This is a genomic window from Agromyces soli (genome assembly GCF_022811605.1).
Lineage (GTDB): Bacteria > Actinomycetota > Actinomycetes > Actinomycetales > Microbacteriaceae > Agromyces > Agromyces soli.
This window is the reverse complement of record NZ_CP094533.1, coordinates 3,647,572-3,705,242: the sequence shown is the minus strand read 5'-3', so window position 1 is coordinate 3,705,242 and position 57,671 is coordinate 3,647,572. Positions and strand designations below refer to the sequence as shown.

The following is a 57,671-nucleotide window of genomic DNA, read 5'->3' as shown; positions in this document are numbered from 1 at the left end:
AGCCCGGCATCGACGGCGGCAAGACCGCGACCCTCGAACCGCACGAGCTCGAGGACGAGTACTTCATGCTGCGGGTGCGCATCGACGGCGGGCAGCTGACCACCGAGCAGTTGCGCACCATCGGCGGCATCTCCACCGAGTTCGCGCGTGACACGGCCGACCTCACCGATCGTCAGAACGTGCAGCTGCACTGGGTGCGGGTCGAGGACGTGCCCGAGATCTGGCGCCGCCTCGAAGCCGTCGGCCTCTCGACGACCGAGGCGTGCGGCGACGTGCCCCGCGTGATCCTCGGCTCGCCCGTCGCGGGCATCGCCGCCGACGAGCTCATCGACCCCACGCCGCAGATCGAGGAGATCCAGCGGCGCTACCTCGGCGACCCCGAGTTCGCGAATCTGCCGCGCAAGTTCAAGAGCGCCATCACGGGGCATCCGAGCCAGGACGTCGTGCACGAGATCAACGACGTCGCCTTCGTCGCGGTCGAGCACCCCGAGCTCGGCGTCGGCTACGACCTCTGGGTCGGCGGCGGCCTCTCCACGGCCGCGCACCTCGCCGTGCGCACCGGCACCTTCGTCACCCCGGACCGGGTCGCGGAGGTGTGGGAGGGCGTCGTCTCGATCTTCCGCGACTACGGCTACCGGCGGCTGCGCAACCGTGCCCGCCTCAAGTACCTCGTCGCCGACTGGGGTGCCGAGCGCTTCCGCGAGGTGCTCGAGACCGAGTACCTCGGCACGCCGCTGCCAGACGGCCCGGCCGCGCCGAAGCCGATCGCCCAGGGCGACCACGTCGGCGTGCACCGGCAGCGCGACGGCCGCTTCTACCTCGGCGCGACGCCGCTCGTCGGCCGGCTCTCCGGTTCGACGCTCACCGCGATCGCCGAGCTGCTCGAGAGCGTCGGCTCGGGGCGTCTGCGCACCACCCCGCACCAGAAGCTCGTGCTGCTCGACATCGAGGAGCGCGACGTCGAGCGGGTCGTCGCCGGGCTCGACGGGCTCGGGCTGCAGGTGCGGCCGAGCCTCATCCGGCGGGGCACGATCGCCTGCACCGGCATCGAGTACTGCAAGCTCGCGATCGTCGAGACGAAGGAGACCGCCTCGCGCGCGGTCGTCCGGCTCGAGGAACGGCTCGCGGGACTCGAGCTGCCGCACCCGATCAGCCTGCACGTGAACGGCTGCCCGAACTCCTGCGCGCGCATCCAGACCGCCGACATCGGCCTCAAGGGCCAGCTGCTGCCCGACGGCGACGGCGGGCAGACGCCCGGCTTCCAGGTGCACCTCGGCGGCGGGCTCGCCTCCGCGCATCGCGAGGAGGCCGGCACCGGGCGCACCGTCCGCGGGCTCAAGGTCACCGCCGACGGACTCGCCGACTACGTCGAGCGCATCGTGCGCCGCTACCTCGCCGAGCGCGACGAGGCCGCGTCGGAGACCTTCGCCGAGTGGGCGCACCGGGCCGACGAGGAGGCGCTGCGATGAGCGCGGCAGGCGGGACGGCGCTGGCGCCCAGGCGGGCGCGGACGCGGGACACAGACCCGGTCGGCGGGGAGGCGCGGCGATGAGCGTGGCGCTGGCGCCCAGGCGGGCACGGACGCGGGACACGGATCCGGTCGGCGGGGAGGCGCGGCGATGAGCGTGGCGCTGGCGCCCAGACGGGCGCGGACGCGGGATGCCTCGGAGCTCCGCGCGCTCGCCGAGGCCGGCGCCGCGGAGCTGGCCGGAGGCGAGGGCGGCGAGGCGAGCGCGCACGCCGTCGTCGCGTGGGTCGCGCGCCACTTCGACGCCGAGCTCGCGGCCGTCGCCTGCTCGATGGCCGACGCCGTGCTGCCGCACCTCGTCGCGCAGTCGCTGCCGGGCGTCGACGTGCTCTTCCTCGACACCGGCTACCACTTCGCCGAGACGCACGAGACGCGCGACGCCGTGGCAGCGGGACTCGACGTCCGCGTGGTCGACGTGCGGCCGGCGCAGACGGTCGGCGAGCAGGACGCCGAGTTCGGCGCGGAGCTCTTCGCCCGTGAGCCCGGTCTCTGCTGCCAGCGCCGCAAGGTCGAGCCGCTGCGGGCCGCGCTCGCCGGCTACGAACTGTGGTTCACGGGCGTGCGCCGCGACGAGGCGCCCACTCGGACCGGCACGCCCCTCGTCGCCTGGGACGAGCGCAACGGCCTCGTGAAGGTGAACCCGCTCGCGGCCTGGACCTTCGAGGAGCTGGGCGACTACGCGGGCGCCTTCGGGGTGCCGGTGAACCCGCTCCTCGGCCGCGGCTACCCCTCGATCGGCTGCGAGCCCTGCACGAAGCCGGTCGCCGCCGGAGACGATCCGAGGTCCGGCCGCTGGGCCGGCCTCGCCAAGACGGAATGCGGGTTGCACGGATGACGACACTGTTCACGGCCGAGCCGACGCTCGGGACCCGGATCGCGTGGGACGCCTCGAGCCGGCTCGAGGTGCTCGACCAGCTCGAGGCCGAGGCGATCCACATCATCCGCGAGGTCGTCGCCGAGTTCGAGCGGCCCGTGCTGCTGTTCTCCGGCGGAAAGGACTCGGTCGTCGTGCTGCACCTGGCCCGGAAGGCGTTCTGGCCGGGCCGGGTGCCGTTCCCGGTGCTGCACGTCGACACGGGGCACAACTTCCCCGAGGTGCTGGCGTTCCGCGACGAGACCGTCGCGCGCCTCGGCATCCGCCTCGAGGTCGCCCGCGTGCAGGAGTACCTCGACGACGGCCGGCTGCAGGAGCGCGCCGACCGCACCCGCAACCCGCTGCAGACCCAGCCGCTCCTCGACGCCATCGCCGCCGGCCGGCACGACGCCGTCTTCGGCGGCGCGCGCCGCGACGAGGACAAGGCGCGGGCGAAGGAGCGCATCCTGAGCCTCCGCGACGAGTTCGGCCAGTGGGACCCGCGCAACCAGCGCCCCGAACTGTGGAGCCTCTACAACGGCCGGCACACCCCGGGGCAGCACGTGCGGGCCTTCCCGATCTCGAACTGGACCGAGCTCGACGTGTGGCGCTACCTCGAGCGGGAGCGGATCGAGCTGCCGCCGCTGTACTTCGCCCACGAGCGCGAGGTGTTCCGCCGCGACGGCATGTGGCGCGCGGTCGGCGAGCACTCGCTGCCCCGCCCCGACGAGCCCGTCGAGCGGCGCACCGTGCGCTACCGCACGGTCGGCGACATGAGCTGCACCGGCGCCGTCGAGTCCGACGCGGCCGACCTCGCCGCCGTCACCGCGGAGGTCGCCGCCTCGACGCTCACCGAGCGCGGGGCGACCCGCGCCGACGACCGGATCTCCGAGGCCGCCATGGAGGACCGCAAGAAGGACGGGTACTTCTGATGAGCACGCTGCTGCGCCTCGCCACCGCCGGCTCGGTCGACGACGGCAAGTCGACCCTCGTCGGGCGGCTGCTGCACGACGCGAAGGCGATCCTCGCCGACCAGTTCGCGCAGATCGAGTCCGCCAGCCGGGCCCGCGGCTTCGGCGGCGACGCCGGCGGCTTCGACTTCGCCCTGCTCACCGATGGGCTGCGCGCCGAGCGCGAGCAGGGCATCACGATCGACGTCGCCTACCGGTACTTCGCGACCGACCGGCGCTCGTTCATCCTCGCCGACTGCCCGGGTCACGTGCAGTACACGCGGAACATGGTGACCGGCGCGACGACCGCCGACGCGGTGGTCGTGCTCGTCGATGCGCGCAAGGGCGTGCTCGAGCAGACCCGCCGGCACCTCGCCGTCGTGCGCCTGCTGCGCGTGCCGCACGTCGTGGTCGCCGTGAACAAGATCGACCTGCTCGACTACGAGGCCGAGCCGTTCGAGCGAGTGGCCGAGGAGGTCGCGGCCGTCGCGCGCGAGCTCGGGCTCGACGGGGTGCACGTCATCCCGGTCTCCGCGCTCGCCGGCGACAACGTCGTGGAGCGCTCGGCGAACACCCCCTGGTACCGGGGGCCGGCGCTCCTCGAGCTGCTGGAGGCGCTGCCCTCGGCCGCGGAGCTCGCGGCGGAGTCCGCCGACGACGGCGAGCCGTTCCGGCTCGACGTGCAGCTCGTGCTGCGGCCGCAGGGCGCGCTCGCGCCCGAACTCGCCGCGGTGCCGGGCGCCGAGGCCGAGTACCGCGACTACCGCGCCTTCGCGGGGCGGATCACGGCCGGCGTCGTGCGTCCCGGCGATCGGGTGCACGTGCTGCCGGCCGGCGTCACGACCACGGTCGTCGCCGTCGACACGGCCGACGGGGAGCTCAGCGAGGCGCGGGCGCCGCGCTCGGTCGCACTGCGGCTCGCCGACGAGGTGGATGCCGCGCGCGGCGCCGTCGTCGTCGCCGCGTCGGCGGTGCCGGATACGGTGCGCGAGCTCGAGGCGGAGCTGTTCCAGCTCGACGCCCGTCCGCTGCTCCCGGGCGCGCGCGTCCTCGTGAAGGCGGGCACCGCGACGGTCCCCGCGCTCGTCGCGGAGATCACCGGCCGCCGCGACCTCGACACCCTGCGCACCGAAGCGGCCGACCGCCTCGAGACGAACGACATCGGCCGGGCCGTGCTCCGGCTCGGCGCGGCGCTGCCCGTCGAGGAGTACGCGGCGAGCCGCGCCGCCGGCGGCTTCCTCGTCATCCACCAGCAGGACGGCGCGACGCTCGCCGCGGGCACACGCTCGAGCGCCTGAGCCCGCTCCGCACGACCGATCCCCATCCGATGCATCCCACCGCGATCCCCGAGGAGGCGACCACCATGCACCACCGCACCATCCGAGCCAGCCGCATCACCCGAGCGATCGCGATCATGGCGGCCGGGGCCGCGCTGCTGAGCGGCTGCGCCGCGACCGCGAGCGCCGACGGCGGAGCGGATGCCTCGTCGGCCCCGGCCGCGGAGCTCCGCCTCGGCTACTTCGCGAACGTCACCCACGCGCCCGCCCTCGTCGGCCTCGAGGAGGGCTTCTTCGCCGACGCGCTCGGCGACACGAAGCTGCGCACCGAGGTGTTCAACGCCGGGCCCGCCGCGGTCGAGGCGCTCTCGGCCGGCGCGATCGACGCCGCCTACCTCGGGCCGAACCCGGCGATCAACACCTTCGTGAAATCCGGCGGCCAGTCCGCGGTCATCGTCGCCGGGGCGGCCTCCGGAGGCGCGGCGCTCGTCGTCCGCGACGGCATCGACGAGCCCGCCGACCTCGCCGGCACGACGCTCGCGACGCCGCAGCTCGGCAACACACAGGACGTGGCCCTGCGCACGTGGCTCGCCGAGGAGGGCTTCGCCACCGACACCACGGGCGGCGGCGAGGTGCAGATCACCCCCACCGAGAACGCGCAGACGCTCACCCTGTTCCAGCAGGGGCAGCTCGACGGCGCCTGGCTGCCCGAGCCGTGGGTGTCCCGGCTCGTGCTCGAGGGCGGCGCACACGTGCTCGTCGACGAGGCCGAGCTCTGGCCCGACGGCGACTTCCCGACCACGGTGCTGCTCGTCTCGAAGACCTTCCTCGACGAGCATCCCGAGACCGTGCGGGCGCTCGTCGAGGGGCACGCCGAGGCCGTGCGCTTCCTCGCCGACGAGCCCGAGCAGGCCGCCGCCGACCTGAACGCGAAGCTCGCCGCCGACACCGGCAAGCCGCTCGACGACGCGGTGCTCGCCCGGGCGCTCGATCACGTGCGGTTCACCGTCGACCCCGTCGCGGGGGCGTTCGAGCAGGTGCTCGCGAACGGCGTCGCCGCCGGCACCGCGAAGGACGGCTCCATCGACGGCCTGTTCGCCCTCGGCATCCTGAACGAGGTGCTCGACGCCCGCGGCGAGCCCGCGGTCTCGGCCGCCGGGCTCGGGACGGAGCGACCGTGACGGCGATCCGGCTCACCGGCGTCGGCAAGCGCTTCGGCGGCCCGCGCTCGCCGCAGGTGCTCGACGGCATCGACCTCGAGGTCGCCGAGGGCGAGTTCGTGTGCCTGCTCGGCGCCTCCGGCTGCGGCAAGTCGACGCTGCTGAACCTGGTCGCCGGGCTCGAGACGCCGACCGCCGGCGCCATCGAGGTGCCCGGCGACGGGGCGGCGGTGATGTTCCAGGAGTCGGCCCTGATGCCGTGGCTCACCGCCCGGCGGAACGTGGAGCTCGCCCTGCGGCTGCGCGGGGCGCCCAGGGCCGGGCGGCGCGCCGAGGCCGAACGGTTGCTCGAGCTCGTGAACCTCGCCGACGCCGCCGATCAGCGGCCGCACGAGCTGTCGGGCGGGATGCGCCAGCGCGTCGCGCTCGCCCGTGCGCTCGCGCAGGACCGCACCGTGCTGCTCATGGACGAGCCCTTCGCCGCGCTCGACGCGATCACCCGCGACCTGCTGCACGAGGAGCTCGAGCGGGTCTGGCGGGAGACCGGGCGCACCATCCTCTTCGTCACGCACAACGTGCACGAGGCGGTGCGCCTCGCGCAGCGCATCGTGCTGCTGTCGAGCCGGCCGGGACGTGTCGCCGGCGAGTGGCGCACGGACGCCTCGGACCTCGACGCCCAGTCCGTCGCCCGGGAGATCACCGAACGACTGCGGAAGGAGATCGCGAGCAATGCCGCCTGAACTCGTGCGCGACGCCCTCGCGGAGGAACCCCTGACCGCGGAGGAGCGCCGGACCGCGGCGGGGGCGCCGACCCCGTCGCCCGTCCCGTCCCCGCCGAGCGAGCTGCGGGCCCTGGAGGCCGGGCTCGATCGGCTGCAGACCGCGCCCGCCGAACGGGAGCCGTGGTGGCGGCGGACCGCCCGCGGCATCCTGCCCCCGATCGTGCTGCTCCTCGTGCTGCTCGTCGCGTGGCAGGCGTACACCGTCCTCGCGCAGCCCCGGCCCGACCTGTACCCCGGGCCGCTCGACGTGGTCGCCTCGATCGGCAGCGCCTGGGAGTCCGGGCGGTTGCAACTGGCGGTCGGCACGAGCCTCGAGCGCGGCGCCGTCGGCTTCCTGGTCGCCGTGGCGATCGGCACTCCGATCGGCCTCCTGCTCGCCGAGTCCCGGCCGCTGCAGCGCGCGTTCGGCCCATTCGTCTCCGGCCTGCAGGTGCTGCCCTCGGTCGCCTGGGTGCCCGCCGCGATCATCTGGTTCGGGCTCTCCGACGCGACGGTGTACTTCGTCATCCTGATGGGCGCCGTGCCCTCGATCGTGAACGGTCTCGTCGCGGGCGTCCGCCAGGTGCCGCCGCAGCTGCGCCGCGTCGGTCGGGTGCTGGGCGCCAACCGGGCCGAGCTCGCCGCCCTCGTCGTGCTGCCCGCCGCCCTGCCCGGGTACCTCGCCGGGCTCAAGCAGGGCTGGGCGTTCTCGTGGCGCTCGCTCATGGCCGCGGAGATCATCGCGACGGGCGGCTCGATCGGCTTCGGCCTCGGCGCGCTGCTCGATCAGGGCCGGCAGCTCGCCGACCTCCCGACGGTGTTCGTCGCGATCCTCGCCATCCTCTTCATCGGGATCCTCGTCGAGCTCGCCGTCTTCGCCCCGCTCGAGCGGGCGCTGCTGCGCCGGCGCGGGCTGCTGCCCTCCGGAGGTGCGCGATGAGCGGCGGGCGCGGGCTCGTGCAGCTCGTCGGGGCGGGCCCCGGCGACCTCGGCCTGCTGACCGTGCGCGGCCTGCGCGCCATCGAGGCCGCCGAGGTGATCGTGGCCGACCGGCTGGGCGCCCGCGCGGTGCTCGACCAGCTCGAGGCGGAGCGCGGGTGTCCGCTCGACGCCGAGATCGTCGACGTCGGCAAGCGCCCCGGCCATCACGCCGTGCCGCAGGAGGGCATCATCGCGCTCCTCGTCGAGCTCGGGCTCGCCGGCCGCCGCGTCGTGCGACTGAAGGGCGGCGACCCGTACGTCTTCGGTCGCGGCGGCGAGGAGCTCGCCGCGTGCCGTGCCGCGGGCGTCGACGTCGAAGTCGTGCCCGGCATCACGAGCGCCATCTCGGTGCCGGCCGTCGCCGGCATCCCGCTGACGCATCGCGGTCTCGCCACCGCGTTCACCGTCGCGACCGGGCACGATCAGATCGCCGAGCTCGGCGGTGCGCGCGACCACACCGTCGTGCTGCTGATGGGCGTCGGCACGCTCGCGAACTCGGCGACGACGCTCGCCCGGGGCGAGCGCGGCGCAGGCTGCCCGGTCGCGATCGTCGAGGACGGCTACGGCGACGGTCAGCGGGTGACGATCGGGACCCTCGACACGATCGCGGCGCAGGCGGCGCTGCGCGGCGTCCGCTCACCGGCCGTCGTCGTCGTGGGCGATGTGGTGCGGCTGAGCCCGTACGCCCCCGCCGAGCTCGCCGTGGACGGCCACGCCGTCGCCGTCGCGCACGACCCCTTCGCGCTGCGAAGCGCGCCGTCCGATCCGGTCGCGCCGCGTGGCGCGCCCTCCGAGAAAGGCTCCAGATGACCCTCCCCGCCCTCCGCGTCGCGATCGTCGGCGCCGGCCCCGCCGGCGTGTACGCGGGCAAGCTGCTGCGCACCGCCGTCGCCGAGGCCGGCGGCACGGTCGCGATCGACCTCTTCGAGTCGCTGCCCGCGCCGTACGGGCTCATCCGCTACGGCGTCGCGCCGGACCATCCGCGGATCAAGGGGATCGTCGCCTCGCTGCACGAGATGCTCGACGAGCCGGGCATCCGCTTCCTCGGCAACGTCGAGATCGGTCGCGACCTGGGCCTCGACGAGCTGCAGGCCCGCTACCACGCGGTCATCCTCGCGACGGGCGCGATCCGCGACGCGGCGCTCGAGCTTCCCGGCGTCGGCTTGCCCGGCTCCTACGGCGCGGCCGACTTCGTCGCCTGGTACGACGGGCACCCCGACGTGCCGCGCGAGTGGCCGCTCGACGCGCGCGAGATCGCGGTGATCGGCAACGGCAACGTCGCGCTCGACGTGGCGCGCATCCTCGCGAAGCACCCCGCCGAGCTGCGCGGCACCGAGGTGCCCGAGAACGTGCTCACCGGGCTCGAGGCCTCGCCCGTCACCGACGTGCACGTCTTCGGGCGACGTGGTCCCGCCGACGTGAAGTTCACCCCGATCGAGCTGCGGGAGCTCGGCGAGGTGCCGGGCGTCGACGTGGTGCTCGACGAGGCCGACTTCATCGCCGAGGACGCCCTCGCCGCAGCCGGGGAGGTGCCGGCGGGGCGGACGAACCAGGTGAAGATCATGCTCCGCACGCTGAACTCGTGGCGGGGGCGCAGCACCGGGGCCCCGCGCCGCCTGCACCTGCACTTCCACCATGCCCCGGTCGAAGTGCTCGGCACCGAGCGGGTCGAGGGCGTGCGCTTCGAGCGCACCGAGGTGCGCAGCGACGGGGTGGTGCGGGGCACGGGGGAGTTCCGCGACGTCGCCGTGGGCGCCGTGTACCGTGCGGTCGGCTACTTCGGCTCGCCGATCGCCGGCGCGCCGTTCGACCCGGCTCGCGGCGTGGTGCCGAACGAGGCGGGGCGGGCGCAGGGCGACGGCGGCGCACCGGTGCCCGGGCTCTACGCCACCGGCTGGATCAAGCGCGGCCCGATCGGGCTCATCGGTCACACGAAGAGCGACGCGATGGAGACCGTCGCGAACCTCGTGGCGGACGCGGCGGCGGGCCGCCTCGCGGCGCCCGTCGTGGCGGATGCCGAGACGGAGGTGCTGGAGATGCTCGACGCACGCGGGGTGGAGTTCACGACGTGGACGGGATGGCTCGCGCTCGACGCGCACGAGCGCGGCCTCGGCGAGTCCGACCGGTACCCGCGCGAGCGGGTCAAGCTCGTGCCGCGCGAGGCCCAGGTGCGGGTCTCCAGACAAGGCGCGTTCGCCCCGAGGTGAGGGCGCCCGAGGTGAGGGCGCCCGCGCTGCGGGGCGCTCAGCCGCGGCCGTACTTCTTGTGCACCGCCTGCTTGCTGACCTCGAGCGCGAGGGCGATGAGCTGCCAGCTCGATCCCTGCGCCCGGGCGCGCCGAACCGCGAGCGCTTCGGCGCGGTCGAGCTCGCGGGTGAGTTCGACCCGGGCCCGGTGCAGCTCGCGGAGCGCGCGGTAGGGGTCGTCGCCGTCCGCTGCGGCGATCGCGGTGGAGAGTCCGGTCACGTCCATGCCGTCAATCATCGTTGACGGCATGGACGTTGTCAATCGAAGTTGACCGGGGTCGTTCGCGGTGGGACTCAGAGCACCGCCGAGGACTCGAGGCCCGCCTCGTCGAAGTCGACGTCGCGGGTCTCCTTCGAGACGAGCAGCGCGACGAGCGTCAGCACGCCCATCGCCGACAGGTAGATGCCCACCCAGAACGGGCTGCCGCCGCCGGCCTGCCACAGCGCCACCGCGATGAACGGCGCCACCGCGGCGCCGAGGATCGAGGACACGTTGTACGAGATGCCCGAGCCCGTGTACCGCACGTTCGTCGGGAACAGCTCGGGCAGCAGCGCCCCCATCGGGCCGAACGTCATGCCCATCAGCGCGAAGCCGACCACGAGCCAGGTCATCACGCCCGCGAAGCCGGCCGAGAGCAGCGGCACCCAGACGAGGCCGAAGACGATGATGCCGAGCGTCACCCAGATGAGCGTGCGGCGCCGCCCCCAGCGGTCGGCCCACGGGCCGGAGAGCAGCGTGAAGACACCGAAGAAGAGCACGCCGCCGATGAGCATCAGCACGAAGGTGTTGTACGAGTAGCCGAGGCCGGGCAGGGCGCCGTCGGCGGCCTCGACGGGCGCGCGACCGTAGCTCAGCGAGAACGTCGTCATCAGGTAGAAGAGCACGTACGTCGCGAGCATGAAGAAGGTGCCGAGGATGAGCTGGCGCCAGTACTTGCGGAAGACCGTGGCGAGCGGCAGGCGCTGGATGCGGCCCTGCTTCGACGCCGTCGAGAACGCGGTCGACTCGACGAGGCGCAGACGCACCCAGAGGCCGACGGCGACCATGACGATCGAGAACAGGAACGGGATGCGCCAGCCCCAGTCGAGGAAGGCCTGCGAGGGCATCGAGGGGTCGTCGGAGGGCAGCGCGGCGGCGATGATCAGGAACAGGCCGTTCGCGATGATGAAGCCGATCGGCGCGCCCAGCTGCGGGAAGGTGCCGTACCAGGCGCGCTTGCCCTTCGGCGCGTTCTCGGTGGCGACGAGCGCCGCGCCCGACCACTCGCCGCCGAGGGCGAAGCCCTGCGCGATGCGCAGGATGACGAGCAGCAGCGGGGCGAACCAGCCCACGGCGAGGTAGGTCGGCAGCACGCCGATGAGGAAGGTCGCGATGCCCATCGTGAGCAGCGCGCCGACGAGCGTGGCCTTGCGGCCGACCTTGTCGCCGAGGTGCCCGAAGACGACGGCGCCGAGCGGGCGGGCGACCATCGCCGCACCGAACACGGCGAACGAGGACAGCAGCGCCGTGGTCGCGTCGCCGGTCGGGAAGAACAGGTGCGGGAAGACGAGGACCGCCGCGGTCGCGTAGACGTAGAAGTCGTAGAACTCGATCGTCGTGCCGATGAGGCTGGCGAGGATGACCCGGCTGCGCGGATTGGCCGGCGTGGCGGGGGCGGTCGATGGGGCTGACATGCTGCAGAGACTCCGTGCGGTTCGAGGCCCCGGCGGACTGGCGTCGGTCTGGCGTCGGTTCCGCTGGTGGCGGGATGATCTGCTGCTTGTGGCAACCCGCCAACCTTACGCGCGGCGGCTCCGCGCGGCGGCTCCGCTGCGACGAGCGGTCGCATCCGGGCGACGAACGGCGGGCGGCGGGTCAATCGAAGGTTCGAAGCGGCGGATCGCCCGGCTGGCTAGGCTGGGAGCATGGACACCATCTTCACCGTTCTGCACGTCGTCACCGCGGTCTTCATCGTCGGGCCGATGGCGATCATCCCGATGACGGCGATGCGGGCGGTGCGCGCGGGCAACGCGGCGCAGGTCCGCGTGCTCGCGAAGTCGACCACGATCTTCAGCTGGCTCTCGCTCATCGTCTTCGTGCTCGGCTTCGGCGTCATGGGCATGGCCGACGAGAAGTACGGCCTGAGCTTCACGACGCCGTGGATCCTCTGGTCGATCATCCTCTACGTCATCGCCTTCGGCCTCAGCGTCTTCCTCGTCGTGCCCGCGATGAACAAGGGCGCCGACGCGCTCGAGGCGAGCACGACCGCGAGCGCCGGCGGCGCCGCGGCCGCCGAGAAGTCCGGCTACCCGGCGATCGCCGCGGGCAGCGGCATCGTCTCGCTGCTCCTCGTCGCCGTCGTCGTGCTCATGGTCTGGAAGCCGTAGCGGCACCCCGTTCGCGCCGAAGCGCCTCGGAACCGACCGGTTCCGAGGCGCTTCGTCGTCGCGGGCGGGATGCCGGCTAGGCGCCGACGAGCCCGCGCAGCACGCGCGCGGTCGCGATCGCGGCCTCGGCGGCCTCGCGTCCTTTGTCCTCCTTCGAGCCGGGGAGCCCGGCCCGGTCGAGGCCCTGGCGTTCGTCGTCGAGGGTGAGCACACCGAAGCCCACGGGCTTGCCCGTGTCGAGCGCGACCCGGGTGAGGCCGTCGGTCGCGGCCGCCGAGACGTACTCGAAGTGCGGCGTGCCGCCGCGGATGATGACGCCGAGGGCGACCACGGCGTCGGCACCGGCCTCGAGCGCCGCCTTCGCGACGACCGGCAGCTCGAAGCTGCCGGGCACCCGCACCAGGCGGTGCGCGGCGCCCGCCGCGTCGAGGGTGCGCGTCGCGCCGGCGATCAGCCCGTCGGTGATCTCGTCGTGCCAACTGCCGGCGACGACGACCACGTCGAGGCCGGAGCCGTCGAGGTCGAGGGTCGAGCTGTCGAGGTTGGGGGAGCCGGCTCCGCTCATGATGCGTGTCCTTCCAGGAGTGCTTCAGCCGCGGCATCCGCGAGCTGCTGTTCGTCGATCTGGTGCCCCATCCGGGCGGCCTTGGTCTCGAGGTAGCGCTGGTTGCCGCGGCCGACCCCGACGACGAGCGGCAGCCGCTCGGCGACGTCGACGCCGTGCTCGGCGAGCTGGCGCACCTTCTCGGGGTTGTTCGTCAGCAGGCGCACGCGCGTGACGCCGAGCTCGGCGAGGATGGCGCTCGCCGCGCCGTAGTCGCGGGCATCGGCCGGCAGGCCGAGGGCCACGTTCGCGTCGAGGGTGTCGAGGCCGTCCTCCTGCAGCCGGTACGCCCGCAGCTTGTTGATGAGGCCGATGCCGCGCCCCTCGTGCCCCCGCAGGTAGACGACGACGCCGCCCTCGCGCTGGACGATCTCGAGCGCCGCGTCGAGCTGCGGCCCGCACTCGCACTTCAGCGAACCGAGCGCCTCGCCCGTGAGGCACTCGGAGTGCACCCGGACGATGGCGCCGTCCGCGACCGCCGCGGGGTCGCCGGACAGGATCGCGAGGTGGTCCGCGCCGGTCTTCCGGTCCCGGTACGCGCGCACCCGGAACTCGCCGAAGCTCGTCGGCAGCAGCGTCTCGACCTCGAAGTCGACCCGCGCCGACTCGGCGATCGCGGCGGCGGCGGGGGCATCCGCGCCGACCGCGGCGTCGCCGTGGGCATGCAACCAGTCGACGAGGGCGGCGACGGTCGTGACCGGCAGCCCCTCCTCCTCGCCGAGCTCGATGAGGCCGGGCAGGCGCATCATCTCGCCGTCGTCGGCCACGAGCTCGCCGATCACGCCGACGGGCGACAGCCCCGCGAGCCGCATCAGATCGACCGCGGCCTCGGTGTGGCCCGCACGTTCGCGCACGCCGCCGTCGACGGCGCGGAGCGGCAGGATGTGCCCGGGCCGGATCAGCCGCTCGGGCGTCGCCTCCGGGTCGGCGAGCACGCGCAGGGTGTGCGCGCGGTCGGCCGCCGAGATGCCGGTCGAGGTGCGGTCGGCCGCGTCGACCGAGATCGTGTACGCGGTGCCGCGCACGTCCTCGTTGCGGGCCACCATGGGCGGCAGCTGCAGCCGGTCGGCGAAGGCGTTCGGCATGGGCGCGCAGAGGAAGCCGCTGGTGCGGCGGACCATCCAGGCGATCCACTCCTGCGTCGCGAACTCGGCCGCCATGATGGCGTCGCCCTCGTTCTCGCGCGCCTCGTCGTCGGCGACGATCACGGGCTTGCCCGCGCGTAGCGCGTCGAGGACTTCGGGGATGGTGGCGAGGCTCATGCCCGCACCTCCTGCTCGTCGGCGAGGGAGCTCGGCAGTTCGCGCCCCTCGAAGCGGTGCAGCCTCGCGACGTGGCGCGCGAGGATGTCGGTCTCGATGTTCACGAGCTCGCCCGGCCGCCGCTCGCCGAGGGTCGTCGCCTGCAGCGTCTCGGGGATGAGCGACACCTCGAACCAGTGGCCGGCGTCGGGGCCGGCGGCGGTCGTGCCGACTTCGCTCACCGTGAGCGACACGCCGTCGACGGCGATCGAGCCCTTGTCGACCACGAGCGGGGCGTGCGCGTCGTCGAGGGAGAAGCGCACGACGCGCCAGCCGTCCTCCTGGCGCACCTCCAGCACCTTCGCGGTGCCGTCGATGTGGCCCTGCACGATGTGCCCGCCGAGGCGGTCGCCGACGCGGGCGGCGCGCTCGAGGTTCACCGCGAGGCCCTCGCGGGCGGCGTCCAAGGTCGAGACGGCGAGCGTCTGGCCCATCACGTCGGCGGTGAAGCGCTCCGCGTCGAAGTCGACGACCGTGAGGCAGACCCCCGACACGGCGATCGAGTCGCCGTGCGCGACGCCCTCGACCGCGAGCGGCCCGCGGACCGTGAGCCGGGCGGCGTCGGCGCCCCGCTCGACGCGCTCGATGCGGCCGAGCTCTTCGATGATGCCGGTGAACATGTCAGTTCCCTTCGGTGGGGGTGGTCGGTGCGGCCCGATGGGCGACGAGGAGCACGTCGTCGCCGAGACGCTCGACGGCGGAGAACGTGAAGCGCGGGGCCGCGGAGATCGTGGGCACGCCGAGTTCGCCGAGGGCGAGCCCGGGCCCGCCGAGCAGGGTCGGCGCGAGGTAGACGAGGAGCTCGTCGGCGAGGTCCGCCGCCAGGAACGCCGAGGCGAGCGTCGGCCCGCCCTCGACGAAGAGGGAGCGGATGCCCCGCGTCGCGAGGTCCTCGAGGGTCGCGGCGAGCTCGGGGCCGTCGTACTGCAGCAGCTGGTGCGGGTGCCGGCGCAGGGCAGCGCCTGCGGGCACCGCGCGGCGGCCGAAGACGACGGGCACCGGCTGGTGCGCGAGCAGGGCGCCGTCGGCGTCGCGGGCGGTGAGCGCGGGATCGTCGGCGATGACGGTGCCGGTGCCGACGGCGATGGCGTCGGCGGCGGCGCGCCGGCGGTGCACGTCGGCGCGGGCGGTCGGGCCCGTGATCCACTGGCTCGTGCCGTCCGCGGCGGCGGCGCGGCCGTCGAGGCTCGACGCCCACTTCACGGTCACCCGCGGGCGGCGGGCGCGGGCGGCGAAGAGCCAGTCGCCGATCGCGGCCTCCACCTCGTCGGAGAGGAGGCCATGCTCGACCTCGACACCCGCGGCACGCAGCCGCTCGGCGCCGCCGCTCGAGGCGCGGCCGGGGTCGGCGACGGCGTAGACGACGCGGGCGACCCCCGCCTCGACGAGGGCGACGGCGCAGGGGCCCGTGCGGCCCGTGTGGTTGCAGGGCTCGAGCGTGACGACGGCGGTGGCGCCGTGCGCCGCGCCCGCGGGGAGCTTCGCGAGGGCGTCGACCTCCGCGTGCGCGGTGCCGGCGCCGCGGTGCCAGCCCTCGGCGAGGGGCTCGCCGGCGGGGGAGAGCAGCACGCAGCCGACCTGCGGGTTCGCACCCGTCGCGGGGCCGCGGCGGGCGAGCTCGATCGCCCGTCGCATCGCGCGGAGCTCCGCGTCGTGGCCTGCCGTCATGTCCGTCCTCGTGGTCGAGGCTCCGGGGTGCGCGGCGCGCCGCATCATCGGCCGGATGCGCGAACGCACCTCGGCCGACACGTGCCGCCTCCCATCCGGACTTTCACCGTCGGTACCGGAGTTCCACCGGTTCAACCGCTTGTGCCCCCGAAGGGACGCTCACGGCTCGCGGACTGTTACCGCCGGCTCGGAATTGCACCGACCCCGGAGCACGTTGTCGTGTTCGATTCTAGGTCAACGCGCCGGACGCCGGACTATTCCCGCGGTCACGGGGCGACACGGTGACGCTAGCCGTGCTCCACGAGCGCGCGGGCCGTGCCCTCGTCGGTGATGAGATCGGTGATGAGCCCCGCGGCGATCGCCCCGCGCAGGCTCGGCAGCTTCGCGCGCCCCGACACGACGCAGATGCGGCGCGGCGCGCGGCGCAGCACGCCGAAGTCGGGGCCGGTGGCTCGTTCGTTCAGCGGGATGCCCTCGCTCGAGCCATCCGCCCGGTAGAAGACCGTGGCGACGTCGCCGACGACGCCGTCCGCGCTGAGTGCGGCGTAGTCGTCGCGCTCGAGGTAGCCGCCCTGGTAGACCCGGCTCGCGACCTCGGCGAAGGGCGAGCCGACGCCGAAGAGGGCGACGTCGAGGCGGCCCTGCAGCTCGAGGAGCCGTTTGGTGCTGCGCTCGCGCCAGAACGCCTCCTTCGTGGCGGGGTCGTCGAAGAAGGCGGGCACCGGGAACTGCTGCACCTTCGCGCCGAAGGCGTCGCCGAAGCGACGCAGCAGCTCGCTCGCGTAGAGGATGCCGGTGGTGCGGAGGTTGCCCGCGCCGTTCAGCTGCACGATCTCGCTGTTGTGCGTCGACTTGGGGACGAGGTGCCGGCTGACGGCGCTCATGGTCGAGCCCCAGGCGACCCCGACGAGCTGGTTCGAGTCGATGAAGCGGCCGAGAATCCGTGCAGCCGAGAGCGCCACCCGGTCGAGCCGATCGACGTCGCTCGCCTGATCGGGCACCGGCACGACGTGCGCGGCGATCTCGTGGCGTTCGAGGATCTCCTGCTCGAGCCGGCTCGGCAGATCGAGCGGGGAGTGGATGGAGATCTCGACGAGCCCTGACGCCCTGGCGTGGCTCAACAGGCGCGAGACCGAGGAACGGGAGGTGTGCAGCTCCGCGGCGATGGCGTCCATCGTGAGGTCCTGCATGTAGTACAGGTGCGCCGCGCGCAGCGCGTCGCGGGTCTTGCCCGCCGGCACCTCGGGGCTGCGGTCGGGGTCGTCCTGCGGGGTCCAGGTCATCGCCGGTCTCCTTGCACGTTTGTGCACGCGAGTTGAAAGAAGGTTCGCGCGCGTTCACGATGTATTCATCCACAGACGGGACGCTTCTGGCAAGCCCGTCGGCACCGTCGAAAGGACCGGGATGAGCCACACGTCGACGTCGACGCATCCGACCGCCGCGGAGCGGCCCGAGATCGCCGAGCTGCGCGCCCGGCCGACCGCGCAGGTCGTCGTGATCGGCGGCGGCATCAACGGCATCGCGACCTTCCGCGATCTCGCCCTGCAGGGCGTGGACGTCGTGCTCGTCGAGCGCGACGACTTCGTCTCGGGCGCCTCCTCCGCCTCCTCGCACATGATCCACGGCGGCATCCGCTACCTCGAGAACGGCGAGTTCCGGCTCGTGCAGGAGTCGGTCACCGAGCGCAACGCGCTCATCCGCCTCGCACCGCACTACGTCAAGCCGCTGCAGACGACCGTGCCGATCTTCTCCACCTTCTCGGGCATCCTCTCGGCGCCGCTGCGCTTCCTCACCCACCGCTCGGGCAAGCCGACCGAGCGCGGGGCGCTGCTCATCAAGACCGGCCTCACGATCTACGACGCCTTCTCCCGCGACGGCGGCAGCGTGCCGCGCCACCGCTTCCTGGGACGCACGCGCACCCTCGCCGAGCTGCCGAAGCTGAACCCCGGCGTGAAGTACACCGCCACCTACTACGACGCGAGCATGCACGACCCCGAGCGGCTCGCCCTCGACGTACTGCACGACGGGCTCGCCACGGGCGCCCACGCCCGGGCCGCCAACCACCTGGAGGCCGTCGGCCTGGGCGCCGGCGGCGTGCGCGTGCGCGACCGACTGAGCGGCGCCGAGTTCGAGCTCGCCGCCGACGTCGTCGTCAACACCTCCGGGCCGTGGACCGACCTCACCAACGAGGCGCTCGGCCACCAGACCCGCTTCATGGGCGGCACCAAGGGCTCGCACATCGTGCTCGACCACCCCGAACTCCTCGAGGCCACCGGGGGTCGCGAGATCTTCTTCGAGCACGAGGACGGCCGCATCGTGCTGATCTACCCGCTCAAGGGGCGCGTGATGGTCGGCACCACCGACCTCGAGCACGACATGCGCGAGCCCGCCGTGTGCACCGAGGCCGAGATCGACTACTTCTTCGAACTCGTCGCGCACGTTTTCCCGGACATCGCCGTGGACCGCTCGCAGATCGTCTACCGCTTCTCGGGCGTGCGCCCTCTGCCCCGCCACGACGAGACCCAGCCGGGCTTCGTCTCGCGCGACTACCGCATCGAGCGGGCCGAGGCGCCGGGCCGCCGCGGCACGACCGTGCTGAGCCTCGTCGGCGGCAAGTGGACCACGTTCCGGGCGCTCGCCGAGCACCTCGCGAACGAGGTGCTCGAGCTCCTCGGCACCGAGCGCCGCCGCAGCACAGCCGGCCTCGCGATCGGCGGCGGCGCGGGCTACCCGACGACGCCGGACGCCCGCCGGGTGTGGGTCGTGTCGCACGGCGACGAACTCGGCGCCGCGCGGGCCGAGGAGCTGCTCGAGCGCTACGGCACCCGCGCCGAGGCGCTCATCGACGAGCTCGAGCCCGCCGAGGACCTCGTGCTCGCGAACCACCCCGGCTACAGCCGGCAGGAGATCGCCTGGCTCGTGCGCCACGAGCGCGTCGCCCGGCTCGACGACCTCGTGCTGCGCCGCACCAGTATCGCCTTCACCGGCACCGCCACGCTGCCGCTCCTCGAGGAGCTCGCGGCGATCGCGGGCGAGGTCCTCGGCTGGAGCGCCGAGCAGCGGACGGCGGAGGTCCAGGCGACCCGCACGCTCCTCGCGGAGCGGCACGGCGTGCAGCTCCCGGAGCTCGAGGTCACCGCCGCCCAGTAGCGGGCACCGGGTGCACATCTGCACGGATGTGCACCCGAAAACGCTCCGCACCGGGCACTTCCCCGGATAGCGTGCAGCAGGGCCCCTCGGCCCGATGTCACACCGGGGGCGGCGACCCGTGCCGCCCCGCCCATTGAAAGAAGGTCAACGTGGACAATCTCGGCGTCCTGTTCCTCTCGGAACTCGTCGGAACCGCCCTGCTCGTGCTGCTCGGCACGGGCGTCGTCGCCAATGTCGCGCTCGTGCGCAACAAGGGCTTCAACGGGGGCTTCCTCATGGTCAACATCGGCTGGGGCCTCGCGGTCTTCGCCGGTGTGGTCGTCTCGTACGCCTCCGGCGCGCACCTGAACCCGGCGGTGACGCTCGGCCTCGTGGCGAACGGCGCGGAGGAGTTCGGCAACGCCGCGATGGGTACCACCGTCGCCGTGTCGTTCGTCTCGGTGCTGACCTACCTCGGCGCGCAGATGCTCGGCGCGTTCCTCGGCGCCGTCGTCACCTGGCTCGCGTACAAGCAGCACTTCGACGCGGAGCCCGAGGCGGCGAACAAGCTCGGCGTGTTCTCGACCGGCCCGGCGATCCGCTCCTACGGCTGGAACCTGGTCACCGAGATCGTCGGCACGTTCGTGCTCGTCTTCGTCGTGATCGGCTTCGGCCGCAACGGCGACACCTCGGGGCTCGCCGCCCTCGGCGCCCTGCCCGTCGCGCTGCTCGTGATCGGCATCGGCGCCTCGCTCGGTGGCCCCACCGGCTACGCGATCAACCCGGCCCGTGACCTCGGCCCGCGCATCGCGCACGCCATCCTGCCGATCAAGGGCAAGGGGTCGAGCGACTGGGGCTACTCCTGGGTGCCCGTGCTGGGCCCGATCATCGGCGGCGTCCTCGCCGGCCTCGCGGCGATCCCGCTGCTCCCGGTCCTCGGCTGAGCCGCACCGATCCCCACCCACCACCCGCACTGACAGCAACGGAGTTCTCAGATGGCTGACTACGTCCTCGCGATCGACCAGGGCACGACCTCGTCGCGCGCGATCATCTTCGACAAGTCCGGTTCGATCGTCTCGACCGGACAGCTCGAGCACGAGCAGATCTTCCCGAAGGCCGGCTGGGTCGAACACGACCCGAAGGAGATCTGGAACAACACCCGCGAGGTCATCGGTCAGGCCCTGGCCAAGGCCGACCTGACCCGCCACGACATCGCCGCGGTCGGCATCACCAACCAGCGCGAGACCGCCGTCGTCTGGGACAAGACCACAGGCGAGCCCGTCTACAACGCGATCGTCTGGCAGGACACCCGCACCCAGGACATCGTCGACCGCCTCGCCGCGGACGGCGGCGTCGAGCGCTTCAAGGCCAAGGTCGGCCTGCCACTCGCGACGTACTTCTCGGGCACGAAGATCGTCTGGATCCTCGAGAACGTCGAGGGTGCGCGCGAGAAGGCCGAGGCGGGGGACCTCCTCTTCGGCACCACGGACAGCTGGGTGCTCTGGAACCTCACCGGCGGGGTCGACGGCGGCGTGCACGCCACCGACGTCACCAACGCGAGCCGCACGATGTTCATGGACCTCGAGACCCTCGCCTGGGACGACGAGATCCTCGCGGCCTTCGGCGTGCCCCGCTCGATGCTGCCCGAGATCAAGAGCTCGTCCGAGGTCTACGGCGTCGCCGAGGCATCCAGCCTGCTGCGCGAGACGCCGATCGCCGGCATCCTCGGCGACCAGCAGGCCGCGACCTTCGGCCAGGCCGCGTTCGAGGCCGGCGAGGCGAAGAACACCTACGGCACGGGCAACTTCCTGATCTTCAACACCGGCACGGACATCGTGCACTCGAAGAACGGGCTGCTCACGACGGTCGGCTACAAGCTCGGCGACGCCCCCGTGCACTATGCGCTCGAGGGCTCGATCGCGGTCACCGGCTCGCTCATCCAGTGGCTGCGCGACAACCTCGGGCTCATCTCGAGCGCCGCGGAGGTCGAGGAGCTCGCGAAGGGCGTCGAGGACAACGGCGGCGCGTACTTCGTGCCGGCGTTCTCGGGCCTGTTCGCGCCGTACTGGCGCCCCGATGCCCGCGGCGCGCTCGTCGGCCTCACCCGCTACGTGAACAAGGGGCACATCGCCCGCGCCGCGCTGGAGGCGATCGCCTTCCAGACCCGCGACGTGATCGAGGCCGTGAACGCCGACGCCGGTGTGGACCTCACCGAGCTCCGCGTCGACGGCGGGGCGACGGCGAACGACACCCTGCTGCAGTTCCAGGCCGACATCCTCGGCGTGCCGGTCGTGCGACCGGTCGTCGCGGAGACCACAGCGCTCGGCGCGGCCTACGCCGCCGGCCTCGCGGTCGGGTTCTGGTCGGGCCTCGACGACCTCAGTGCGAACTGGCAGGAGGACACGCGCTGGACCCCGTCGATGGACGAGGCCGAGCGCGCACGGCTCGACCGCAACTGGAAGAAGGCCGTCACGAAGACCCTCGACTGGGTCGACGACGACGTGCGCTGAACGGGGGGCGGGGCCCTCGGCCCCGCCCACCGATGCCGCGCACCCGGGTCCTGGGGAGGACCCGAAGGGGAGGACGGGCCGGATGCCGAGGCATCCGGCCCGTCCGCGTTCCCGGAAGTCTCAGCCCAGTCGCTCGATGAGGAGCACGGATGCCTCGTCGAGCGTCGTCGCCTCGAGCACGCCGAGCTCCCGGGCGAGGGCGGCCTCGGCGGGATCGGGCGTCGTGTCGACGCGGTTCAGCCAGACGCCGAGCAGGCCGGCCTCGGCCGCCCCGATGGCGTCGGTGCGCAGCCGGTCGCCGACGTACGCGACGGGCCCGGGCGGGCCGGTCTCGGCGAAGCGTTCGACCGCGGCACGGAAGATCGCCGGGTCGGGCTTGGCGACGCCGAGCGCGCCCGAGGCGATGACGTGCTCGAACCGCTCGGCGAGGCCGAGCCGGTCGAGCTTGGCGAGCTGGAAGTCGAGCTCGCCGTTCGTGATGACGCCGAAGCGCACGCCCGGCAGGCCCGCCTCGAGCGCCGCGAAGCTGCTCGCGACGTCGGAGTGGAGGCTCCAGGACGAGCGGTAGTGCGCGAAGTACTCGTCGAACCAGGCGCCGGCCGCCGGGCCGCCGAGGGACTCGCCGTGGGCGAGGGCGAAGTCGCGCGCCCTGGCCCGCCGCTGCCCCTCGAACGTCAGCTCGCCCGCGAGATAGGCGTGGTAGTGCCGCTCCTCGAGCTCGTGCCAGAGCGCGGGCACGTCGAGCCCGGCGACCGCGTCGTATGCCCGGATGCGCATGTGCTGCTCGATGCCGAGCCGCACGGCCTCGCGGTGCGCCATCAGCGTGTCGTCGAGATCGAAGAGCACGACGGGTGCCGGGCGGTGCGCCTCGGCCGGGGCCGGCTCAGCGGCGGCGGAGGAAGCCGACACGCTCGTACACCTGGGCGAGCACGCGCTCGGCGCGCTCGGAGGCCTTCTCGGCGCCGATGGCGAGGAGCCGGTCGAGCTCCGCCGGGTCGTCGAGCAGCTCGAAGGTGCGCGTGCGGAACGGCTCGAGCCGCTCGACGACGAGCTCCGCGAGCTCCTTCTTGAGGTCGCCGTAGCCGCGTCCCTCGTAGCGGGCCGCGATCGTCTCGATCGGCTCGCCGCTCGCCGCCGCGTAGATGTCGAGCAGGTTCGAGATCCCGGGCTTCGCCTGCCGGTCGTAACGGACCTCGCGCTCGGCGTCGGTGACCGCGCTCTTGATCTTCTTCGCCGTGATCTTCGGGTCGTCGAGGAGCCTGACGAGGCCGGCCTCGGAAGCGGCGGACTTCGACATCTTCGCCGAGGGGTCCTGCAGGTCGTAGATGCGCGCGGACGTCTCGGGGATGTAGGCCTCGGGGATGACGAAGGTCTCGCCGTAGCGGGAGTTGAAGCGGCCGGCGAGGTCGCGGGTGAGCTCGAGATGCTGGCGCTGGTCGTCGCCGACGGGCACGAGGTTCGTCTCGTAGAGGAGGATGTCGGCGGCCATCAGCACCGGGTAGGTGAAGAGCCCGACCGTCGTCGACTCGGCGCCGTAGCGCTGCGACTTGTCTTTGAACTGGGTCATGCGGCCGGCCTCGCCGAAGCCGGTGATGGTGCCGAGCACCCAGGCGAGCTCCGCGTGCGCAGGAACCTGCGACTGCACGAACAGCGTCGAGCGCTCGGGGTCGATGCCGGCGGCGAGGTACTGCGCGGCGGTGCGCCGAGAGCTCTCGCGGAGCTTGGCCGGGTCCTGGGCCACCGTGATGGCGTGCAGGTCGACGACGCAGTAGATGGGGTCGACGGTGTCCTGCAGGGCGACCCAGTTGACGAGTGCGCCGAGGTAGTTGCCGAGATGGAGGGAGTCGCTCGACGGCTGCATGCCGGAGAAGACGACGGGTCGTTCGGTGCTCATGGTGTCCTCGATGAAGTTCTGGTGACGCTCGGTGGGGCGGCGGGAGGCCGAGGGATCGCGGGTCGCGAGTCGCGGGTCGGGTGCGGGCGTCAGATCGCGTAGTCGACCACGACGGGAGCGTGGTCGGACCATCGCTCGTCGTAGGCCGCGGCGCGGTCGACCACGTAGTTCTGCACGGTCGCGGCGAGCTGCGGCGTGGCCAGGTGGTAGTCGATGCGCCAGCCCGTGTCGGTGTCGAAGGCCTTGCCGCGCTGCGACCACCAGGTGTACGGCCCGGGGACCTCGCCCGCGTGGCGGCGACCGACGTCGATCCAGCCGAGGCCGGCGCCGTCGTTGTAGCCGGGCTCGCCCTCGGCGCCGAGGAAGCGGTCGAAGTAGGCGCGCTCCTCCGGCAGGAAGCCGGCGCGCTTGACGTTGCCCTTCCAGTTCTTGATGTCGAGGGTGCGGTGCCCCACGTTCAGGTCGCCCATGATGACGGCGTACTCGGAGTGGGCGGCGAGCTGGGGGAGCCGCTCGACCATCGCGTCGAGGAACTTGTACTTCTCGACCTGCTTCGGGGTGTCGACCTCGCCGGAGTGCACGTAGGTGCTGACGACGGTGACGACCTTGCCGCCGACCTCGTAGTCGGCCTCGAGCCAGCGGCCCGCGCTGTCGAAGTCGGCCGGGCCGAGCTCGACGCGGTGGATGCTCGCACGGTGCCGGCTGGCGAGCGCGACGCCCGCGCGGCCCTTCGCCGTGGCGGGGTCGTGCAGCACGTCCCACTCGTCGCCGAGGAGGCCGACGAGGTCGTCGGTGGAGGCCCGCACCTCTTGCAGCGCGAGGATGTCGACGTCGCGGGCGGCGAGCCAGTCGCCCATGCCCTTGCGGAACGCGGCGCGCACTCCGTTGACGTTGACGCTGGCGATACGGAGGGGCTGAGCGGGCATGCAACGATCCTACGGGAGCCCGCCGACACGGCCGCGCCCGGGGGAATCACGGGTCACGCGCGCCCAGCCGGCCCCGGCCCGCCCTGCTCGATCTCCTCCAGCTCGAGCCGCGCCCGCTCGAGCCGGCGGCGGGCGGGGAACCGGGCGAACCATCCCGCCTCGCCGAGCTCGTGCTCGGCCTCGCGCACCCGCACCCGCGCCGCCGTGACGAGGGCCCGGTGCTCCTCGGCGAGCCGCTCGGCCTCCAGCTGCTCCGGCGTCACCATCCGCAGCGACTCGTGCGCGTCGCCCGCCTCCACCGCGATCCAGGCCGAGGCCACGAGGATCACGATGCTGGTCAGCCGGAACCAGAGCAGCAGACCGATGAAGACGGTGAACGTCGCGAGCAGCGGGTTCCGCGAGGTGCTCGACAGCAGCAGGCTGCTGAAGAGCTGCAGCACCGAGAGCCCGGCCGAGCCGAGCAGCGAGCCGATCCACATCCGTCGCCACGGCATCGCCGCTCCCGAGAGGAAGCGGAACAGCACGGCGAGCGCGAGCGTGTCGATGAGGAAGACCGCCACGAGCGATCCGAGCTGCACGAAGAAGGTGAACCAGCCGGACTCGCTGCTCCAGCCGAGGAGTGAGAACACCCAGCTGACGAACGAGGTCGCGGCGAGCGAGAGGACGGAGGCCAGCAGCAGGACGAGCCCGAAGCCGAGGCCGGCGAGCAGGTCGCGCGCCTTCAGGAGGAGGTAGGCGCGCGTGTCCTTGGGCAGGCCGAAGATCGAGCGGACCGCGGTGCGGGTGTAGGTGATCCAGCCGATCGCGGTCCAGATGAGGCCGGCGAGGGCGATGGCGCCGGTCCAGCCGAAGAGGCTCGTGCTGGAGCGCGCGATCTCGGTGACGTCCTGCTCGGAGATGACGCCGGCACTGCCGTTCTCGCCCACGAGCCCGGGCGCGAGGGTGTTGACGAGCCCGAGCAGGGCGTTCAGGGCGTCCGGGTTGTTCGTGAGCCAGAGGCCCGCGATCGCGAACACGACGTACAGCGCTGCGAACACCGCGAACAGCGCCTGGTAGCTGAGGCCGGCCGCGAGGATGAAGCCGTTCCGATCGAGGAAGCGACGCCAGACCCGCACGGGGAAGAGGGCGAGGGTGCGCTGGGTGATCGCCGTCACCCGCTTGATCGGCTCGTCGAAGCGCTGCCGGATGGGCTGCTCCGCGGTCTCCAGCCGCTCCTTCGCCTCCTGACCGGCGGCCGAGAGCTCGGCTCGGATCCTGGCGCTGCGGGACGCCGCGGGCACCGCCTCGGATGCCTCGTGGCGGGCAGGCTCCGGCCGGGGCGCGCCGCCGCGCCGCGCCGGCCCCGAGGCATCCCGTCCGCTCACGCTCTCACCATACCGACGGGTTCCGCGCGGCGGAGGGCCGACGCGGGCGCGCTCGCCGAATGCGCCGGGGTGCGCACTGGCACCGGCCCGGTGCGCGCCCTGAACCCCACTCGGGGGACACCCCGCTTTCGGGGGGTCGAAGATGAGGAATCCTTGCGGATGGCGTCGAAGTGTGGCAGAACTGGCGCCAGCTGACCCGAAGTTCGAGCCGGCTCCAACCCGATGAAACACAGGAGCTGTCATGCACGCACTCAGTCGTGGGCGCCTCGGCGCGCCCGCACGATCCGGACCGAGGCGGCGACCCGCCGTCGCCCTCGTGTCCATGCTCGCGATTCCCGCACTCATCCTCCTCGGGGCGCCGACGCTCGCCGCCGCCGAGGAGATGCCCGACTCGGCGGCGAGCGCCGACACGCTCGTCGCCGACCCGGCGGCGGGCGAGGGCACCGACTCCGCGGCGACGACGCCGCCGGCGCCGGATCCCGCCACGCCACCGGCGGAGGAGGTGCCGCCGCCCGCCGAGGAGCCCGCTCCGCCGGCCGAGGAGGTGCCGCCCCCCGCCCCAGCAGACCCCCCGGACGCAGCCGTAGAACCCGAAACGGATGCCCCGGCGGCGCCTGACCCGCAGGCGCCGGCCACGGTGCCGGAGGCGGACGCGCCTCCGGCACCCATCGACTGCATGACGATCCCGATCGCCAACGACGACCGCAGCGAACGGGACGCCTGTCTCGCGGCCCAGCAGGGCTCGATGCGCTCGATGGCGGCCATGGATGTCGTCGATCCGGCCCCGAACCCAGACCTGCCGGACGTGTGCGGTCTCGACATGGCCTTCATCCTCGACAAGTCGGGCTCCATCGGCGGCGCCGGCATCGCGAACCTGAAGGCTGCGGCCGACGCGTTCTCGAGCGCGCTCGTCGACACCGGGTCCGAGGTCTCGGTGACCTCCTTCGACCAGGATGCCGCGGTGCTCCTCGGCGCGACCGAGCTCAGCGGCGGCAACGTCGGCATGGTGCAGGGCTCCTACAGCGGGCTCAGCTCCGACGGCTGGACCAACTGGAAGCGCGGGCTCGAGCTCGGGCACGGCACATTCGGCGGCTTCAGCGACGGACCGGTCGAGCTGACGATCGTCATCACCGACGGCAACCCGAACACGGTCGACCCGAACAACGGCGGGGAGTTCCCCGACGGCTCGCCCGGCGCGCTGAACCCCGCGATCCTGCAGGCAAACGCGATCAAGGGAGACGGCTCGCACGTGCTCGTCATCGCGGTCGGTGGCAGCGTCACGCTCGGCCCGATCGAGGCGATCTCCGGCCCGGAGGCGTTCGACGGCACGAACATCACGACCGCCGATTACCTCACCACGACCGACTACTCGACCCTCGCGGACTCCCTGAAGGAGGTCGCGATCGCCCTCTGCGGCGGCTCGGTGGTCATCGACAAGTCGGTCAACGGGCAGCCCGCCGAGGGCTGGGAGTTCTCGACGAGCGACGCCGACGTCACGCCGGCTTCGCAGGAGACCGCGGACGACGGCATGACCGACCCGTACGACGTCTCCGGCTACGGCGACGAGGACACCCGGGCGATCACCTTCACCGAGGAGGACCGCCCCTACTGGGAGATGGCGGCCGTCAGTTGCGAGGTCGGCGGGGACGACCGGCCGGTCACCCTCGTCGGCGACCACGCCTGGACCGTCGACGTCGGCAAGTTCGAGATCGTGCACTGCAGCGTCACCAACCGGGAGAACGAACCGGTCTGGGGCGTGACGAAGTCGAGCGATCCGCCGAGCGGCACCTCCGTGGAGCGCGGCGACACGATCGACTACACGCTCTCGGTGCAGCACGTCTCCGGTCCCGGAGTGAGCGACATCGAGATCGAGGACGACATCTCGCAGCTCGCGCCCTACGTCGACTTCGAGGGCTTCATCGGCACGCAGCCGGCGGCCTTCAGCTGGGACGACGACGAGCCGGGCAAGCTCTGGCTGAAGGTCGCCCAGCTCGACCCGGGCGAGACGCTCGACCTCGTGTACCGCGTGACGGTGCGCGACGACGCCGACCCGGGCGCCGTGCTGCGCAACCACGTGCTCACGAACTGCCCGCCCGCGCAGCCTCCGGTGACGGTGGCCGCCGTGCCGGACGCCGAGCCCGATCCCTGCGTCACCGAGCACCCCACGCCCGGCTGGGAGCTGTGGAAGACGGCCGACCCGGCGTCGGGCAGCACGGTCTACCCGGGCCACGACGTCGTCTACACCCTGCACGCGTACAACTTCTCGCAGGCGGAGGTGTCGGGCGCGACCGCGGTCGACGACCTCTCCGACGTGCTGGACGACGCGACGCTGGTGGAGCCGCTGGATCCCCAGCTCGAGCTCGACGGCACGGACCTCACCTGGTCCATCCCCGAGCTCGCGCCCGGTGAGGAGGCGGCGATCTCCTTCACGGTGACCGTCGCGGACGACGCCTGGGGCGAGACGCTGCACAACGTGGTCACGCCGGACGGCGTGGGGGAGTGCCCGACCGTGGGCGACGACGCCGCTCCGCTCGTGAAGGGCGAGGAGCTCGTGCTCGCCGACTGCGAGACCGACCACGAGGTGGCCGAGCCCGACGTGCGGATCGAGAAGCTGTGGTCGCACGACGACGGTGAGAACCCGGTCGACTCCGGCGACGCACCGCCCGACGTCATCAGCTACACGCTCAACGTGTGGAACGACGGCGACGCGGTCGTGGACCCGGTGGTGACGGACTCCCTGCCCGAGGGCGTGACCTTCGTGCCCGGCAGCGAGGTGCTGCCGGCCGGCTGGACGCTCGACGACTCGGTGGCGGGTGAGCTCACCTTCTCCTACGTCGGTGAGTTCGCCGGCATGGCCTACCCGGGCGTGACGATCACCTTCGACGTCGAGGTGGGCGAACTCGCCCAGCCCGACCCGACGGTGCCGATCCCGGACCTCGTCAACGCCGCGTGCGTCGCGGCGGAGGTGCCGCCGCCGCCCGAGGAGGAGCCCGTGCCGGAGCTCGCCCCGGCCTCGCTCGCCGAGATCGTCGCGGCGGCCGTGGACGAGGAGCCCGATCCGGACGGCCCGCTCGCTGACTGCGACGAGGCGGAGACGCCGGTGAAGTCGATCGCGCTCGACGGCTTCGCGCAGTGCCTGAACGACACCCCGTGGTTCAGCTACGCGATCACTCCGTCGAACCTCGACACCCTCCCCGACGTGGCGCTCATCTGGTGGACCGTCGACGCCTTCGCGGGTCACGACCCGTCGATCCCGGCCGGTGATGAAGCGGCGATCCTCGCCGACGGCGCCTCCCAGGTCGACTACGTGACCGTGCCGCCTGGGTGGCAGCCGGGCGACACCATCTCGGGAGCCCAGCTCTGGCCGGGCGCCGAGGTCGACGCAGAGGGCAACCCGACGGACTGGCCGGGCTGGACCCTGCTGCCCGACGGCACCTGGGTGCTCGATCCGTCCGCTCCGTTCTACGACCTCCGCAACGAGGCCGTCGTGGAGATCCGGGTGAACCCGTCGACGGACACGATCACGGCGTACCCGCCGGCAACGCCCGACTGCAACGCGGCGCCGACGAACTCGCCGAAGCCGCCGAAGCCCTCGGGCATGGCGTCGACCGGGTTCGACCAGGGCTGGCTGCTGCCCCTCGCAGCTGGCCTGCTCGCCGTCGGAGCGCTCGGCGTCTGGTTCGTCGCCCGCCGTCAACGACGGGACGACACGGGCTGAGCCCACGCGCCGCCGCGTCGTGAGGCGACGCGGCGGCGCACCGCCAGGTCGGGGCGGATCGGGTCGGGGGACCCCGATTCGCCACGACCCCGGAAAACGGATGCCCCGGCGTGCGCGCCGGGGCATCCGCCGTGCGCGCCGGGGCATCCGCCGTGCGCGCCGGGGCATCCGCCGTGCCTGCCGGGGCATCCGCCGTGCTGGCGCGCTTCGACAGGCTCAGCGAACCATCCCTGGTTTCCTGAGCTCGTCGAAGGGAACGCCGACGTCCTGCGATCGGGCCGCGACTTTTCCCCGGAATCGGTCGAATGCCCAGGTGCGGTGCGAAAAGGGGGCGCTTCGGGCGGCGCGGGGGCCAGGCATCCGTCAGTTGCCCCCCGTTTTGGTGGTGGTGCCAGTATTCCGAACGACCCTCATCTCTGCCACGCTACGAAGGACTCACGTTCTGCGTGGGTTGCAAACCCGAAACCCGAATGACGCGCAACCCGAAATTTCGCGTCGAACCCGAAGGCGTGCAGCCATGCTTACCCGAACCCGTGTTTCGTCGACCCCTCGGCACCGCGACACCCTACCGAAGGGGCGCCTGAAGAAGGCGCTCTCGGTCCTCGCGAGCGGTGCGCTCATCATCGGCATGGGGGTGAGCGGCGCACTCTTCGCCGCGGCGCCAGCCCAGGCCGCGCCCGTGAACCTCGGCACGGTGGAGGCCCAGGTCTCCAACCACCGCGGCGACGCCGGCAGCACCGGCCAGAACGCGGGCACCACGAGCGGCTACTGCATCCGATACAGTCCGCCGAACTCCTCGAGCGAGACGGGGCCGTCGAACTGGGTGGCGAGCGGCAGCGAAGCCCTCACCGCGCACGGTCGGGGCGGCAGCAACTGTCCGAACAACCTGAGCACCTCGACGCAGAGCGCGATCGGCGTGCAGCCGGCCGCCGGCTCGCTGGCGCCCGAGCCTGGTGCGGCGTTCAACATCGGGAAGATCACGCACTACAACAACCCCATCAACTACTCGGGGTCGAGCGACTACTTCAAGGGCACCGTCAGCTACCGGCTGCCGAGCCTGTCGAAGCAGTTCGACTTCAACTGGTGGATGTGGGAGACGCCGAACAACGGCAACGACAACCAGAACCGCGACCAGTTCAAGTTCCTGAACCAGGCGTCCGACACGACGATCTCCGTCGGCGGCGTCGACTACAAGCTCGTCATCCTCGGCTTCCGCACCGTCTCGAACGGCGCGGCGTGTCCCGCCGACCCGGGCAGCGCGGTCAACGAGTGGCTGACCTACGAGGGCCAGCAGACCCAGGCCTGCCTCTACGGCAAGCTCGCCCAGGTCCGCAAGCTCACGGTCAAGAAGGTCGTCGTCGGCGCGGGCGCCCCCGACACCACGTTCAACTTCGCTCCCACCAGCAACCTCGACGGCTCGCCGTGGAAGAACAGCTTCGCGCTGAAGGGCGGCCAGTCCAAGACGGCCGACGCCGTCCAGGGCGAGACCATCACGATCGCCGAGAACGCCGTCGCCGACGCGCAGTGGTCGCTCACCGGCGTCGCCTGCGTCGACAGCGCGAACCAGCCGATCGGCACGCCGAACCTCGGCAGCCGGAACGTGACCCTCACGAACATCCCGGCGAGCGCCAACTCCGACATCACCTGCACCTTCACGAACACCTACGCCACGAAGGCGAAGCTGACGCTGAAGAAGATCGTCGCCTCCGGCACCGCGAACAAGAACTCGTGGACCCTCTCCGCGAACACCGGCGGCGGCGCCGCTGAGCTCTCCGGCAACGACCAGGGCTCGGGCGTCAGCAACGCGAACCTCTCGGCCGGTACCTACGCGCTCGCCGAGTCCGGCGGCCCGGGCGGCTACACGCAGCAGGGCAACTGGGTCTGCACCAACGACGGCAACGGCTCGAGCGTGACCGTGACCAACGGCAGCGTCGACCTCGTCGACAAGGCCTCGGTCACCTGCATCGTCACGAACCGGTACCAGACCGGCTCGCTCGAGGTGAAGAAGGTCATCACGGATGCCTCGGGCTTCTCGGGCACCGCTTCGACGCCGTTCACCGGCACCTGGAGCTGCACCGTCGCCGGCCAGGGCGTCGTGCAGAGCGGCAACTACACCGTCTCGACCGGCACCTCGCAGACCGTGAGCACGACGCTCCCGGCCGGCGCCGAGTGCACCGTGACGGAGAACGGGCCGAGCGGCAACCTGAAGAACGGCTCCTACGAGTGGGTGCAGTACGCCACCGATGGGCCGAAGACGATCGTCGACAACCAGAAGACCACCATCACGGTCACCAACTCGACGAAGCAGAACACCGGCACCTTCACCGTCGAGAAGAAGGTCTCCCCGGCCGACGCGAACACCCCCGCCGGCGGCTACACCGGCGGCACGGGTCGGCAGTTCACCGTGCACTACGTCTGCACGCTGGGCGGCCAGACGATCTCCGAGGGCGACCTGCAGGTGACGCCGGGCACGCCGGTCTCCGGGCCGACGCTGCCGACGAGCACGAGCTGCGCGCTCACCGAGCCCGCCTTCTCGGCCAAGGCCGGCGACTTCGCTGACGCCTCGTACGAGTGGGCCGGCCGCACGGTGCTGCCGAACGTCGTCACGATCCCGAAGGGCGTCGACGCGACCGTCGACTCGACGGTGACGAACACCTTCGTGCGCAACTTCACGAAGCTCGACGTCAAGAAGGTCGTCACGGGCGCGGGCTACACCTCGACCGGTGACGACTTCAAGGTCAACGTCGTCTGCGGCTCGACCACGACGCCGCTGACGCTGAAGAACGGCGAGACCGAGACGGTCCAGAACATCCCGGTCGGCAGCCTCTGCACCGTCCAGGAGGTCACCCCGATCACGGCGCCGCTCGACGCCGGGCACGAGTGGGGCGCCCCGACGTACGCGCCGGGCACCCAGGTCACGGTCGTGAAGGGCGAGACGAAGCTCGTCACCGTCACCAACACGACGGTGCCGGTCTACGGCCAGGTCTCGGTCACCAAGGCGACCGAGGGCGGCGGCATCGCCGCGGACAAGGCCTTCGACGTCACCGTCACCTGTGGCGCGAAGACCTACAACGCCTCCATCAAGGCCGGCGAGACCTACACGACCCCGGCCGGCGAGCTGCTCGCCGGCACCGAGTGCACCGTGCACGAGGGGGCGGTCTCCGGCGGCCTCGTCGACGACTCCTACGCGTGGGCCGCGACCCCCGTCGCGAACGACCTGAAGGTCACCGTCGCGAAGAACGAGACGAAGAACGTCGTCCTCACGAACACGACGAAGCGCGTCTACGGCTCGCTGGTGATCACGAAGGACCTCGTCGACCCGGACGGCGTCTACAGCGGCCCCGGCTTCTCGGGCACGTACACGTGCACCGACGGCAAGAGCGGCAACTGGGGTCCGCTGGCCGACGGCGGTCAGGCGACCGTCACCGGCATCCTGCTCGGCTCGAGCTGCACCGTGACGGAGACGGCTCCCGCCGCTCCGGCCCCGGGTGACGGCTCCTACGTCTGGGCCGGCATCGACTACGCACCGGGCACGCAGGTGACCCTCAGCGCCGCCACGCCGAACCCCGGCGTCACGGTGACGAACACCGTCGTGCGCCAGTCCGGCTCCTTCGCCGTCTCGAAGACCGTGCAGGGCGACGCCGCCGGCTACAACGCCGACGTGCCGTTCGGCTTCGACTGGGTCTGCACCGACGACAGCAGCCAGGAGTACAGCGGCAGCTTCGACGTGCTCGCCGGCGCTGCGGGCGGTCCCGGGGAGAACATCCCCGCCGGCAGCGACTGCACCGTCACCGAGCACGACGCCCCGGCGCCCGCCTCGGGCTACACCTGGGACGGCGTGACCCTCACGGCGACCCCGGGCGGCAGCCCGCAGGACGGCCGCTCGGTCTCCTTCACCATCCCGGCCCCGCAGAACGGCGACCCGGTCACCGTGCAGGTCTCGGCGATCAACGCCCTGTCGAAGAAGTACGGCTCGGTCGAGATCACCAAGGTGGTCGAGGGCGACGGGTACACCGGCGGCGCCGACCAGGAGTTCGAGGCATCCGTCGCCTGCGGCGTGAACGGCACCGAGCAGGTGACCTTCACGACCGGCGGCAGCGACCCGCTCGAGCTGCCCCTCGGCTCCGAGTGCACCGTGACCGAGGTCACGCCGGTCGGCGGGCTCGCCGACGGCAGCTGGGCCTGGGACGGCGTGACCGTCTCGCCCGAGACCTTCACCATCACGGAGCCCGGTCAGCAGATCGACGTCACGATCACGAACACGCTGAAGCGGGTCTACGGCTCGGTCACCCTCGAGAAGACCCTCAGCGGTCCGAGCGGCGTGGTGGACCCCGACCGCGAGTACTCCGGCACCTGGCAGTGCACCCACGACGGTGACGCCCCGGTGAACGGCGACTGGACGACCACCGCCGGTGCGAGCGCCATCACGCTGAGCGACGAGGTCCTCGTCGACTCCGACTGCGTGGTGCTCGGCGAGGACCTCTCGCAGAAGCCGTCGAACGACCCCTCCTACACCTGGGGCGACCCGGTGTTCACCGGCGACACGGTCGGCGCGGCCGAGCCCGCGCTGCTGGTGGTCGGCAACTCGTTCAGCCGTGAGACCGGCAAGATCGAGGTCCTGAAGGCCGTCACCGGCGACACCGAGGGCTACGTGGCCCAGGCCGCCGGCGGCACGGACTTCCCGATCAACTACGACTGCTCCGTGGACGGCGTCGCCGGCCACCTGATGGGCACCGTCAACGTCGCGGACGGCCAGAAGACCGTCCTCGTCGACGGGGTGCCGCTCGGCTGGAGCTGCGAGCTCAGCGAGGGTCAGCTCGACCCCGACACGCTGAAGGACGCCTCGTACAGCTGGGGCGCGGCCACCGTGTCGCCCGACAAGGTCACGCTCGGCTCCAACGGTGAGACGAAGCTCGTGAACGTCACCAACCCGATCTCGCAGGCCTTCGGCACCTTCACCGTGACGAAGCAGCTCGACCAGGTTCCCGGCAAGGTCGTCGCCGACGGCACCGGCTACACCGGCACCTGGAGCTGCACCTACGACGGCGACGTCGTGGCGTCCGGCGACTGGCAGATCGACGACGCGAGCGGCGGCACCACCGAGGCCTTCGGGCCGGTCCCGCTGACGAGCGAGTGCTCGATCACCGAGGACGCGCCGAGCGACGGCGACCTCGCGACCGGCTGGTCGTGGAACACGCCGGCGATCGCCGACCCGGTCGAGATCGTCTCGTCCGACGTCGTCCCGACCGCCGAGGTCACCAACTCGGTGTCGCAGCTGTGGGGCGCGCTCGAGCTGACCAAGGTCGCCGAAGGCGACACGGCCGGCATCCCCGCGGGCCTCGACGTCACCGGCTCCTGGACGTGCGACTGGGTCGACGGCGAGGGCGACGACGCGCAGGCGGGCGGTCAGTGGACCGTCCCGGCCACGGGCGGCACCGTCTCCCTCTTCACCGCCGCGCAGAAGAAGGTGCCGGTCGGCGCCGACTGCCAGGTGCAGGAGGACACGCTCGACAACGGCGAGCTGAAGGACCCGTCGTACGCCTGGGCCACCCCGGACAACGGCGAGACCGTCACCCTGGTCGACGGCCAGACCGCCGGCATCACTGTGACCAACACGGTGGAGCGGGTCCGCGGCACGGTCATCATCGACAAGGTCGTGACCGGTCCGGCGAAGGACCTCGTCGACGGCGCCACGCCGTTCACGGGCACCCTGAGCTGCGTCTACGGCGACGACCCCGCGGTCGAGTACGAGTGGACCGCGACCCCCGACGGCAACGCGACCGTGACCGGTGTGCTCGCGACCAGCGACTGCACCGCCGTGGAGACCGCGCCGACGAGCGGTCCGGTCCCGACCGACCCGTCGTACCAGTGGGTCGAGGTCGTCGGCTACGACGGCAACCCGGCCACCGTCCCCGCAGCGGGCGACGACTGGCCCGTCATCACGGTCACGAACGACACCTTCCGCCTGAAGGGCGACTTCACGATCGAGAAGGTCGTCTCCGGCAGCGACGCGGCGCTCGAGGGCGTCGACCCGGATGCCTCGTACACCTTCGAGTACTCCTGCGTGCTGCCCGAGGGCGGCGACCCGGTGACGGGTGAGCTCACCGCCACGGCGACGAGCCCCGCGAACCTCCCGAAGGGCGTGGACCTCCCCGCCGGCACCGAGTGCACCGTGACCGAGCCGGTCGACGGGCTCCCGGGCCTGAAGGACGACGCGTACTCGTGGGGCGACGTGAGCTACACCTCGAGCGACGCGGGAGCGTCGACCGAGGGCCGCAGCATCACCTTCACGATCGCCGGCAAGGGCGCCGAGGAGCTCGGACACGTGCTCGTCACCGCGACCAACCCGATCACGAAGACCCCGGGCGCCTTCACCACCTCGAAGACGTCGAACCCGGTGAGCGGCAGCACGGTGAAGCCGGGCGACACCATCACCTACACGGTGACGGTCACCCCGACCGGTCAGGTGACCGTCCACGACATCGTCGCGGTCGACGACCTGAGCGGCGTGCTCGGCAAGGCGGTGCTCGACGAGGACGGCATCACGGCGAGCGTCGGCACCTTCGCCTTCGACGACGCGACGCAGAAGCTGACCTGGAACGTCGGCGACCTCGCCGCGAACGCCGGGCCGCAGACGCTCGTCTACTCGGTCAAGGTCAACGCGGACGCCTGGGACGCCACGATCGGCAACTCGGTCACCGCCGGCGGCGACGTGCCGTCCGACGAGTGCACCCCCGAGGAGCCGTGCACGACGGACCACCACACCGACCCCGAGCCCGCGCACCTCACCCTGGTGAAGGAGGTCGACAACTCGGCCTTCGCGGGCAAGCTCGGTGAGGGCCAGGTGCCCGGCAAGCCTGCCGACTGGCGCCTGCGCCTCCTCGGCGACGGCTCGTCGGTCTTCCACGGGCTCGGCGGCTCGGCCGACATCCTCGACCGTGAGGTCAAGCCGGGTGCGTACACGCTGCTCGAGACGCTCGACAACGAGACGAACCCGCTGCTCGGCTTCTACAGCCCGGGCGACTGGAGCTGCGTCGGCGAGGGCGTCTCGCTCAGCGAGGGCGTGCTGACGCTCGACCCGGGCGCCGACGGCACCTGCACGATCCTGAACACCGCCAAGACGGTCGACCTGTCGATCGACAAGCACCACGTCGAGCAGAACGACGGCGGCGACTGGCTCGTGCCGACCGACGAGGACGCCAGCTACCCCTACTCGATCACCGTGAAGAACAACACGCCGAACCTGGTCGTGCCGAACGTGGTCGTGAAGGACGAGCTGCCCGCCACCCTGAAGGCCGCCCCGGTGGCCGAGTGGACGGTTCCGGCCGGCTGGACCGCGACGCTCACGGGCGCCTCGGCCGACGGCTTCGGCGGCACGGCGACCTTCACGAAGGACGCCTCGTGGACGCCGGAGGAGGCGCAGAGCGCCGAGTTCGGCTTCCTGGTGACGACCGCCGCGACCCTCCCGCGCGAGGGCGGCAGCGACACCGGCAAGATCCTCGACATCGTCAACACCGCGACGGTCACGAGCGGCGGCGTCGAGGGCACCCCGGACGACAACACGTCGACCGAGGAGACGCCGGTGAAGTCGATCGAGGTCAACGCGCTCGCGATGTGCATCGCGAACGCTCCGTGGGTCACCTACGACCTGACGCCGTACAACATCGAGAACGTCGAGCTGCCGCGGATCGTGATGATCTGGTGGACGCCGGAGGCCTACGCCGCCCGCAACCCCGACATCCCCGCGAGCGACATCGACGGCATCCTCGCCGACGGCGCCGCGAAGGTCGATGAGATCGTGCCCCCGGCCGACGCGCAGAGCGGCGTGACCATCACCGGTCAGAAGCTCTGGCCCGGCGCCGCGGTCGACTCGGCCGGCAACGGCATCGCCTGGCCCGGCTGGCGCCTGCTGCCGAACGGCCGCTGGGTGCTCGACCCGAGCGCACCGTTCTACGAGCTGCGCGGGAACGCGGTCGTCGAGATCCGCATGAACCCGAGCACCGACGCGGTCGAGGCGTACCCGCCTGCAACGCCCGACTGCAACGCCGCTCCGACCCAGCCGAAGCCGATCACGCCTGGCGGCATGGCCAGCACCGGCTTCGACCCGAGCTGGGGCATCTGGGGCGCCGCGATCCTCGTGATCGGGGGTGTCGGGCTGCTGCTGATCATCCGCCGCCGTCGCACCGCGGAGTAAGACCCCGGCGGCCGTCGTCGCCGCCGAGGCTGGAGCCTTCTTGCTCCAGCGGGTCCGGAGTCCATCCCGAGCTCCGGGCCCGTTCCCCATAACACCCACCCGGGCCGCTTTCCCCCGAGAGCGGCCCGGGTGAGTGCATTCCGGGCAGGTGTGCTCGGGTCTGGTTCGCGCCGGGCTGGTGCGTGCCGAGCGCACGCACCGACACGAGAACGGCGGATGCCGCGGCGATCGAGTCGCCGCGGCATCCGCCGTCTGTGCTGGAGCCGCTAGGGGCGGCCGCGCATGATCGCCTGCTTGACCTCGGCGATCGCCTTCGTCACCTCGATGCCGCGGGGGCACGCCTCGGTGCAGTTGAAGGTCGTGCGGCAGCGCCACACGCCCTCCTTGTCGTTCAGGATGTCGAGGCGCACCTTGGCCTCGTCGTCGCGCGAGTCGAAGATGAAGCGGTGCGCGTTCACGATCGCCGCGGGGCCGAAGTACTGGCCGTCGGTCCAGAACACGGGGCAGCTCGACGTGCACGCGGCGCAGAGGATGCACTTCGTGGTGTCGTCGAAGATCGCCCGCTGGGCGACCGACTGCACGCGCTCCTTGCCGGGCTCCGCCGCGGTGTTCGCCTGCAGGAACGGCTGCACCTCGCGGTAGCTCGCGAAGAACGGCTCCATGTCGACGATCAGGTCCTTCTCGAGGGGGAGGCCCTTGATCGCCTCGACGTAGATCGGCTTCGAGATGTCGAGGTCCTTGATCAGCGTCTTGCAGGCGAGGCGGTTGCGGCCGTTGATGCGCATGGCGTCGGAGCCGCAGATGCCGTGGGCGCACGAGCGGCGGAACGTCAGCGAGCCGTCCTGCTCCCACTTGATCTTGTGCAGGGCGTCGAGCACGCGGTCGGTGGCGTACATCTCGACGTCGAAGTCCTGCCAGCGCGGCTCGGTGTCCACGTCGGGGTCGAATCGACGGATCAGGAAGGTCACCGTGAACGACTGGATGGCGTCGGCCTCGGCCGGCGGGTGCTCGAGCGTAGCGGTGCTCACCTCAGTACTTCCTCTCCATCGGCTGGTAACGAGTGACGACGACCGGCTTCCAATCGAGCCGGATGTGGTCGCTCGCGTCGGACGAGTGCGCGTCGCCCGACAGATAGGCCATCGTGTGCTGCATGAAGTTCTCGTCGTCGCGCTTCGGGTAGTCGTCGCGCATGTGACCGCCGCGGCTCTCCTTGCGGTTGCGGGCGCTCGTGACGACGACCTCGGCGAGGTCGAGCAGGAAGCCGAGCTCGACGGCCTCGAGCAGGTCGGTGTTGAACCGCTTGCCCTTGTCCTGCACGGCGACGTGCTTGTACCGCTCGCGGAGTTCGGCGACGACGCCGGCGGCGTGGGTCAGCGACTCCTCGGTGCGGAACACCTGGGCGTTGCGGTCCATCTCGTCCTGCAGCTCCTTGCGGATGGCCGCGATGCGCTCGGTGCCCGTCGAGTCGCGCAGACCCGTGAGCAGCTCGCGGACGCCGGCGGCCGGGTCCTCGGGGAGCGGGGTGAAGTCGACCGTCTTCACGTACTCGACCGCGTTGCGGCCGGCGCGCTTGCCGAAGACGTTGATGTCGAGCAGCGAGTTGGTGCCGAGGCGGTTCGAGCCGTGCACCGAGACGCAGGCGCACTCGCCGGCCGCGTAGAGGCCGGGCACGACGGTGGTGTTGTCGCGCAGCACCTCGGCGTCGTTGTTCGTCGGGATGCCGCCCATCGCGTAGTGCGCCGTCGGCATCACGGGGACCGGCTCGTAGACCGGGTCGACGCCGAGATAGGTGCGGGCGAACTCCGTGATGTCGGGGAGCTTCGTCTCGAGCACCTCGGCGCCCAGGTGCGTGCAGTCGAGCAGCACGTAGTCCTTGTGCGGGCCCGCACCGCGGCCCTCGGCGACCTCCTGGACCATGCAGCGCGCGACGATGTCGCGGGGGGCGAGGTCCTTGATGGTCGGCGCGTAGCGCTCCATGAACCGCTCGCCGGACGCGTTGCGGAGGATCGCGCCCTCGCCTCGGGCGCCCTCGGTGAGGAGGATGCCGAGGCCGGCGAGGCCGGTCGGGTGGAACTGGAAGAACTCCATGTCCTCGAGCGGCAGGCCCTTGCGCCAGATGATGCCGACGCCGTCGCCCGTGAGGGTGTGGGCGTTCGACGTGGTCTTGAAGATCTTGCCGAAGCCGCCGGTCGCGAAGATGATCGCCTTCGCCTGGAAGACGTGCAGCTCGCCGGTCGCGAGCTCGTACGCGACGACGCCGGAGGGCTGGGGGACCCCGTCGACCTCGGTCATGACCACATCGAGCGCGTAGTACTCGTTGTAGAACTCGATGCCGAGCTTCACGCAGTTCTGGAACAGCGTCTGCAGGATCATGTGGCCCGTGCGGTCGGCGGCGTAGCACGCCCGGCGCACCGGGGCCTTGCCGTGGTCGCGGGTGTGCCCGCCGAAGCGGCGCTGGTCGATCTTGCCGTCGGGCGTGCGGTTGAACGGGAGGCCCATGTTCTCGAGGTCGATGACGGCGTCGATCGCCTCCTTGGCGAGGATCTCGGCCGCGTCCTGGTCGACGAGGTAGTCGCCGCCCTTGACCGTGTCGAAGGTGTGCCACTCCCACGAGTCCTCCTCGACGTTCGCGAGCGCCGCGGCCATGCCGCCCTGCGCCGCGCCCGTGTGGGAGCGAGTGGGGTAGAGCTTCGAGATGACGGCCGTCTTCGCACCCGGGCCGGCCTCGATGGCCGCCCGCATGCCGGCGCCGCCGGCGCCGACGATGACGATGTCGTACTGGTGGTAGTGAACGCCGTCGACGACCTTGGTCTCGGCGTGGGTCTCGCTGGTCACGTGTCTCCTAGGCGGCGCAGAACGAGGGGAGGAGGTCCGCCGGGGCGCCGGCGGGGCACGGGTCGAAGGTGAAGACCACGAGGGTGCCGAGCACGATGAGCACGGCGGCGGCGAGGAACAGCGCGAGCTTCAGCAGCTTCTGCGCCGTGCCCGGCTTGGTGTAGTCGTTCACGATGGTGCGCATGCCGTTCGCACCGTGGATGAGCGCGAGCCACAGCATCGCGACGTCCCACCACTGCCAGAACGGGTCGGCCCACTTGCCGCCGACGAAGCCGAAGTCGATGGCCTTGACGCCGTCGCCGAGCATGAGGTTGACGAACAGGTGGGTGAAGATCAGCACGATGAGCACGACGCCCGACACGCGCATGTAGATCCAGCCCCACTTCTCGAGGTTCACGCCGCGCTTGGGGGCGGGGCGGACCGGGGTGCGGGGTGCTTCGATGGTGGTCACGCTCGCACTCCTCAGTGGCTGAAGACGTTGATCAGGTGGCGCGGGGTGAAGGCGAGCATCGTCACGACCCAGAGGGCGATGACGATCCAGAACAGCACCTTCTGGTGGCGGGTGGCCCAGGTCCAGAAGTCGACCAGGATGATGCGCAGGCCGTTCAGGGCGTGGAACACGATCGCGCCGACGAGGGCGACCTCGCCGAGGCCCATGATCGGGGTCTGGTACGTGCCGATCACCGCGTTGTACGCCTCGGGGGAGACCCGGACGAGCGCGGTGTCGAGGATGTGCACCAGCAGGAAGAAGAAAATGGCGACACCCGTGATGCGGTGCAGCACCCAAGACCACATTCCCTCGCGGCCGCGATACAGCGTGCCGCCCGGCTTCTGCTTCGCCGGCTTTTCGGGTGCGGTCAGGGTTCCTGCCGAGGACTCTGGCATGAACAACCCTCCCTGGCTGTGTGACGATCGGCCCGTGACGAGCGGGCGCGTCGAGGCGCAGTGCGCCCTGTGCCGAGTCTAGACCCGTGCCGCTCGACACGCGGGTTAGGGGAGCCTTAGCCGTTCGCCGCCGCGGCGAGCGCTGCGGCTATCCTGGGCTGATGCCAGCGAAGCTCGACCGGTTCTACGCGGTGATCCCCGCCGGGGGCATCGGCTCCCGTCTGTGGCCGCTCTCCCGCGCCGATGCGCCGAAGTTCCTGCACGACCTCACCGGTTCCGGGCAGACCCTGCTGAAGGACACCTGGGACCGGCTCGCCCCGCTCGCCGGCGAGCAGCGCGTCATGGTCGTCACCGGCCGGGCGCACCGGGCCGCCGTCGAGGCGCAGCTGCCGCAGCTCGCCGACGAGAACGTGGTGCTCGAGAGCGAGCCGCGCGACTCGACCGCCGCGATCGGCCTCGCCGCGGCCATCCTCGAACGGCGCGAGCCCGGCGTGATCGTCGGCTCCTTCGCCGCCGACCACGTCATCTCTGGCGACGCCCTCTTCCAGCACGCCGTCGCGCAGGCGGTCGCCGCCGCCGACGCGGGCTACATCGCGACGATCGGCATCACGCCGACCGAGCCGGCGGTCGGCTTCGGCTACATCGAGTGCGGCGATCGGCTCGAAGTGCCCGGCGCCGACGACGTCGAGGCCGTGTCGAGCTTCGTCGAGAAGCCGGACCTCGCGACGGCGAAACGCTACCTCGCGGGCGGCCGGCACCTCTGGAACGCGGGCATGTTCATCGCCCGGGCCGACCAGCTGCTCGCCGAGATCGAGCGCAACAAGCCCGAGCTGCACGCCGGGCTCGTCGAGCTCGCCGCCGCCTGGGACGACCCCGCGACCCGCGGGCCCGCCGTCGACCGCATCTGGCCGAACCTCGAGAAGATCGCCATCGACTACTCGGTCGCCGAGCCCGCCGCGGAGGCGGGGCGCCTCGCCGTCGTGCGCGGGCACTTCCAGTGGGACGACGTGGGCGACTTCGCCTCGCTCGCGAAGCTGAACACCGCCGGCCGCTCCGGCGAGCTCGCGATCCTCGGCGAGGGGGCGCGGGTGCTCGCCGACGCCTCGAGCGGCATCGTGGTGAGCCGCTCCAAGCGCGTCATCAGCCTGATCGGCGTGCACGATATCGTCGTCGTGGACACCCCCGACGCGCTGCTCGTCACCACGAGCGAGCACGCCCAGCGGGTGAAAGCGGTCGTCGACGCCCTGCGGCTCGGCGGCTCGAGCGACGTGCTCTAGCCCGCCAGGGCGGGCAGCTGGGCCCTGCGGGGCGCGAGAGATGGGGAGGCGGGCGGATGACCCGACGCACTCGGTTCGGATTCGGCGCCGTGCTGGCCGCGGCATCCATCGCCCTCGTGGCGTGCGCTCCGGCGCCCGCCGGCGACGGCGCGACGCAGAGCGAGGCGTGCGTGCGCATGGTGACGAACTCCGGCGGTCTCGAGGACCGCTCGTTCAACCAGTCGAGCTGGGAAGGACTGCAGCAGGCCGAGTCCGAGTACGGCATCGAGGCCGAGGCCATCGTCTCGACCGGGGAGACCGACCTCGCGCCGAACGTGCAGCAGGCGGTCGACAGCGGCTGCGGCCTCGTCGTGACGGTCGGCTGGGAGCTCGCCGAGTCCACGACCGATCAGGCGGCCAAGAACCCCGACCTCGCCTTCGCGATCGTCGACGAGACCGTCGAGGGCGAGAACATCAAGCCGGTCGTGTTCGACACCGCCCAGGCGGCCTTCCTCGCCGGCTACCTCGCGGCCGGGGTCTCTAAGACCGGGGTGGTCGCGACCTTCGGCGGCGGCAACCAGCCGCCCGTGACGCTCTTCATGGACGGCTTCGCCGACGGCGTCGCGAAGTACAACGAGGTGCACGGCGCGACGGTGCGCCTGCTCGGCTGGGAAAAAGCGGCGCAGGACGGCGCGTTCACCGGCGACTTCGAGGACATCAACAAGGGCAAGGCGCTCACCGAGGGCTTCATCGACCAGGGTGCGGACGTCATCCTTCCGGTGGCGGGCCAGGTCGGCGAGGGCGCCGCCGCGGCCGCCGTCGAGCGCGGCGGGATCTCCGTGATCTGGGTGGACAGCGACGGCTACGAGACGCTCGCCGCGCAGTACCGGCCGGTCATCCTGACGAGCGTGCTCAAGAACACCCAGGACGCGATGGTTCAGATCGTCGGCGAGGTGCTCGACGACTCGTTCACGAACGAGCCGTACGTCGGCACGCTCGAGAACGGCGGGGTCGAGATCGCGCCGTACCACGACCTCGCGCCGCTCGTGAGCGCGGAACTGGACGCCGAGATCGACGGGCTGCGCCAGCAGATCATCGCCGGGGAGCTCGAGATCACCTCGCCGAGCGCCCCCTAGCAGGGCTCGGGGAACCACGCGCCCTTCTGCGGGCTCAGGGACCAGGCAGTGCTGCTCATATGAGCAGAATGTCGCGTCTTGATAACCATTGACGCTGCGGCTCTTCGCGCCCGAGGCATCCGGCGCAACATTCGGTAACGTAACGACGATCAGCCCCCTGCGAGAAGGCGGGGGCCTCTCACGTCTTTGGAGGACACTGTGAAGGTCACGACCAAGAAGGCCGCCATCGGCGGCCTCGCGCTGCTCAGCAGCGCGGCGCTGCTCGCCGGCTGCGCCTCGGCCCCCGACGAGGGCGGCTCGAGCAGCGGCGAGGCGATCGACTTCCTCCCCTGCATGGTCTCGGACGCCGGCGGCTTCGACGACAAGTCCTTCAACCAGCTCGGCTTCGAGGGCATCACCAAGGCCGCCGACGAGCTCGGCGTCGAGGTCAAGACGGTCGAGTCGAAGGACGAGACCGAGTACGCGCCGAACCTGACGAGCCTCGTCGACCAGGGCTGCGACCTCATCGTCACGGTCGGCTTCGCGCTCTCCGCCGCGACCGTCGAGTCGGCCACCGCGAACCCCGACGTCGAGTACGTCATCATCGACGACGCGGCCGACAACGACTTCGACGGCAAGACCGACGCCGAGAACATCAAGCCGATCCTCTTCGACACCGCGCAGGCGGCGTTCCTCGCGGGCTACGCCTCGGCCGACTTCACGAAGACGAACGTCGTCGGCACCTACGGCGGCATGAACTTCCCGACCGTCTCGATCTTCATGGACGGCTTCGCCCAGGGCGTCGACTACTACACCCAGGAGAAGGGCAAGGCCGTCAAGGTCGTCGGCTGGGACCGCGCCGCGCAGGACGGCTCCTTCACCGGCGGCTTCGAGGCGAACGACACCGCTCGCCAGACCGCGCAGGCGCTCATCGACCAGAACATCGACGTGCTGCTGCCCGTCGGCGGCCCGATCTACCAGTCGGGTGCCGCTGCGGTCCGCGACTCCGGTCGTGACATCGCGATGGTCGGCGTCGACGCCGACCTCACCCAGACCGACCCCTCGGTCGCCGACCTCATCCTGACCTCGATCCTCAAGGGCATCGACGTCGCGACGTACGACTCGGTCCTCGCGGCCGGCAAGGGCGACTTCGACCCGACCCCGTACGTCGGCACGCTGGAGAACGACGGCGTCGGCATGGCTCCGTTCCACGACTTCGAGTCGAAGGTCTCGTCCTCGCTGCAGGGTGAGCTCGACGACCTGAAGGCGAAGATCATCTCGGGCGACGTCAAGGTCGAGTCCTACCTCGCCGGCTAAGTCCAGGCAGCCATGATCGGGGAGGTCGGTACGCCGGCCTCCCCGATCTGCTTCCCGCGCTGTGCGCGAGGGCGCGCGCGCCGCAACATCTGAGCGGGCCCTTTCCCCCCGCCCCAACATCGGCGCAGCATCTGCTGCAGATGCTGCCCGCTCACTAGGATCAAGGACATGAAGCTCGAACTTCGCGGAATCACGAAGCGGTTCGGCAGCCTGGTCGCGAACGACCACATCGACCTCACCGTGGAGGCCGGCGAGATCCATTGCCTGCTCGGTGAGAACGGTGCAGGCAAGTCGACGCTGATGAACGTGCTCTACGGCCTGTACCAGGCCGACGAGGGCGAGATCCTGCTGGACGACGTCGTCCAGCACTTCTCGGGCCCCGGCGACGCCATGGCCGCCGGCATCGGCATGGTGCATCAGCACTTCATGCTCATCCCCGTCTTCACCGTGGCCGAGAACGTCATGCTCGGCAACGAGGCGACCAAGGGCGGGATCTTCCTCGACCTGAACGCCGCCCGCGCGAAGGTGCGCGAGATCAGCCGGCGCTTCGGGTTCGACGTCGACCCCGACGCCCTCGTCGACGAGCTCCCGGTCGGCGTGCAGCAGCGCGTGGAGATCATCAAAGCCCTCTCGCGCGACGCCCGGGTGCTCGTGTTCGACGAGCCGACCGCCGTGCTCACGCCCCAGGAGACCGACGAGCTGATGCAGATCATGCGCCAGCTGCGCGACGCGGGCACCTCCATCGTCTTCATCACCCACAAGCTCCGCGAGGTGCGCGAGGTCGCCGACCGCATCACGGTCATCCGCCTCGGCAAGGTCGTCGGCGAGGCATCCCCGACCGCGTCGAACACCGAGCTGGCCTCGCTCATGGTCGGCCGCGCGGTCGAGCTGACGGTGCACAAGAACCCGCCGCAGCTCGGCGACGAGGCGCTCGTGGTCGAGGGCCTCACCGTCGTGGACCACATCGGCCAGCTCGTCGTGAACGACGTCAGCTTCGAGGTGCGCAAGGGCGAGATCCTCGCCATCGCGGGCGTGCAGGGCAACGGGCAGACCGAGCTCACCGAGGCGCTCGTCGGCCTCCAGCCCCGGGTGCGCGGATCGATCCGCCTGAACGGCGAGGAGCTCACCACCGCGAGCGTCCAGCGGATCCTCGACGAGGGGGTCGGCTTCGTGCCCGAGGACCGCAACGAGGACGGCCTCGTCGGCGCGTTCACGATCGCCGAGAACCTCATGCTCGACCGCTCGGCCGGCGCCCCCTTCGTGAAGGCGGGCACCATCCAGCGCGGCACGCTCGCCGAGTTCGCGCGCGAGAAGGTCAAGGAGTTCGACGTCCGCACCCAGGGCATCGACGAGCAGGTGCGCCAGCTCTCGGGCGGCAACGCGCAGAAGGTCGTGCTCGCGCGCGAGCTCAGCCGTGAGCTCTCGCTGCTGGTCGCCGCCCAGCCGACCCGCGGCGTCGACGTCGGCTCGATCGAGTTCATCCACAAGCGGATCGTCGAGACGCGCGACAGCGGGGTCCCCGTCGTCGTCGTGTCGACCGAGCTCGACGAGGTCGTCGCGCTCGCCGACCGCATCATGGTGATGTACCGCGGTCGCGTGGTCGGCATCGTGCCCGGCACCACCCCCCGTGACGTGCTCGGCCTCATGATGGCCGGCGAACAGCCCGAAGGAGCCGCAGCGTGAGCGAGCCCCAGCCCAAGACCAGCACGACGCCGAGGGACACCACGACGGTGCCCGCGCAGGCGCCGGAGCCCTCGCGCTGGCACCAGACGTTCCAGAAGATCACCACCGGCAACGCCCTCATCTCGGTGCTCTCGGTGCTGCTCGCCCTCGTCGTCGGCGCGATCATGATCGCGTTCACCGACGAGGACGTGCAGAAGGCGGCCGGCTACTTCTTCGCCCGCCCGGGCGATACCTTCGCCGCCATCTGGCAGTCGGTGTCGGGCGCCTACTCCGCGCTCTTCCAGGGGTCGATCTACAACTTCCGCCGCGACAGCTTCGCCGCCGGCATCAAGCCGCTGACGGAGACCCTGACCTTCGCGACGCCGCTGATCGCCGGCGGCCTCGGCGTCGGCCTCGCCTTCCGCGTCGGCATGTTCAACATCGGTGGCCGCGGCCAGATGCTGATCGCCGCCTCGGTCGCCGGATGGCTCGCCTTCGGCTTCGAGTTGCCCTGGGGCCTGCACATGCTCGTCGCCCTCGTCGGCGGCCTGCTCGGCGGTGCGCTCTGGGGCGGCATCGCCGGTCTCCTGAAAGCGAAGACGGGCGCGCACGAGGTCATCGTGACGATCATGCTGAACTTCGTCGCCTTCTACCTGGTCTCCTGGCTGCTGCGCACGCCCGGCCTGCTGCAGGCGCCCGGCTCCTCCAACCCGAAGACGCCGCCGATGAAGGACACGGCGATCTTCTGGAACCTGAAGGAGTACGGCTACAACCTGCACCTCGGCTTCGTCATCGTCGTCGCCGCGACCGTGCTCGTCTGGTGGATCCTCAGCCGCTCGAGCCTCGGCTTCCGCTTCCGCGCGGTCGGCGAGAACCCGAACGCGGCGCGCGTCGCCGGCATCAACGTGCCCTCCATCTACGTCTACGCGATGCTCATCTCGGGCGCGCTGCTCGGCCTCGCCGGCGTCAACCAGGTGCTCGGCACCGTGACCACGGGCTTCACCGCCGGCATCGACGCGGGCGTCGGCTTCGACGCGATCACCGTGGCGCTCCTCGGCCGCTCCACCCCGTGGGGCATCTTCGCCGCGGGCCTGCTCTTCGGCGCCTTCAAGGCCGGCGGCTACTCGATGCAGGCCGCCGAGGGCGTGCCGGTCGACATCGTGCTCGTCGTCCAGTCCCTCATCGTGCTGTTCATCGCGGCCCCGCCGCTCGTGCGCACGATCTTCCGCCTGCCCGACCCGAGTCGAGGTCCCAAGCGACCTCGACCGATCGTCACGAAGGAGGTGACGGCGAAGTGACCACCGTGACCGAACACCACCAGGTGTCCCCTCAGCCCGACGCGCTCGCCACCACGGTCGTCACGAGCTGGAAGGCGCCCATCGCCTTCGCCGTGTTCACGCTGGCCGCGCTCGCGCTCGCCGTCTTCGCCCCGCGCGAGGGCGACACCACGTACCGCCTGAACGCCTCCGACAAGGACGCGATCATCATCGCGAACATTTCGGTGCCGGCGATGCCGGCGCTGTGGGTCGTCGTGGTGCTGCTCCTGCTCGCGACGGCGTTCTCCGTCTGGCTCGTCACGCAGAAGCGCCGGGTGCCGCTCTGGCTCATCGTCGTCTTCGCGATCGTGTTCCTGTTCGGCTTCCTGACCTGGGCCGGCGCCGGGGCCATGCTGCCGATGATCAACCTGCTCTACGGCTCGCTGAGCCTCGCGGTGCCGCTGATCTTCGGTGCGCTGACCGGTGTCATCGGCGAGCGGGTCGGCGTCATCAACATCGGCATCGAGGGGCAGCTGCTCGCCGGCGCCTTCACCTCGGCGGTCACCGCCTCCGTGGTGATGAGCTCGACGGGGTCCATGGGCCTCGCCCTCCTCGCCGGCGTCATCGGCGCGATGATCGCCGGTGCGCTCGTCGGCATGGTGCTCGCGGCCTTCGCGATCAAGTACTTCGTCGACCAGGTCATCGTCGGTGTCGTGCTGAACGTGCTCGTCACGGGCCTCACGAGCTTCTTCTTCTCGCAGGTGCTCGCCCCGAACGCGGCCGTGCTGAACTCCCCGCCCCGGTTCCCGCGGTTGCCGATCCCGTTCCTGAGCGAGATCCCGATCATCGGGCCGGTGCTGTTCCGCCAGACGCTCATCGTCTACCTGATGTACCTCGCGGTGATCGTCGTCTTCATCGGCCTCTTCAAGACCCGCTGGGGCCTGCGCCTCCGCGCGGTCGGCGAGCACCCGCAGGCGGCCGACACGGTGGGCATCAACGTGAACCGCACCCGGTTCTGGAACGTCGCCCTCGCCGGCACCATCGCCGGCCTCGGCGGCACGTTCTTCACGATCGGCTCGGGCATCGCGTTCAACAAGGAGATGACGGCGGGCGCGGGCTTCATCGCCCTCGCCGCGGTGATCTTCGGTGGCTGGGACCCGATCAGGGCGACGCTCGCGGCGCTGCTATTCGGCTTCGCCTCGAACCTGCAGAACACGCTCTCGGTGATCGGCTCGCCGGTGCCGAGCGAGTTCATGCTGATGCTGCCGTACCTCGTCACGATCATCGCCGTCGCCGGCCTCGTCGGGAAGGTCCGCGGGCCGGCCGCAGCGGGCAAACCCTACATAAAGTCCTGAGCGACGCATCCGGAGGCCTCGTGCGGCCAGCCCGCGCGGGGCCTCCGGCGTTCCATCCGGCCGGCGCGCGTCGCCGCATCCCCCGGCCGTTCCAACCGCCAAGCACTGCCCGGAAAGGGGAGCACCATGACCCGAACCGACGAGATCGACTGGGGGCTCCTGCGGGAGCGGGCCCGTGACGCGATGGCGAAGGCGTACGTGCCGTACTCGCAGTACCCCGTCGGCGCCGCCGCGATCGTCGACGACGGGCGCGTCGTCTCCGGCTGCAACGTGGAGAACGCCTCCTACGGCGTCACGCTCTGCGCCGAGTGCTCGCTCGTCTCCGCCCTCGTCATGTCGGGCGGCGGCAAGCTCGTCGCCTTCGCGTGCGTCGACGGCCACGGCGAGACGCTGATGCCGTGCGGGCGCTGCCGCCAGCTGCTCTTCGAGCACTCGGCGGAGGGGATGGTGCTCGACACCGTCTCCGGATTCAAGACCATCGACGAGGTGCTGCCGGACGCGTTCGGCCCGCGCACCCTCGCCGTCTACCGGGGCGAGGCGGACGAGTCCGCCGACCCCAGCAAGGGAGCATGACCATGGCCGCAGTCGAGGCCTTCGACGCCGTCGACCTGATCCGGGCGAAGCGCGACCGGCGCGAGCTCACGAGCGCCGAGATCGAATGGCTCGTCGAGGCGTACACCCGCGGCTACGTCGCCGACGAGCAGATGTCGGCGATGACGATGGCGATCTTCCTGAACGGGATGAGCCGTCGCGAGATCCGCGACCTCACGATGGCGATGATCGCCTCGGGGGAGCGGATGGACTTCTCGGGGCTCGGCAAGCCCACGAGCGACAAGCACTCCACCGGCGGCGTCGGCGACAAGATCACCCTGCCGCTCATGCCCCTGGTCGCGACCTTCGGCGTCGCCGTGCCGCAGCTCTCCGGCCGCGGCCTCGGCCACACGGGCGGCACCCTCGACAAGCTCGAGTCGATCCCGGGCTGGCGCGCAGAGATCACGAACGACGAGATGTTCGCGCAGCTGCGCGACGTCGGCGGCGTGATCTGCGCCGCCGGCGCCGGGCTCGCCCCCGCCGACAAGAAGCTGTACGCGCTGCGCGATATCACCGGCACCGTCGAGGCGATCCCGCTCATCGCCTCCTCGATCATGTCGAAGAAGATCGCGGAGGGCACGAGCGCGCTCGTGCTCGACGTGAAGTTCGGCTCCGGTGCGTTCCTGCAGGACATCGAGCGCTCCCGCGAGCTCGCCCGCACCATGGTCGAGCTGGGCGAGGACGCCGGCGTCGCGACGAGCGCCCTGCTCACCAACATGAACGTGCCGCTCGGTCGCACCATCGGCAACGCGAACGAGGTGCGCGAGTCGGTCGAGGTGCTCGCGGGCGGCGGCCCCGCCGATGTGCGGGAGCTCACGATCGCGCTCGCCCGCGAGATGCTCGCCCTCGCCGGTCGGGACGGCGAGGACGTCGAGGGCGCGCTCGACGACGGCCGGGCGATGGACACCTGGCGTCGCGCGATCGCGGCGCAGGGCGGCGACCCGGATGCCGAGCTGCCCGTCGCCCGAGAGCACCACGTCGTCACGGCGGACCGCGACGGCGTGCTCGTGGAGCAGCACGCGCTGCCCTTCGGCATCGCCGCCTGGCGGCTCGGCGCGGGACGCGCGCGCAAGCAGGACCCGGTGCAGCACGCCGCGGGCATCGAGCTGCACGCGAAGCCCGGCGACGAGGTGCGCGTCGGTCAGCCGCTGTTCACGCTGTCGGCCGACGAGCCGGAGCGCTTCGCTCGGGCGCTCGAGGCCGTCGAGGGCGCCTGGCGGATCGGCGACGCCGGTGAGCCGGTCCAGGACGGCGGTCCGCTGATCGCCGACCGCATCGGCCGCTGAGGCCGGGCCGCTTCGCACAACTCAGGAACGTCGCGCGCGGCATCCCCGGGAATCCAGGGATGCCGCGACGCGACGTTCGACGTATTCGGCAGATGTTCCTGAGTTGCGACCGGCTATCGTTGACTCGTGGACACGACTGAGTACCGCCTCGAGGGCGACGGCATCGAGCTGCGGAGCCTGCCCAAGGTCAGCCTGCACGATCATCTCGACGGAGGCCTGCGCCCGCAGAGCCTCATCGAGCTCGCCGAGGAGATCGACCTCGACGTGCCCGCCACCGACGAGGCCGGTCTCGCCGAGTGGTTCTCCACGCAGTCGAACTCCGGCTCGCTCGTCGAGTACCTGAAGACCTTCGAGCTCACCACCGCGGTCATGCAGACCCGCGAGGGGCTCACCCGCGTCGCCCGCGAGTCCGTGCAGGACCTCGCGGCCGATGGCGTCATCTACGGCGAACTGCGCTGGGCGCCCGAGCAGCACCTCACCCGGGGCCTCAGCCTCGACGAGGCGGTCGAGGCCGTGCAGGCGGGCATCGAGCAGGGCATCGACGACGCCAGGCACCAGGGCCGGGGCATCCGCATCGGCCAGCTCGTCACCGCGATGCGCCACGCCGACCGCGGTCTCGAGATCGCCGAGCTCGCCGTGCGCCACCGCGACCGCGGCGTCGTCGGCTTCGACATCGCCGGTGCGGAGGCCGGCTTCCTGCCGAGCCGCCACCGCACCGCCTTCGACTACCTCGCCGGGCAGTTCCTGCCCGTCACGGTGCACGCGGGCGAGGCCGACGGCCTCGACTCCATCCGCAGTGCCCTCGTCGACGGCCGCGCCCTCCGCCTCGGCCACGGCGTGCGCCTGGCGGAAGACCTGGTCATCGAGCGCCAGGACGACGAGAACACCTACGTCTCGCTCGGCCAGCTCGCCCAGTGGGTGCGCGACCGCGAGATCGCGCTCGAGACGAGCCCGTCCTCGAACCTGCAGACCGGCGCGATCGCGGCGTGGGGCGACGAGCTCGTCGACCACCCCTTCGACCTGCTGTACCAGCTCGGCTTCCGGGTCACCGTGAACACCGACAACCGGCTGCAGTCGGGCACCTCGCTCACGCGCGAGCTCGCCCTGCTGTCCGACGCCTTCGGCTACGACCTCGACGACCTCGAGGCGTTCCAGCTGAACGCGGCGGCCGCCGCCTTCCTCCCGCTCGACGACCGCGAAGAGCTCGCCGAGCTGATCGAAGACGGGTTCGACGAGGCCTGACCGGCCGCGACGTCCCCGTGCAACCCGCCCGCCGCGCCGCGAACGCGCCGGGCTGTGAAACGGAACCGCCAGTGACCCTCCCGCCGCTCCCCGACGAGGCCGTCGCTCTCGGCGCGCATGCCGCCGATTGGCGTGCTGCCGTGCGCGAGGCCGGCCGGGCGCTGACCCGCGCCGGCGCGGTGCGCATCGAGTACGCCGAGCGGATGATCTCGGTCATCGACGAGTTCGGCGCGTACGTCGTGATCGCGCCGGGCCTCGCGCTCGCCCACGCCCGGCCGGGTCCCGACGTGCTGCACGAGGGGCTCGCCGTCGTGACCCTCGCCGAGCCGGTCGCGTTCGGGCACCCGCACAACGATCCGGTGCGGGTCATCGTCGGCCTCGCCGTGGCGAACGCCGAGGAGCACGTCGCGAGCGTCGCCGCCCTCGCGAACGCCTTCAACGACCCCGAGGCGATCGATCGGCTCGCGGCGGCGGAGACCGCCGACGAGGTGAGGGCGATCCTCGGGCTGGGGGCCGGGCGATGAGGATCGTGGCGGTCTGCGGCGCCGGGATCGGCACCTCGGCGATCCTCAAGGTCAACGCCGAGCGCGTGCTCGAGCGGCTCGGCATCGACGCCGAGGTGAGCGCGAGCGACCTCGAGGGGGTCGCCAGCGCGGCGAGCGACGCGCAGGTCATCCTGACGTCGACCGAGCTCGCGCCGGCAGTGCGCCGGGCGATCGGGCGCAACTACGCCGAGATCGTCGAGGTGCGGAACTTCCTCGACCTCGACGAGCTCGCCGTGCTGCTCGAGCGCTCGCTCGGCTGAGCCGGCGCGAGCGCCCGAGCCGGCGCGAGCGCCCGAGCCGGCGCGAGCGTCCGAGCCGGCGCGAGCCGACTGGCGCAGAGCCGACTGGCGCCGAGCGCCCGCGCCGAGCCCTGACGGCTCAGGCGACGAGTTCGCGCATGCCCGCCTCGAGCGCGGCCGCGGCGGCCGTCGCGGCGGCGCGGCGCTCGGCGACGGTGCCCTCGTCGGAGACGGCGTCGATGTAGACCTTCAGCTTCGGCTCGGTGCCGCTCGGGCGGACCATCACTCGGCCGCCGCCGGCCAGCACGATGCGCAGCACATCCGAGGGCGGCAGCTCGCCGCCCTCGGCGAGGTCCTCGATGCGCTCGACGCGGATGCCGCCGACCTCCGCCGGCGGGTTCGCCCGGAGCCGGGCCATGACCTCGCCGATGCGGGCGAGGTCGGTGACGCGGATCGAGACCTGCGCGGAGGCGAAGCAGCCGAAGCGCTCGACGAAGTCGTCGAGGTGGTCGGCGACCGTGCGGCCGGCGGCCTTCAGCTCGGCGGCGAGGGCGAGGAAGGCGACCGCGGCGGAGATGCCGTCCTTGTCGCGCACCGTGCCCGGATTCACGAGGTAGCCGAGGGCCTCCTCGAAGCCGAACACGAGGTGCGGGGCGCGGGAGATCCACTTGAATCCCGTGAGCGTGGCCCGGAACTCCAGTCCGTGGTGGCGCGCCACCGTCTCGAGGCCGGGGGAGGAGACGATCGAACAGGCGAGCGTGCCCTCGGGACCGCCGTCGCCCGTCGCCGCGGCGATGGCCCGTTCGGCGGCCTGCCAGCCGAGCAGCAGGCCCACCTCGTTGCCGGTGAGCCGGCGGTAGCCCTCGGCAGCGGTCTCGTCGGGGATGGCGACGGCGAGGCGGTCGGCATCCGGATCGTTCGCGACGATGAGCTCAGCCCCGGTCTCGCGCGCCGTGGCGAACGCGAGGTCCATGGCGCCCTGCTCCTCGGGGTTCGGGAAGGCCACCGTCGGGAACGCCGGGTCGGGCTCGATCTGCGCGGCGACGAGCGCCGGGCGGTCGAACCCGGCGGCCGCGAGCACCTTGGCCGTCGTCTCCCAGCCCACGCCGTGCATCGCCGTGTACACGACCTTGGGCTGCGCCGCAGGGGCGCCTCCGGCCGCCTGCGCCGTCGCCGCCACGTAGGCGTTGACGACCGACTCGTCGGCGGTCTCGTAGGGCCCGCGCGGCAGCGCCGGCACGAGCGCGGTCTCGGCGACGCGCAGGATGTGCGCCGCGATGTCGGCGTCGGCGGGGGAGACGATCTGCGAGCCGCCGTGCTCGCCGCCGAGGTACACCTTGTAGCCGTTGTCGTTCGGCGGGTTGTGGCTCGCGGTCACCATCACTCCGGCACTGAGACCCAGGTGCCGCACCGCGAACGCCGTCACCGGCGTCGGCAGCAGCCGGGGCAGCAGCACGGCGCGGACGCCGGCGCCGGACATGATCTCCGCCGAGTCCCGGGCGAACACCGCCGAGTTCTTGCGGCCGTCGTAGCCGATCACCACGGAGGGCGTCTCGCCGGGCGCCGCCTGCTCGAGGAGGTACGCCGCGAGCCCGGCCGCCGCCTGCGACACGAGCACCCGGTTCATCCGGTTCGGCCCTGCGGCGATCTCGCCGCGGAGCCCCGCCGTGCCGAACGCGAGCCGGCTGTCGAAGCGGTCGGCGAGCTCCGCGGCCGCCGCGCCGTCGCCCGCGCGGACGGCGTCGAGGATGCCGCTGAGCTCCTCCCGCGTCTCGGGATCGGGGTCCTGGGCCAGCCAGGCCTCGGCGAGGGCGACGCGGGCGTCGGGGGCGTCGTCGGTGGAGTGCTGCTCGGGCATCCGATGGTCCTTTCGGGGTCGGCGAAACGCCGGAGCCGCCAACAGGGCGGCGCTGGGCTCAGATCGCGGCGACGATGTCCGCGAGGAGCTTGGAGATCACCGGCTCGGCCTCGCGGCCCGCCTCGATGACCTCCTCGTGGCTGAGCGGGGTGGTCTGGATGCCGGCGGCGAGGTTCGTGATCAGGCTCATGCCGAGCACCTCCATGCCCGACTGGCGCGCGGCGATCGCCTCGAGCGCCGTCGACATGCCGACGATGTGGCCGCCGATGGTCTTCGCCATCTGCACCTCGGCCGGCGTCTCGTAGTGCGGCCCGCGGAACTGGCAGTAGACGCCCTCGTCGAGCTCGGGCGAGATCGAGCGGGCGAGCTCGCGCAGGCGCGCCGAGTACAGGTCGGTGAGGTCGATGAACGTCGCGCCCTCGAGCGGCGAGTCGGCGGTGAGGTTGATGTGGTCGCTGATCAGCACGGGCGTGCCCGGCTTCCAGTGCGACTTGATGCCGCCGGCGCCGTTCGTGAGGATCATCGTCTTCGCCCCGGTCGCGGCGGCGGTGCGCACCGAGTGCACGACCCGGCGCACGCCGTGGTTCTCGTAGTAGTGGGTGCGCGCGCCGATCACGAGCGCCCGCTTGCCGTTCGGCAGCAGCACCGAGCGCAGCGTGCCGACGTGACCCTCGAGCGCGGGCTTCGAGAAGCCGGGCACCTCGGTCGCCGGGATGGTGTGCGTGGTCTCGCCGATGATCTCGGCGGCCTTGCCCCAGCCGGAGCCGAGGGTGAGGGCCAGGTCGTGCCGGGCGACCCCGGTGAGCTCGGCGATGCGGTCGGCCGCCTGCTGGGCCACCACGAAGGGGTCGGCGGCGGGATCGTCGAGGGGGTTCTGCTCGGTCATCCCACCATGCTAATCAGCGCGGGAGGGCGGTGGCATCCGCCTGCTCGTTTGCTGCCCTTTCGCGGCCTGCGCCAGAATATTGAGCATGGCCTATGAATTCGAGCGCACCCAGAGAATCGCTGTCCTCGGAGGCGGTCCCGGCGGGTACGAGGCGGCGCTCGCCGCGGCGCAGCTCGGCGCCGAAGTCACGCTCATCGAACGGGCGGGCGTGGGCGGCTCGGCCGTGCTCACCGACGTGGTCCCCTCGAAGTCGCTCATCGCCACCGCGGAGGCCTCGAACGCCGTGAAGGAGGCCGCCGACCTCGGCGTGCAGTTCTACGCGAAGGGCGAGTCCGAGAAGGCCGTGAAGCCCAAGGTCGCCATCAACCTCGCCGCCGTGAACAAGCGCCTGCTCGGGCTCGCCGCCCAGCAGTCGGAGGACATGCGCTCGAACCTCATCGAGGCGGGCGTGCACCTCGTGCAGGGCGAAGGGCGGCTCGACGGCGCCAACGCCGTCATCGTCTCGACCTCGAAGGGCGGCACCGACTTCGACCGCATCGAGGCGGACACCCTCGTCATCTCGGTGGGCGCCACGCCGCGCGTGCTGCCCACCGCCGTGCCGGACGGCGAGCGCATCCTCACCTGGACGCAGCTCTACCACCTGCAGCAGATCCCCGAGCACCTCATCGTCGTCGGCTCCGGCGTGACGGGGGCGGAGTTCGCCTCGGCGTACCGCGCGCTCGGCGCCAAGGTGACGCTCATCTCGAGCCGCGACCAGGTGCTGCCGGGCGAGGACGCCGACGCCGCGGCGGTCATCGAGAAGGTCTTCACCCGCAACGGCATGAAGGTCATGAACAAGTCCCGCGCCGAGTCCGTGGTGCGCGACGGCGACTCGGTCGTCGCGACGCTCACCGACGGGCGCGAGGTGCGCGGCTCGCACTGCCTCATGGCGGTCGGCTCGGTGCCGAACACGCACGGCATCGGCCTGGAGGAGGCCGGCGTGCAGCTCACCGAGTCCGGGCACATCCGGGTGAACCGGGTCGCCCGCACCTCGATGCCGAACATCTACGCGGCCGGCGACTGCACGACGTTCCTGCCGCTCGCCTCGGTCGCCTCGATGCAGGGCCGCACGGCCGTGTTCCACGCGATGGGCGACGTCGTGAACCCGCCCGAGAACCGCAACATCACCTCGAACATCTTCACCCAGCCCGAGATCGCGACCGTCGGCTGGACGCAGAAGGAGATCGAGGAGGGCGTCGTGCCTGGCACCGTCTACAAGCTGCCGCTCGCCTCGAACCCGCGGGCGAAGATGATGGGCATCCGCGACGGCTTCGTGAAGCTCTTCGCCTCGGCCGGCTCCGGCGCGATCATCGGCGGCGTGATCGTCGCCCCGAAGGCGTCCGAGCTGATCTTCCCGCTCGCGCTCGCCGTGGAGCACCGGCTCACGGTCGACCAGTTCGCCGAGGCGTTCCCGGTCTACCCCTCGCTCTCGGGCTCGCTCACCGACGCGGCCCGCGCCATGCACGTCGTGCGCTGACTCTCCCCTCCCTCCCCCTCCTCACACAACTCAGGAACATCTGGCGGTTATGCGGGTCGTGGATCCGCCTGGGGCCCGAGTTTCCGGGGATTGTGCGGGGGAGGTTCCTGAGTTCTCTCGCCAGCGACGTTCGTCCTCCACACTGGAGGCCGCGGACGCGCCATCCCCGTTCCTGAGCCCGACCGGCATCCGGGGTGGTGCCTCCGGCGACCATGTGAGGCGTGGAACGGCGTCTCGTCACGGCACTCACCGCGCTCGGCGGCATCGCCTGCCGTGCCGAGCTCCTCGACCGCGGTTTCCGAGACGTGCAGCTCGCGGCGGCCGTTCGCGGTGGGGCGGTCCTCCGGATCCGCCGCGGGTACTTCGCGATTCCCGCCGCGCCGCTCGACGCGCGGG

Annotated in this window: 45 protein-coding genes and 1 riboswitch (2 of these 46 only partly in view); of the genes, 28 read left to right on the top strand and 17 right to left on the bottom strand. The window is 71.7% G+C overall.

Going from position 1 to position 57,671, the window contains the following annotated elements:
• The 9 genes from MTP13_RS17695 to MTP13_RS17655 form a co-directional block, all read left to right on the top strand.
• Positions 1-1,469: the 3' portion of a nitrite/sulfite reductase gene (locus MTP13_RS17695; RefSeq protein ID WP_243568955.1), read on the top strand. The gene continues 280 nt to the left of window position 1, outside the view; only the last 1,469 of its 1,749 coding nucleotides appear in the window; its start codon lies off the left edge, out of view; its stop codon occupies positions 1,467-1,469.
• Positions 1,470-1,619: 150 nt separating this feature from the next.
• Positions 1,620-2,363 carry a phosphoadenylyl-sulfate reductase gene (locus MTP13_RS17690; RefSeq protein WP_243568954.1) on the top strand — a complete coding sequence of 248 codons (744 nt, stop codon included), beginning with the start codon at positions 1,620-1,622 and terminating at the stop codon, positions 2,361-2,363.
• Entirely contained in the window at positions 2,360-3,313 is a 954-nt protein-coding gene (cysD, locus tag MTP13_RS17685; protein WP_243568953.1) for a sulfate adenylyltransferase subunit CysD, read from the top strand. Before MTP13_RS17690 ends, cysD begins: the two co-directional genes overlap by 4 nt.
• Entirely contained in the window at positions 3,313-4,629 is a 1,317-nt protein-coding gene (locus tag MTP13_RS17680; protein ID WP_243568952.1) for a sulfate adenylyltransferase subunit 1, read from the top strand. Before cysD ends, MTP13_RS17680 begins: the two co-directional genes overlap by 1 nt.
• 29 nt (positions 4,630-4,658) lie before the next feature.
• A complete protein-coding gene (locus MTP13_RS17675) occupies positions 4,659-5,789 on the top strand; it encodes an ABC transporter substrate-binding protein (RefSeq protein WP_243568951.1) in 1,131 nt (376 codons plus the stop codon).
• 5 nt (positions 5,790-5,794) lie between these two features.
• Complete coding sequence (locus MTP13_RS17670; RefSeq protein WP_243570882.1) at positions 5,795-6,508, top strand: ABC transporter ATP-binding protein; 714 nt, start codon at positions 5,795-5,797, stop codon at positions 6,506-6,508.
• Positions 6,498-7,469 (top strand): ABC transporter permease, encoded by a 972-nt coding sequence (locus tag MTP13_RS17665; protein ID WP_243568950.1) that lies wholly within the window; start codon positions 6,498-6,500, stop codon positions 7,467-7,469. Before MTP13_RS17670 ends, MTP13_RS17665 begins: the two co-directional genes overlap by 11 nt.
• Entirely contained in the window at positions 7,466-8,320 is an 855-nt protein-coding gene (gene cobA, locus MTP13_RS17660; protein WP_341680762.1) for a uroporphyrinogen-III C-methyltransferase, read from the top strand. The genes MTP13_RS17665 and cobA overlap by 4 nt, the downstream gene beginning before the upstream one ends.
• Positions 8,317-9,717 carry an FAD-dependent oxidoreductase gene (locus tag MTP13_RS17655; RefSeq protein ID WP_243568949.1) on the top strand — a complete coding sequence of 467 codons (1,401 nt, stop codon included), beginning with the start codon at positions 8,317-8,319 and terminating at the stop codon, positions 9,715-9,717. Before cobA ends, MTP13_RS17655 begins: the two co-directional genes overlap by 4 nt.
• Positions 9,718-9,754: 37 nt before the next feature.
• Here the strand turns inward: MTP13_RS17655 and MTP13_RS17650 are convergent, their stop codons facing one another.
• Entirely contained in the window at positions 9,755-9,982 is a 228-nt protein-coding gene (locus tag MTP13_RS17650) for a hypothetical protein (RefSeq protein WP_243568948.1), read from the bottom strand.
• Positions 9,983-10,050: 68 nt separating this feature from the next.
• Complete coding sequence (locus MTP13_RS17645; protein WP_243568947.1) at positions 10,051-11,430, bottom strand: MFS transporter; 1,380 nt, start codon at positions 11,428-11,430, stop codon at positions 10,051-10,053.
• A 231-nt stretch (positions 11,431-11,661) separates the two neighbouring features.
• Here MTP13_RS17645 and MTP13_RS17640 point away from each other — a divergent pair, with 231 nt between their 5' ends.
• Entirely contained in the window at positions 11,662-12,123 is a 462-nt protein-coding gene (locus MTP13_RS17640) for a DUF2269 family protein (RefSeq protein WP_243568946.1), read from the top strand.
• A gap of 76 nt (positions 12,124-12,199) precedes the next feature.
• Here MTP13_RS17640 and ribH read toward each other — a convergent pair whose 3' ends face one another.
• The 5 genes from ribH to MTP13_RS17615 all read right to left on the bottom strand — a co-directional run bounded on the left by ribH (position 12,200) and on the right by MTP13_RS17615 (position 16,979).
• Complete coding sequence (gene ribH, locus MTP13_RS17635; protein ID WP_243568945.1) at positions 12,200-12,688, bottom strand: 6,7-dimethyl-8-ribityllumazine synthase; 489 nt, start codon at positions 12,686-12,688, stop codon at positions 12,200-12,202.
• Positions 12,685-13,989, bottom strand: coding sequence for a GTP cyclohydrolase II (ribA, locus tag MTP13_RS17630; protein ID WP_243568944.1), 1,305 nt, complete (start codon positions 13,987-13,989; stop codon positions 12,685-12,687). Before ribA ends, ribH begins: the two co-directional genes overlap by 4 nt.
• Entirely contained in the window at positions 13,986-14,648 is a 663-nt protein-coding gene (locus tag MTP13_RS17625) for a riboflavin synthase (RefSeq protein WP_243568943.1), read from the bottom strand. The genes ribA and MTP13_RS17625 overlap by 4 nt, the downstream gene beginning before the upstream one ends.
• A 1-nt stretch (position 14,649) precedes the next feature.
• Positions 14,650-15,696, bottom strand: a complete 1,047-nt coding sequence (gene ribD / locus MTP13_RS17620; RefSeq protein WP_243568942.1) for a bifunctional diaminohydroxyphosphoribosylaminopyrimidine deaminase/5-amino-6-(5-phosphoribosylamino)uracil reductase RibD — start codon at positions 15,694-15,696, stop codon at positions 14,650-14,652.
• A 77-nt stretch (positions 15,697-15,773) separates the two neighbouring features.
• Positions 15,774-15,913, bottom strand: a riboswitch (FMN riboswitch).
• Positions 15,914-15,983: 70 nt separating this feature from the next.
• Complete coding sequence (locus MTP13_RS17615; protein ID WP_243568941.1) at positions 15,984-16,979, bottom strand: sugar-binding transcriptional regulator; 996 nt, start codon at positions 16,977-16,979, stop codon at positions 15,984-15,986.
• Between the two features lie 121 nt (positions 16,980-17,100).
• Between MTP13_RS17615 and MTP13_RS17610 the strand changes: the two genes are divergently transcribed.
• From MTP13_RS17610 to glpK, 3 genes are all read left to right on the top strand, one after another.
• Positions 17,101-18,846 (top strand): glycerol-3-phosphate dehydrogenase/oxidase, encoded by a 1,746-nt coding sequence (locus MTP13_RS17610; RefSeq protein ID WP_243568940.1) that lies wholly within the window; start codon positions 17,101-17,103, stop codon positions 18,844-18,846.
• Between the two features lie 149 nt (positions 18,847-18,995).
• Positions 18,996-19,769 carry an MIP/aquaporin family protein gene (locus MTP13_RS17605; RefSeq protein WP_243568939.1) on the top strand — a complete coding sequence of 258 codons (774 nt, stop codon included), beginning with the start codon at positions 18,996-18,998 and terminating at the stop codon, positions 19,767-19,769.
• Between the two features lie 51 nt (positions 19,770-19,820).
• Positions 19,821-21,335, top strand: a complete 1,515-nt coding sequence (gene glpK / locus MTP13_RS17600; protein ID WP_243568938.1) for a glycerol kinase GlpK — start codon at positions 19,821-19,823, stop codon at positions 21,333-21,335.
• Positions 21,336-21,455: 120 nt separating this feature from the next.
• Here the strand turns inward: glpK and MTP13_RS17595 are convergent, their stop codons facing one another.
• The 4 genes from MTP13_RS17595 to MTP13_RS17580 form a co-directional block, all read right to left on the bottom strand.
• Positions 21,456-22,244 carry an HAD family hydrolase gene (locus MTP13_RS17595; RefSeq protein ID WP_243568937.1) on the bottom strand — a complete coding sequence of 263 codons (789 nt, stop codon included), beginning with the start codon at positions 22,242-22,244 and terminating at the stop codon, positions 21,456-21,458.
• On the bottom strand, positions 22,219-23,229 hold the full coding sequence (trpS, locus tag MTP13_RS17590) for a tryptophan--tRNA ligase (RefSeq protein ID WP_243568936.1): 1,011 nt from the start codon (positions 23,227-23,229) through the stop codon (positions 22,219-22,221). Before trpS ends, MTP13_RS17595 begins: the two co-directional genes overlap by 26 nt.
• 89 nt (positions 23,230-23,318) lie before the next feature.
• Entirely contained in the window at positions 23,319-24,155 is an 837-nt protein-coding gene (locus MTP13_RS17585) for an exodeoxyribonuclease III (RefSeq protein WP_243568935.1), read from the bottom strand.
• Positions 24,156-24,208: 53 nt separating this feature from the next.
• The gene (locus tag MTP13_RS17580; protein ID WP_243568934.1) at positions 24,209-25,519 is read right to left on the bottom strand and encodes a YihY/virulence factor BrkB family protein; all 1,311 of its coding nucleotides are present in this window, start codon (positions 25,517-25,519) and stop codon (positions 24,209-24,211) included.
• 322 nt (positions 25,520-25,841) lie between these two features.
• On the opposite strand from MTP13_RS17580, the gene MTP13_RS17575 reads away from it, so the two are divergent.
• Positions 25,842-29,237 (top strand): DUF7927 domain-containing protein, encoded by a 3,396-nt coding sequence (locus MTP13_RS17575; RefSeq protein WP_243568933.1) that lies wholly within the window; start codon positions 25,842-25,844, stop codon positions 29,235-29,237.
• A gap of 517 nt (positions 29,238-29,754) precedes the next feature.
• On the top strand, positions 29,755-37,431 hold the full coding sequence (locus tag MTP13_RS17570) for a DUF5979 domain-containing protein (RefSeq protein ID WP_243568932.1): 7,677 nt from the start codon (positions 29,755-29,757) through the stop codon (positions 37,429-37,431).
• Between the two features lie 266 nt (positions 37,432-37,697).
• Here the strand turns inward: MTP13_RS17570 and MTP13_RS17565 are convergent, their stop codons facing one another.
• Genes MTP13_RS17565 through sdhC form a run of 4 tightly spaced genes read right to left on the bottom strand, consistent with a single transcriptional unit; the run spans position 37,698 to position 41,151 of the window.
• Positions 37,698-38,459 (bottom strand): succinate dehydrogenase iron-sulfur subunit, encoded by a 762-nt coding sequence (locus MTP13_RS17565; protein WP_243568931.1) that lies wholly within the window; start codon positions 38,457-38,459, stop codon positions 37,698-37,700.
• A gap of 1 nt (position 38,460) precedes the next feature.
• Positions 38,461-40,266 carry a succinate dehydrogenase flavoprotein subunit gene (gene sdhA, locus MTP13_RS17560; protein ID WP_243568930.1) on the bottom strand — a complete coding sequence of 602 codons (1,806 nt, stop codon included), beginning with the start codon at positions 40,264-40,266 and terminating at the stop codon, positions 38,461-38,463.
• Between the two features lie 7 nt (positions 40,267-40,273).
• Positions 40,274-40,717, bottom strand: a complete 444-nt coding sequence (locus MTP13_RS17555) for a succinate dehydrogenase hydrophobic membrane anchor subunit (RefSeq protein ID WP_243568929.1) — start codon at positions 40,715-40,717, stop codon at positions 40,274-40,276.
• Positions 40,718-40,728: 11 nt separating this feature from the next.
• On the bottom strand, positions 40,729-41,151 hold the full coding sequence (gene sdhC / locus MTP13_RS17550) for a succinate dehydrogenase, cytochrome b556 subunit (RefSeq protein ID WP_189086221.1): 423 nt from the start codon (positions 41,149-41,151) through the stop codon (positions 40,729-40,731).
• A gap of 161 nt (positions 41,152-41,312) precedes the next feature.
• Here sdhC and MTP13_RS17545 point away from each other — a divergent pair, with 161 nt between their 5' ends.
• The 11 genes from MTP13_RS17545 (at position 41,313) to MTP13_RS17495 (ending at position 53,036) form a co-directional block, all read left to right on the top strand.
• Positions 41,313-42,428: a mannose-1-phosphate guanylyltransferase gene (locus tag MTP13_RS17545; protein ID WP_243568928.1), complete on the top strand. Its 1,116-nt coding sequence runs from the start codon at positions 41,313-41,315 to the stop codon at positions 42,426-42,428.
• A 56-nt stretch (positions 42,429-42,484) separates the two neighbouring features.
• The gene (locus tag MTP13_RS17540) at positions 42,485-43,543 is read left to right on the top strand and encodes a BMP family lipoprotein (protein ID WP_243568927.1); all 1,059 of its coding nucleotides are present in this window, start codon (positions 42,485-42,487) and stop codon (positions 43,541-43,543) included.
• Positions 43,544-43,741: 198 nt separating this feature from the next.
• Entirely contained in the window at positions 43,742-44,839 is a 1,098-nt protein-coding gene (locus tag MTP13_RS17535; RefSeq protein ID WP_243568926.1) for a BMP family lipoprotein, read from the top strand.
• Between the two features lie 168 nt (positions 44,840-45,007).
• On the top strand, positions 45,008-46,522 hold the full coding sequence (locus MTP13_RS17530) for an ABC transporter ATP-binding protein (protein WP_243568925.1): 1,515 nt from the start codon (positions 45,008-45,010) through the stop codon (positions 46,520-46,522).
• Complete coding sequence (locus MTP13_RS17525; protein ID WP_424221789.1) at positions 46,519-47,799, top strand: ABC transporter permease; 1,281 nt, start codon at positions 46,519-46,521, stop codon at positions 47,797-47,799. Before MTP13_RS17530 ends, MTP13_RS17525 begins: the two co-directional genes overlap by 4 nt.
• On the top strand, positions 47,796-49,112 hold the full coding sequence (locus MTP13_RS17520; protein WP_424221788.1) for an ABC transporter permease: 1,317 nt from the start codon (positions 47,796-47,798) through the stop codon (positions 49,110-49,112). Before MTP13_RS17525 ends, MTP13_RS17520 begins: the two co-directional genes overlap by 4 nt.
• 126 nt (positions 49,113-49,238) lie before the next feature.
• A complete protein-coding gene (locus MTP13_RS17515) occupies positions 49,239-49,685 on the top strand; it encodes a cytidine deaminase (RefSeq protein ID WP_243568924.1) in 447 nt (148 codons plus the stop codon).
• Positions 49,686-49,687: 2 nt separating this feature from the next.
• Positions 49,688-50,989, top strand: a complete 1,302-nt coding sequence (locus MTP13_RS17510) for a thymidine phosphorylase (protein ID WP_243570879.1) — start codon at positions 49,688-49,690, stop codon at positions 50,987-50,989.
• Between the two features lie 126 nt (positions 50,990-51,115).
• A complete protein-coding gene (locus MTP13_RS17505) occupies positions 51,116-52,231 on the top strand; it encodes an adenosine deaminase (protein WP_243568923.1) in 1,116 nt (371 codons plus the stop codon).
• 71 nt (positions 52,232-52,302) lie between these two features.
• A complete protein-coding gene (locus MTP13_RS17500) occupies positions 52,303-52,755 on the top strand; it encodes a PTS sugar transporter subunit IIA (protein ID WP_243568922.1) in 453 nt (150 codons plus the stop codon).
• Positions 52,752-53,036 (top strand): PTS sugar transporter subunit IIB, encoded by a 285-nt coding sequence (locus tag MTP13_RS17495; RefSeq protein ID WP_243568921.1) that lies wholly within the window; start codon positions 52,752-52,754, stop codon positions 53,034-53,036. The genes MTP13_RS17500 and MTP13_RS17495 overlap by 4 nt, the downstream gene beginning before the upstream one ends.
• A gap of 118 nt (positions 53,037-53,154) precedes the next feature.
• Here the strand turns inward: MTP13_RS17495 and MTP13_RS17490 are convergent, their stop codons facing one another.
• Positions 53,155-54,873, bottom strand: coding sequence for a phospho-sugar mutase (locus tag MTP13_RS17490; RefSeq protein WP_243568920.1), 1,719 nt, complete (start codon positions 54,871-54,873; stop codon positions 53,155-53,157).
• A 58-nt stretch (positions 54,874-54,931) separates the two neighbouring features.
• Positions 54,932-55,759, bottom strand: coding sequence for a purine-nucleoside phosphorylase (locus tag MTP13_RS17485; protein ID WP_243568919.1), 828 nt, complete (start codon positions 55,757-55,759; stop codon positions 54,932-54,934).
• 85 nt (positions 55,760-55,844) lie between these two features.
• Between MTP13_RS17485 and MTP13_RS17480 the strand changes: the two genes are divergently transcribed.
• Together MTP13_RS17480 and MTP13_RS17475 are read left to right on the top strand one after the other, a co-directional pair.
• Positions 55,845-57,275 (top strand): NAD(P)H-quinone dehydrogenase, encoded by a 1,431-nt coding sequence (locus tag MTP13_RS17480; RefSeq protein ID WP_243568918.1) that lies wholly within the window; start codon positions 55,845-55,847, stop codon positions 57,273-57,275.
• Between the two features lie 221 nt (positions 57,276-57,496).
• Positions 57,497-57,671, top strand: partial view of a DUF559 domain-containing protein gene (locus MTP13_RS17475; RefSeq protein WP_243568917.1) — the 5' portion only. The gene runs 737 nt beyond the window's last position; 175 of the gene's 912 nt are visible here — the first part of the coding sequence; it begins with the start codon at positions 57,497-57,499; its stop codon lies beyond the right edge, outside the window.

Coding starts and splice junctions, on each gene's coding strand:
- MTP13_RS17690 (WP_243568954.1), top strand. CDS start 1,620: ATGAGCGTGGCGCTGGCGCCCAGACGGGCGCGGACGCGGGATGCCTCG.
- cysD (WP_243568953.1), top strand. CDS start 2,360: ATGACGACACTGTTCACGGCCGAGCCGACGCTCGGGACCCGGATCGCG.
- MTP13_RS17680 (WP_243568952.1), top strand. CDS start 3,313: ATGAGCACGCTGCTGCGCCTCGCCACCGCCGGCTCGGTCGACGACGGC.
- MTP13_RS17675 (WP_243568951.1), top strand. CDS start 4,659: ATGCATCCCACCGCGATCCCCGAGGAGGCGACCACCATGCACCACCGC.
- MTP13_RS17665 (WP_243568950.1), top strand. CDS start 6,498: ATGCCGCCTGAACTCGTGCGCGACGCCCTCGCGGAGGAACCCCTGACC.
- cobA (WP_341680762.1), top strand. CDS start 7,466: ATGAGCGGCGGGCGCGGGCTCGTGCAGCTCGTCGGGGCGGGCCCCGGC.
- MTP13_RS17655 (WP_243568949.1), top strand. CDS start 8,317: ATGACCCTCCCCGCCCTCCGCGTCGCGATCGTCGGCGCCGGCCCCGCC.
- MTP13_RS17650 (WP_243568948.1), bottom strand. CDS start 9,982: ATGGACGTGACCGGACTCTCCACCGCGATCGCCGCAGCGGACGGCGAC.
- MTP13_RS17645 (WP_243568947.1), bottom strand. CDS start 11,430: ATGTCAGCCCCATCGACCGCCCCCGCCACGCCGGCCAATCCGCGCAGC.
- MTP13_RS17640 (WP_243568946.1), top strand. CDS start 11,662: ATGGACACCATCTTCACCGTTCTGCACGTCGTCACCGCGGTCTTCATC.
- ribH (WP_243568945.1), bottom strand. CDS start 12,688: ATGAGCGGAGCCGGCTCCCCCAACCTCGACAGCTCGACCCTCGACCTC.
- ribA (WP_243568944.1), bottom strand. CDS start 13,989: ATGAGCCTCGCCACCATCCCCGAAGTCCTCGACGCGCTACGCGCGGGC.
- MTP13_RS17625 (WP_243568943.1), bottom strand. CDS start 14,648: ATGTTCACCGGCATCATCGAAGAGCTCGGCCGCATCGAGCGCGTCGAG.
- ribD (WP_243568942.1), bottom strand. CDS start 15,696: ATGACGGCAGGCCACGACGCGGAGCTCCGCGCGATGCGACGGGCGATC.
- MTP13_RS17615 (WP_243568941.1), bottom strand. CDS start 16,979: ATGACCTGGACCCCGCAGGACGACCCCGACCGCAGCCCCGAGGTGCCG.
- MTP13_RS17610 (WP_243568940.1), top strand. CDS start 17,101: ATGAGCCACACGTCGACGTCGACGCATCCGACCGCCGCGGAGCGGCCC.
- glpK (WP_243568938.1), top strand. CDS start 19,821: ATGGCTGACTACGTCCTCGCGATCGACCAGGGCACGACCTCGTCGCGC.
- trpS (WP_243568936.1), bottom strand. CDS start 23,229: ATGAGCACCGAACGACCCGTCGTCTTCTCCGGCATGCAGCCGTCGAGC.
- MTP13_RS17585 (WP_243568935.1), bottom strand. CDS start 24,155: ATGCCCGCTCAGCCCCTCCGTATCGCCAGCGTCAACGTCAACGGAGTG.
- MTP13_RS17575 (WP_243568933.1), top strand. CDS start 25,842: ATGCTCGCGATTCCCGCACTCATCCTCCTCGGGGCGCCGACGCTCGCC.
- MTP13_RS17570 (WP_243568932.1), top strand. CDS start 29,755: ATGCTTACCCGAACCCGTGTTTCGTCGACCCCTCGGCACCGCGACACC.
- sdhC (WP_189086221.1), bottom strand. CDS start 41,151: ATGCCAGAGTCCTCGGCAGGAACCCTGACCGCACCCGAAAAGCCGGCG.
- MTP13_RS17545 (WP_243568928.1), top strand. CDS start 41,313: ATGCCAGCGAAGCTCGACCGGTTCTACGCGGTGATCCCCGCCGGGGGC.
- MTP13_RS17540 (WP_243568927.1), top strand. CDS start 42,485: ATGACCCGACGCACTCGGTTCGGATTCGGCGCCGTGCTGGCCGCGGCA.
- MTP13_RS17530 (WP_243568925.1), top strand. CDS start 45,008: ATGAAGCTCGAACTTCGCGGAATCACGAAGCGGTTCGGCAGCCTGGTC.
- MTP13_RS17515 (WP_243568924.1), top strand. CDS start 49,239: ATGACCCGAACCGACGAGATCGACTGGGGGCTCCTGCGGGAGCGGGCC.
- MTP13_RS17510 (WP_243570879.1), top strand. CDS start 49,688: ATGGCCGCAGTCGAGGCCTTCGACGCCGTCGACCTGATCCGGGCGAAG.
- MTP13_RS17495 (WP_243568921.1), top strand. CDS start 52,752: ATGAGGATCGTGGCGGTCTGCGGCGCCGGGATCGGCACCTCGGCGATC.
- MTP13_RS17490 (WP_243568920.1), bottom strand. CDS start 54,873: ATGCCCGAGCAGCACTCCACCGACGACGCCCCCGACGCCCGCGTCGCC.
- MTP13_RS17485 (WP_243568919.1), bottom strand. CDS start 55,759: ATGACCGAGCAGAACCCCCTCGACGATCCCGCCGCCGACCCCTTCGTG.
- MTP13_RS17480 (WP_243568918.1), top strand. CDS start 55,845: ATGGCCTATGAATTCGAGCGCACCCAGAGAATCGCTGTCCTCGGAGGC.